Annotated in this window: 57 protein-coding genes (1 of these 57 running past the window's edge); 18 read left to right on the top strand and 39 right to left on the bottom strand. The window is 34.2% G+C overall.

Features of this window, described 5'->3' with window-relative positions; all coding sequences use genetic code 11:
* The 10 genes from CSW08_RS11210 to CSW08_RS11165 form a co-directional block, all read right to left on the bottom strand.
* On the bottom strand, positions 1 to 526 hold the 5' portion of the coding sequence (locus CSW08_RS11210; protein WP_238987250.1) for a YbbR-like domain-containing protein. It extends 440 nt beyond the left edge of the window; 526 of the gene's 966 nt are visible here — the first part of the coding sequence; its start codon is at positions 524 to 526; the stop codon falls past the left edge of the window.
* A gap of 2 nt (positions 527 to 528) precedes the next feature.
* Positions 529 to 1530, bottom strand: a complete 1002-nt coding sequence (locus CSW08_RS11205) for a glycosyltransferase (RefSeq protein WP_106659978.1) — start codon at positions 1528 to 1530, stop codon at positions 529 to 531.
* Between the two features lie 72 nt (positions 1531 to 1602).
* Complete coding sequence (locus CSW08_RS11200; protein ID WP_106659977.1) at positions 1603 to 2421, bottom strand: enoyl-ACP reductase FabI; 819 nt, start codon at positions 2419 to 2421, stop codon at positions 1603 to 1605.
* Between the two features lie 101 nt (positions 2422 to 2522).
* Positions 2523 to 4175 (bottom strand): DNA repair protein RecN, encoded by a 1653-nt coding sequence (gene recN, locus CSW08_RS11195; RefSeq protein WP_106659976.1) that lies wholly within the window; start codon positions 4173 to 4175, stop codon positions 2523 to 2525.
* An 81-nt stretch (positions 4176 to 4256) separates the two neighbouring features.
* A complete protein-coding gene (gene porD / locus CSW08_RS11190) occupies positions 4257 to 5147 on the bottom strand; it encodes a type IX secretion system protein PorD (protein WP_106659975.1) in 891 nt (296 codons plus the stop codon).
* Positions 5140 to 6351: a bifunctional phosphopantothenoylcysteine decarboxylase/phosphopantothenate--cysteine ligase CoaBC gene (coaBC, locus tag CSW08_RS11185; protein ID WP_106659974.1), complete on the bottom strand. Its 1212-nt coding sequence runs from the start codon at positions 6349 to 6351 to the stop codon at positions 5140 to 5142. Before coaBC ends, porD begins: the two co-directional genes overlap by 8 nt.
* Positions 6352 to 6521: 170 nt before the next feature.
* Positions 6522 to 6851 (bottom strand): DNA-directed RNA polymerase subunit omega, encoded by a 330-nt coding sequence (locus CSW08_RS11180; RefSeq protein ID WP_100615578.1) that lies wholly within the window; start codon positions 6849 to 6851, stop codon positions 6522 to 6524.
* 11 nt (positions 6852 to 6862) lie between these two features.
* A complete protein-coding gene (locus CSW08_RS11175) occupies positions 6863 to 7705 on the bottom strand; it encodes an outer membrane protein assembly factor BamD (protein WP_106659973.1) in 843 nt (280 codons plus the stop codon).
* A gap of 204 nt (positions 7706 to 7909) precedes the next feature.
* Positions 7910 to 8788: a 4-hydroxy-tetrahydrodipicolinate synthase gene (gene dapA / locus CSW08_RS11170; protein WP_106659972.1), complete on the bottom strand. Its 879-nt coding sequence runs from the start codon at positions 8786 to 8788 to the stop codon at positions 7910 to 7912.
* Positions 8785 to 9309, bottom strand: coding sequence for a DUF6913 domain-containing protein (locus CSW08_RS11165; protein WP_106659971.1), 525 nt, complete (start codon positions 9307 to 9309; stop codon positions 8785 to 8787). The genes dapA and CSW08_RS11165 overlap by 4 nt, the downstream gene beginning before the upstream one ends.
* A 144-nt stretch (positions 9310 to 9453) precedes the next feature.
* On the opposite strand from CSW08_RS11165, the gene CSW08_RS11160 reads away from it, so the two are divergent.
* Both CSW08_RS11160 and CSW08_RS11155 read left to right on the top strand, forming a co-directional pair.
* A complete protein-coding gene (locus CSW08_RS11160; protein WP_317044930.1) occupies positions 9454 to 10143 on the top strand; it encodes a 5'-nucleotidase in 690 nt (229 codons plus the stop codon).
* Positions 10144 to 10152: 9 nt separating this feature from the next.
* The gene (locus CSW08_RS11155) at positions 10153 to 11070 is read left to right on the top strand and encodes a bifunctional metallophosphatase/5'-nucleotidase (protein WP_106659969.1); all 918 of its coding nucleotides are present in this window, start codon (positions 10153 to 10155) and stop codon (positions 11068 to 11070) included.
* Here CSW08_RS11155 and CSW08_RS11150 read toward each other — a convergent pair.
* The 5 genes from CSW08_RS11150 to CSW08_RS11130 all read right to left on the bottom strand — a co-directional run bounded on the left by CSW08_RS11150 (position 11067) and on the right by CSW08_RS11130 (position 16216).
* On the bottom strand, positions 11067 to 11828 hold the full coding sequence (locus CSW08_RS11150; protein WP_106659968.1) for a hypothetical protein: 762 nt from the start codon (positions 11826 to 11828) through the stop codon (positions 11067 to 11069). The genes CSW08_RS11155 and CSW08_RS11150 overlap by 4 nt on opposite strands.
* A gap of 213 nt (positions 11829 to 12041) precedes the next feature.
* On the bottom strand, positions 12042 to 12755 hold the full coding sequence (locus CSW08_RS11145; protein ID WP_106659967.1) for a hypothetical protein: 714 nt from the start codon (positions 12753 to 12755) through the stop codon (positions 12042 to 12044).
* A gap of 88 nt (positions 12756 to 12843) precedes the next feature.
* Positions 12844 to 14841: an NAD-dependent DNA ligase LigA gene (ligA, locus tag CSW08_RS11140; protein ID WP_106659966.1), complete on the bottom strand. Its 1998-nt coding sequence runs from the start codon at positions 14839 to 14841 to the stop codon at positions 12844 to 12846.
* Positions 14838 to 15728, bottom strand: a complete 891-nt coding sequence (prmC, locus tag CSW08_RS11135) for a peptide chain release factor N(5)-glutamine methyltransferase (protein ID WP_106659965.1) — start codon at positions 15726 to 15728, stop codon at positions 14838 to 14840. The genes ligA and prmC overlap by 4 nt, the downstream gene beginning before the upstream one ends.
* Positions 15725 to 16216 (bottom strand): GNAT family N-acetyltransferase, encoded by a 492-nt coding sequence (locus CSW08_RS11130; protein WP_106659964.1) that lies wholly within the window; start codon positions 16214 to 16216, stop codon positions 15725 to 15727. The genes prmC and CSW08_RS11130 overlap by 4 nt, the downstream gene beginning before the upstream one ends.
* Positions 16217 to 16251: 35 nt before the next feature.
* Between CSW08_RS11130 and ribD the strand changes: the two genes are divergently transcribed.
* From ribD to CSW08_RS11115, 3 genes are read left to right on the top strand one after another with little or no spacing between them, the layout of a single operon-like run.
* A complete protein-coding gene (ribD, locus tag CSW08_RS11125; protein ID WP_106659963.1) occupies positions 16252 to 17256 on the top strand; it encodes a bifunctional diaminohydroxyphosphoribosylaminopyrimidine deaminase/5-amino-6-(5-phosphoribosylamino)uracil reductase RibD in 1005 nt (334 codons plus the stop codon).
* On the top strand, positions 17249 to 17860 hold the full coding sequence (locus CSW08_RS11120; protein WP_106659962.1) for an HAD family hydrolase: 612 nt from the start codon (positions 17249 to 17251) through the stop codon (positions 17858 to 17860). Before ribD ends, CSW08_RS11120 begins: the two co-directional genes overlap by 8 nt.
* Positions 17861 to 17870: 10 nt before the next feature.
* Positions 17871 to 18485, top strand: coding sequence for an IMPACT family protein (locus CSW08_RS11115; protein WP_106659961.1), 615 nt, complete (start codon positions 17871 to 17873; stop codon positions 18483 to 18485).
* On the opposite strand, the gene CSW08_RS11110 is transcribed toward CSW08_RS11115, so the two are convergent.
* Positions 18482 to 18880, bottom strand: coding sequence for an acyl-CoA thioesterase (locus CSW08_RS11110; RefSeq protein ID WP_106659960.1), 399 nt, complete (start codon positions 18878 to 18880; stop codon positions 18482 to 18484). The two genes, CSW08_RS11115 and CSW08_RS11110, sit on opposite strands and share 4 nt — an antisense overlap.
* 189 nt (positions 18881 to 19069) lie before the next feature.
* Between CSW08_RS11110 and dnaA the strand changes: the two genes are divergently transcribed.
* The 3 genes from dnaA to CSW08_RS11095 are packed head-to-tail and all read left to right on the top strand — an operon-like array spanning position 19070 to position 21716.
* The gene (gene dnaA / locus CSW08_RS11105) at positions 19070 to 20497 is read left to right on the top strand and encodes a chromosomal replication initiator protein DnaA (protein ID WP_106659959.1); all 1428 of its coding nucleotides are present in this window, start codon (positions 19070 to 19072) and stop codon (positions 20495 to 20497) included.
* A 12-nt stretch (positions 20498 to 20509) separates the two neighbouring features.
* Positions 20510 to 20962 carry a low molecular weight protein-tyrosine-phosphatase gene (locus tag CSW08_RS11100; RefSeq protein WP_238987249.1) on the top strand — a complete coding sequence of 151 codons (453 nt, stop codon included), beginning with the start codon at positions 20510 to 20512 and terminating at the stop codon, positions 20960 to 20962.
* 37 nt (positions 20963 to 20999) lie between these two features.
* The gene (locus tag CSW08_RS11095; RefSeq protein WP_106659958.1) at positions 21000 to 21716 is read left to right on the top strand and encodes an SAM-dependent methyltransferase; all 717 of its coding nucleotides are present in this window, start codon (positions 21000 to 21002) and stop codon (positions 21714 to 21716) included.
* Positions 21717 to 21719: 3 nt separating this feature from the next.
* Here the strand turns inward: CSW08_RS11095 and CSW08_RS11090 are convergent, their stop codons facing one another.
* The 5 genes from CSW08_RS11090 to dapF form a co-directional block, all read right to left on the bottom strand.
* A complete protein-coding gene (locus CSW08_RS11090) occupies positions 21720 to 22385 on the bottom strand; it encodes a peptidoglycan-binding protein LysM (RefSeq protein WP_106659957.1) in 666 nt (221 codons plus the stop codon).
* A 111-nt stretch (positions 22386 to 22496) separates the two neighbouring features.
* Positions 22497 to 23408 (bottom strand): DUF2279 domain-containing protein, encoded by a 912-nt coding sequence (locus CSW08_RS11085; protein ID WP_106659956.1) that lies wholly within the window; start codon positions 23406 to 23408, stop codon positions 22497 to 22499.
* Positions 23408 to 24451, bottom strand: a complete 1044-nt coding sequence (gene mltG / locus CSW08_RS11080; protein ID WP_106659955.1) for an endolytic transglycosylase MltG — start codon at positions 24449 to 24451, stop codon at positions 23408 to 23410. Before mltG ends, CSW08_RS11085 begins: the two co-directional genes overlap by 1 nt.
* The gene (locus tag CSW08_RS11075; RefSeq protein ID WP_106659954.1) at positions 24452 to 24976 is read right to left on the bottom strand and encodes a GNAT family N-acetyltransferase; all 525 of its coding nucleotides are present in this window, start codon (positions 24974 to 24976) and stop codon (positions 24452 to 24454) included.
* A complete protein-coding gene (gene dapF, locus CSW08_RS11070) occupies positions 24973 to 25746 on the bottom strand; it encodes a diaminopimelate epimerase (protein WP_106659953.1) in 774 nt (257 codons plus the stop codon). The genes CSW08_RS11075 and dapF overlap by 4 nt, the downstream gene beginning before the upstream one ends.
* A gap of 124 nt (positions 25747 to 25870) precedes the next feature.
* On the opposite strand from dapF, the gene CSW08_RS11065 reads away from it, so the two are divergent.
* The 4 genes from CSW08_RS11065 to CSW08_RS11050 all read left to right on the top strand — a co-directional run bounded on the left by CSW08_RS11065 (position 25871) and on the right by CSW08_RS11050 (position 30149).
* Positions 25871 to 27274, top strand: a complete 1404-nt coding sequence (locus tag CSW08_RS11065; RefSeq protein ID WP_106659952.1) for a trypsin-like peptidase domain-containing protein — start codon at positions 25871 to 25873, stop codon at positions 27272 to 27274.
* 135 nt (positions 27275 to 27409) lie between these two features.
* Positions 27410 to 28030 carry a tRNA (guanine-N1)-methyltransferase gene (locus CSW08_RS11060; protein WP_106659951.1) on the top strand — a complete coding sequence of 207 codons (621 nt, stop codon included), beginning with the start codon at positions 27410 to 27412 and terminating at the stop codon, positions 28028 to 28030.
* Between the two features lie 280 nt (positions 28031 to 28310).
* Positions 28311 to 29615, top strand: coding sequence for a DUF2254 domain-containing protein (locus tag CSW08_RS11055; RefSeq protein ID WP_106659950.1), 1305 nt, complete (start codon positions 28311 to 28313; stop codon positions 29613 to 29615).
* Positions 29616 to 29723: 108 nt separating this feature from the next.
* The gene (locus tag CSW08_RS11050) at positions 29724 to 30149 is read left to right on the top strand and encodes a response regulator (protein ID WP_106659949.1); all 426 of its coding nucleotides are present in this window, start codon (positions 29724 to 29726) and stop codon (positions 30147 to 30149) included.
* A gap of 146 nt (positions 30150 to 30295) precedes the next feature.
* On the opposite strand, the gene CSW08_RS11045 is transcribed toward CSW08_RS11050, so the two are convergent.
* The 4 genes from CSW08_RS11045 to CSW08_RS11030 are packed head-to-tail and all read right to left on the bottom strand — an operon-like array spanning position 30296 to position 33577.
* Positions 30296 to 30988: a peptidoglycan DD-metalloendopeptidase family protein gene (locus CSW08_RS11045; protein ID WP_106659948.1), complete on the bottom strand. Its 693-nt coding sequence runs from the start codon at positions 30986 to 30988 to the stop codon at positions 30296 to 30298.
* A 29-nt stretch (positions 30989 to 31017) separates the two neighbouring features.
* Positions 31018 to 32463 (bottom strand): hypothetical protein, encoded by a 1446-nt coding sequence (locus CSW08_RS11040; RefSeq protein ID WP_106659947.1) that lies wholly within the window; start codon positions 32461 to 32463, stop codon positions 31018 to 31020.
* 12 nt (positions 32464 to 32475) lie between these two features.
* The gene (locus CSW08_RS11035) at positions 32476 to 33042 is read right to left on the bottom strand and encodes a hypothetical protein (RefSeq protein ID WP_106659946.1); all 567 of its coding nucleotides are present in this window, start codon (positions 33040 to 33042) and stop codon (positions 32476 to 32478) included.
* Positions 33026 to 33577 carry an RNA polymerase sigma factor gene (locus CSW08_RS11030; RefSeq protein WP_106659945.1) on the bottom strand — a complete coding sequence of 184 codons (552 nt, stop codon included), beginning with the start codon at positions 33575 to 33577 and terminating at the stop codon, positions 33026 to 33028. Before CSW08_RS11030 ends, CSW08_RS11035 begins: the two co-directional genes overlap by 17 nt.
* A 177-nt stretch (positions 33578 to 33754) precedes the next feature.
* Here CSW08_RS11030 and CSW08_RS11025 point away from each other — a divergent pair, with 177 nt between their 5' ends.
* Positions 33755 to 34327 carry a DUF2911 domain-containing protein gene (locus tag CSW08_RS11025; protein ID WP_106659944.1) on the top strand — a complete coding sequence of 191 codons (573 nt, stop codon included), beginning with the start codon at positions 33755 to 33757 and terminating at the stop codon, positions 34325 to 34327.
* 64 nt (positions 34328 to 34391) lie between these two features.
* Here the strand turns inward: CSW08_RS11025 and CSW08_RS11020 are convergent, their stop codons facing one another.
* The 9 genes from CSW08_RS11020 to CSW08_RS10980 all read right to left on the bottom strand — a co-directional run bounded on the left by CSW08_RS11020 (position 34392) and on the right by CSW08_RS10980 (position 45258).
* Entirely contained in the window at positions 34392 to 34982 is a 591-nt protein-coding gene (locus CSW08_RS11020) for a phosphatase PAP2 family protein (protein WP_106659943.1), read from the bottom strand.
* 19 nt (positions 34983 to 35001) lie between these two features.
* Positions 35002 to 35229 carry a hypothetical protein gene (locus CSW08_RS11015; protein WP_106659942.1) on the bottom strand — a complete coding sequence of 76 codons (228 nt, stop codon included), beginning with the start codon at positions 35227 to 35229 and terminating at the stop codon, positions 35002 to 35004.
* A 30-nt stretch (positions 35230 to 35259) separates the two neighbouring features.
* Positions 35260 to 36636, bottom strand: coding sequence for an MATE family efflux transporter (locus CSW08_RS11010; RefSeq protein ID WP_106659941.1), 1377 nt, complete (start codon positions 36634 to 36636; stop codon positions 35260 to 35262).
* 281 nt (positions 36637 to 36917) lie between these two features.
* Positions 36918 to 37859 (bottom strand): NAD(P)H-dependent flavin oxidoreductase, encoded by a 942-nt coding sequence (locus CSW08_RS11005; RefSeq protein ID WP_106659940.1) that lies wholly within the window; start codon positions 37857 to 37859, stop codon positions 36918 to 36920.
* Complete coding sequence (locus CSW08_RS11000; RefSeq protein ID WP_106659939.1) at positions 37859 to 39469, bottom strand: S8 family serine peptidase; 1611 nt, start codon at positions 39467 to 39469, stop codon at positions 37859 to 37861. The genes CSW08_RS11005 and CSW08_RS11000 overlap by 1 nt, the downstream gene beginning before the upstream one ends.
* Before the next feature lie 26 nt (positions 39470 to 39495).
* Entirely contained in the window at positions 39496 to 40683 is a 1188-nt protein-coding gene (gene mnmA, locus CSW08_RS10995; protein WP_106659938.1) for a tRNA 2-thiouridine(34) synthase MnmA, read from the bottom strand.
* A 199-nt stretch (positions 40684 to 40882) separates the two neighbouring features.
* Complete coding sequence (locus tag CSW08_RS10990; protein WP_106659937.1) at positions 40883 to 41557, bottom strand: toxin-antitoxin system YwqK family antitoxin; 675 nt, start codon at positions 41555 to 41557, stop codon at positions 40883 to 40885.
* An 86-nt stretch (positions 41558 to 41643) separates the two neighbouring features.
* A complete protein-coding gene (yidC, locus tag CSW08_RS10985; protein WP_106659936.1) occupies positions 41644 to 43539 on the bottom strand; it encodes a membrane protein insertase YidC in 1896 nt (631 codons plus the stop codon).
* Positions 43540 to 43617: 78 nt separating this feature from the next.
* Positions 43618 to 45258, bottom strand: a complete 1641-nt coding sequence (locus CSW08_RS10980) for a CTP synthase (protein WP_106659935.1) — start codon at positions 45256 to 45258, stop codon at positions 43618 to 43620.
* Positions 45259 to 45447: 189 nt separating this feature from the next.
* Here CSW08_RS10980 and CSW08_RS10975 point away from each other — a divergent pair, with 189 nt between their 5' ends.
* Both CSW08_RS10975 and CSW08_RS10970 read left to right on the top strand, forming a co-directional pair.
* On the top strand, positions 45448 to 46806 hold the full coding sequence (locus CSW08_RS10975) for an agmatine deiminase family protein (protein ID WP_106659934.1): 1359 nt from the start codon (positions 45448 to 45450) through the stop codon (positions 46804 to 46806).
* 97 nt (positions 46807 to 46903) lie between these two features.
* The gene (locus CSW08_RS10970; protein WP_106659933.1) at positions 46904 to 47635 is read left to right on the top strand and encodes a hypothetical protein; all 732 of its coding nucleotides are present in this window, start codon (positions 46904 to 46906) and stop codon (positions 47633 to 47635) included.
* Between the two features lie 70 nt (positions 47636 to 47705).
* Here CSW08_RS10970 and CSW08_RS10965 read toward each other — a convergent pair whose 3' ends face one another.
* The 5 genes from CSW08_RS10965 to bshC form a co-directional block, all read right to left on the bottom strand.
* Positions 47706 to 47933 carry a DUF3820 family protein gene (locus CSW08_RS10965; protein ID WP_106659932.1) on the bottom strand — a complete coding sequence of 76 codons (228 nt, stop codon included), beginning with the start codon at positions 47931 to 47933 and terminating at the stop codon, positions 47706 to 47708.
* A 6-nt stretch (positions 47934 to 47939) separates the two neighbouring features.
* Positions 47940 to 49865, bottom strand: a complete 1926-nt coding sequence (locus tag CSW08_RS10960; protein ID WP_106659931.1) for a PBP1 and LysM peptidoglycan-binding domain-containing protein — start codon at positions 49863 to 49865, stop codon at positions 47940 to 47942.
* 176 nt (positions 49866 to 50041) lie between these two features.
* Positions 50042 to 51577, bottom strand: a complete 1536-nt coding sequence (gene guaA, locus CSW08_RS10955; RefSeq protein ID WP_106659930.1) for a glutamine-hydrolyzing GMP synthase — start codon at positions 51575 to 51577, stop codon at positions 50042 to 50044.
* Positions 51578 to 51639: 62 nt separating this feature from the next.
* Complete coding sequence (locus CSW08_RS10950) at positions 51640 to 53013, bottom strand: pyridoxal phosphate-dependent decarboxylase family protein (protein ID WP_106659929.1); 1374 nt, start codon at positions 53011 to 53013, stop codon at positions 51640 to 51642.
* Between the two features lie 85 nt (positions 53014 to 53098).
* The gene (bshC, locus tag CSW08_RS10945; protein ID WP_106659928.1) at positions 53099 to 54709 is read right to left on the bottom strand and encodes a bacillithiol biosynthesis cysteine-adding enzyme BshC; all 1611 of its coding nucleotides are present in this window, start codon (positions 54707 to 54709) and stop codon (positions 53099 to 53101) included.
* Between the two features lie 487 nt (positions 54710 to 55196).
* Here bshC and CSW08_RS10940 point away from each other — a divergent pair, with 487 nt between their 5' ends.
* The 3 genes from CSW08_RS10940 to CSW08_RS10930 all read left to right on the top strand — a co-directional run.
* Positions 55197 to 56447 carry a carboxypeptidase-like regulatory domain-containing protein gene (locus CSW08_RS10940; protein ID WP_106659927.1) on the top strand — a complete coding sequence of 417 codons (1251 nt, stop codon included), beginning with the start codon at positions 55197 to 55199 and terminating at the stop codon, positions 56445 to 56447.
* A 289-nt stretch (positions 56448 to 56736) separates the two neighbouring features.
* Complete coding sequence (locus CSW08_RS10935; RefSeq protein WP_106658087.1) at positions 56737 to 57108, top strand: transposase; 372 nt, start codon at positions 56737 to 56739, stop codon at positions 57106 to 57108.
* A 175-nt stretch (positions 57109 to 57283) separates the two neighbouring features.
* The coding region (locus CSW08_RS10930; RefSeq protein ID WP_157831465.1) for a DDE-type integrase/transposase/recombinase at positions 57284 to 57671 on the top strand (388 nt) is incomplete at its 3' end.

The following is a 57671-nucleotide window of genomic DNA, read 5'->3' as shown; positions in this document are numbered from 1 at the left end:
CCACCACCACTATGGAATCTGGCACTAATTTGTAATTACCTGTGATATCAAAACCAGCAGTGAACCCAACCTCTGTATTAAGGATCACGGGTATTTTCTTGACTAAATTTACATCGTACTTAAAAACCAATGTATCTGGAGAAATATTTAATAATTGCACATTATTTCCAAATTGTTCGTCAGTGTACATATAGGCTTTAGACTTATCCCAAATAAACGCAGATTTTGTTTTAACAACATCTTTAGAAAAATCTATGTTGATTTTTGGTTGGGAAAAATAATAGGTTAGCCATTTAAACCCATGTGTTTTTAATGTCACCTTTAATTTTGCATTGGAATCGTTAAGAACAACGTTTTCTTGCGGCACATTTATTTTATTAATATCGAATGTTATGGTATTGGTAAATTCATTGGATAGTTTGGTGAAAATTAAAATGATAAATGCTAATAACAGAAACAAAAAAAAGACATTTATTTTTCTGTTTCTGATAGAGATGAGTATTTCTTTTTTTAATTTTTGTATCATGTTTATTTAAAAAATAATTCTGAAAAAAACTGCTTCGGGTCTTTTTTTAAAATGGTAACAACGATGGTAGATTTTAAAAAACCAAAGCCATATCCAAAAAACTGTATGACAATCGCGAGTATGGAATATAACGATACTAAAACGTTTTTAGTTGTTATTAATGCTACAATAAATGCTATTATAAAATACAACAAATACAGTTGCATAAAAAACTTTATTTGAAAAAAATAAAGCACCCATGCTACTAAAAACCCTAAACAAAACAGTGTTGGAAACCAATAAGTTATTTTTTTTGTTTTTGGATGCCATGAATTTAAAATCGGCCTCACCAATCCGAATTTATAAACTTGCCTATAAAATTTTTCCCAGGAAATTCTACGTTTATGGTACACAAATGCTTCTGGAATAAGTTTGGTTTTAAAACCCAAATCCCATAACCTGATGGACAAGTCGGGGTCTTCGCCTGGATGGATATTTCCAAATCCGCCAGACTTTATAAAGGCTTCTTTTGAAATGCCCATATTAAAACTTCTAGGTTGAAATCTATCAATACTTTTTTTTCCTCCCCTAATACCGCCAGTGGTAATAAAAGACGTCATGGAGAAATTAATGGCTTTTTGAATATTGCTAAACGACTCATTTGCCGCATCGGGACCGCCAAAACAGTCGACATAATCTTCTTTCAAGCTTTTAACAACGGTCTCTAAATAATTTTCTGGCAGTATGCAATCACTATCTAAAATGATAAAGTAGTTGCCTTTGGCATGTGTCATCCCAAAATTTCTAGAATCCCCAGGCCCCGTATTCTCTTTAAAAAAATAAGAAATATTGAGGTTGTCTTTGTACAACTCAATACTATCTTTTGAGGGGATTGTAGAACCATCTTCAACAATAACAATCTCAAATGCCTCTTTAGTTTTCAAGGCTTCAAAACTTTGTAAAAGTTCTTGTATTTCGTCCGGACGATTATAAACAGGGATTATGAATGAGAATTGTAGATGCATAACACAAATGTAACCAATCCATACAAAAAAGCCACCGTTTTATGGGTGGCTCATTTATCTGAATTAAATATATTATTCTTCTCCCATAAAGGTAGACATAACAGCATCGCTCACACCCATATTACTAAAACCACCATCATGAAAAAGGTTTTGTAACGTAACACGTTTTGTTAAATCGCTAAATAAGGTTACGGTATAGTTGGCGCAATCTAAAGCTGTGGCATTACCTAGTGGCGACATTTTATCGGCATACGCAATAAAACCATCAAAGCCTTTAACCCCACTTCCAGCGGTCGTTGGTGTTGGCGACTGCGAAATGGTGTTAACCCTCACCTTTTTATCTCTTCCAAAGAAATATCCAAAACTACGTGCAATACTCTCTAAATACGCTTTGTTATCAGCCATATCGTTATAATCTGGAAATACACGTTGCGCCGCCATGTAGGTTAACGCCACAATGCTTCCCCACTCGTTCATGGCATCGGATTTATATAAGGTTTGCATCAATTTATGAAAAGACATTGCCGACACATCGGTTCCTTTTTGGGTCCATTCATAATTTTGATCGGTATAATGTTTGCCTTTACGCACGTTGATGGACATTCCTATTGAGTGTAACACAAAATCCAATTTACCTCCCAGAATCTCCATAGATTGATCAATTAAATTTTGTAAATCTTCCACAGAGGTGGCGTCAGCAGGAATAATTTGAGAACCTGTTTTTTCGGCCAGTTCGTTTATTTGTCCCATTCGCATAGCCACCGGTGCATTGGTTAATACAAATTGGCCGCCTTCTTCATGAACACGCTCTGCGGTTTTCCAAGCGATAGAGTTTGCATCTAAAGCCCCAAAAATAATTCCCTTTTTTCCTTTAAGTAAATTGTATGACATACTGCGTTTATTTGTTTATGTGTTGATTCGTTTAATTGGTTAAAATTAAAAGGTTAAAAATACTAAACTTTTAACTTTTAACTTGACTGTTTTATTCTTTTTCAATTCAATAATTCTTTGGCGTGTGCAATGGCAGAGGACGACATTTCCAAACCTCCCAGCATTTGCGCGATTTCAACAATGCGCTCATCATGATTCAGTTTCATAAGATTGGTTTGTGTTACCTCATTAACATCTTCTTTAAAGACTTTATAATGCGAATGGCCTTTGGCTGCAATCTGCGGCAAATGGGTAATGGAAAACACTTGCATGGTTTTGCTCATTTCTAACATGATATCGCCCATTTTATTGGAAATTTCACCAGAAACACCTGTATCAATTTCATCAAACATGATGGTTGGTAACTGAATATATTTTGATAAAACCGATTTTATGGCGAGCATAATCCGAGACAATTCTCCTCCAGAAGCTGCCTTTTTCAATTCATTAAAACTACCGCCCTTATTGGCAGAAAACAAAAAGGACAACGCATCTTTTCCGTTAGCAAAAAAATCATTGCCGTAACTCACCTCAATTTTAAATTGGGCATTGGGCATTCCCAAATCTTTTAAAATATCCTGTAATTGGTTAACTAAGGTTGGAATTACTTCAGAACGTTTATTATGAATAACTTCAGAAATAATGTTCAATTCTTCATGTTTCTTTGAAATTTCAATTTGCTTTTTTTGAATAGTATCATCTAGATTTTCGGTGTACGACACTTTCTCTTCTAAACTATTTTTTATAGTAATTAATTCTGAAACATCTGTCGCCACATGTTTTTGCATCAAATTATGAAGCTTTTGTAGTTTTAGATTGACTTCTTCCAATCTACTTGGATTTGCTTCTAGATTTTCTTGAAGTCCGTCAATTTCAGCAAAAACATCATCTAAATCAATCAAACTACTATTGACTCGATTATATAAATCTTCATATTTTGAAGACATCCCAGCTAATTTTTGAAGACTGTTTTTCAATAAGGTTAATGTTGAAATGATACCGATTTGTTCTTCACCCAAAAGCTGATAAGATTCTGCCAGTTTTTCCTTGATGGACTCAACATTATTTAAGGTTTCATATTCTTCTTCCAGCAATTCAATTTCGCCGACAACCAAATTGGCCTCAACCAATTCATTCAGTAAAAATGAATTATAATCGTGTTCTTTAATCGCTTCTGCTTGAAAGTGAAGCAATTCGTTTAATTCCTTTTGAAGTGATTTATAAAGCTTTAATTCTGATTTATAGTTTTGAAGTTCAGTTTCGTTATTTGCCAAGGCATCAATAATTTGAAATTGAAAATCGTTACTTGTTAATTCCAACGTTTGGTGTTGGGAATGAATATCAATCAATCGTTCCCCTAAAAGTTGTAGACTATTCAAATTTACTGGAGAATCATTTACAAATGCCCTGGATTTTCCTGAAGGCAAAATTTCCCTACGGATGATGGTTTGCTCTTCATAATCAAAATCCTCTGTCTTAAAAAGCGATTTCAAATGGTAGTTTGAAATATTAAAAATGGCTTCAATCACGCATTTTTCATCGGTGTTTTTTAAACTGCTTAAATCGGCACGCTTCCCTAAAACCAACGATAAGCCTCCTAAAAGTATGGACTTTCCTGCTCCGGTTTCACCTGTAATTATTGAAAACCCATCGTTAAAACTAACTTGGAGATTATCAATTAAAGCATAATTTTTTATGGAAAGTGATATTAACATGTTTTGGCTAAGGGTCTTGGTTATTGGTTGCTAGTTGTTGGTTAAAAACTCTGAAACTTTGAAACTTTGAAACTTTGAAACTTAAAACTTAATATTTTGCCATTTGCTACTGTGCATGGGGGCTACTTTTTGCAAGGTTTCTTTAACGCTGGCAATATTCACATTGGGGCCATCACTGAAAATTTGTTCTATTTCATCTGCTTTAGAATCAAAAAACGTCCGTAATAAAAAAGAATTTGGCCGTCTGCTATTCATAGCTTCAAACTGTTTTAAAGTAGCAGCTATTTTTTCTTTTCCTGCTTTTGGGTTGTCACTCATAACATCTAAGCCTTCCCTATGATAGGTATAAAGCACATCCCTAAACTCTTGAAAAGTTGAAGACAATACATTGTCTATTAAAGCAAATTTACTTTGTAAACCATCTTCTAATTTCCAACCTCTATAATTTTCCTGTCGGGAATAATTGGCTATGGTTTGGGCTTGTTTAAAATATGTCTCTCCGCCACCTTTGGTAAACGAATCTGCATCCAAAGCTAAAATCATATATACATGAAAAGCAATAACAGACACTAAATTAGATTCGTATTGGTTTGCGTTAAAGATTATATTCTGAAACTCCAAATATCTAAACGAAAAATCCCTATCGTTAAAATTATAAATAGGTGTGGTATAAGAGGACCCAAAAACTGGGCGTGAAGATTGTACTTGAATGGTACCTTGAAAAGATTCACCGCTATAATCAGTAATGGTAATATTCATACTGCAATTGATACGCTCTTGGGCAGAAAATGTTCTATTGGTCCATGTTGTATTGTTAACAAACTCGGTCAGCTGATTTTCGAGTGTTTTGAAAATCTGCAAATTCTCATTTCCCGTTTGGCGCGCATTAACTACAACATTACAGTTTAACTCTTGAGAGAACCCTATAAAAGTTGTAAAGCATACAAATAGAATAAATATAATATTACGCATCCAGTTGTTTTATAATTTCGTTTAATAGGTCTTTGGCAACTTCAGCTTTCGACTTTAATGGATATTCGGTTATTTGGTTTTTATCATTTATAAAAGTCACTTTATTAGTGTCGCTTTTAAAACCAGCACCCGAGTCATTTAACGAATTTAAGACAATTAAGTTTAAATTCTTTCTTTTAAGTTTGTCTTTTGCATTTTCAACTTCATTATGGGTTTCTAAAGCAAAACCAACCAAAAATTGATGGGTTTTAATGGTTCCTAAAGATGCTAAAATATCCTTGGTTTTTTCTAACTCTAATGTTAACGTATCAACTATCTTTTTTATTTTTTGATTAGCGACATCTTTTGGTTTGAAATCGGCCACAGCTGCCGATAAAATGGCCACATCCGTTTCTTTGAAATAAGTATGTGTTGCATTATACATCTCTTCCGCACTTACCACAGGAACGATATGTATTAAGCTATGTGATACATTTTCATGGGTTGGTCCCGTAATTAAAATAACCTCAGCGCCTAAATTGGCTGAAGCTTTGGCAATTTCAAAACCCATTTTCCCGCTAGAATGATTGCCAATAAACCGAACAGGATCTATAGCTTCATAAGTTGGGCCAGCCGTAATAAGTATTTTTTTTCCCTTTAAAGGCAATTTGTTTAAGATATCATTTTCAATAAATTGAATGATATCTTCCGGCTCTGCCATTCTGCCCTCTCCTACCAAACCACTAGCCAATTCGCCACTGGTGGCAGGAATCATAATATTGCCATAAGTTTTTAATACACTAAAAGATCTTAACGTACTTTCATGTTTATACATGTCCAAGTCCATCGTCGGGGCAAAATAAACCGGACATTTAGCCGATAAATAGGTAGCTAACAATAAATTGTCGCAGATACCATTTGCCATTTTTGATAAGGTATTGGCGGTTGCTGGAGCGATGATGAAGATATCCGCCCAAAGCCCTAAATCAACGTGGCTATTCCACACAGCATTATCGTCTTCATCGTTTGTAAAAGATGAATATACAGGGTGCTTTGAAAGTGTTGATAAGGTTAGAGGCGTAATAAAGTCTTTGGAAGCAGGTGTCATAACGACTTTTACGTTAGCACCAGCTTTAACAAATAACCTTACTAAAGAAGCAGTTTTATAAGCGGCAATACCAGCACTTATGCCCAGTAGTATATTTTTGCCGCTTATAATACTCATAAAAAATAGCTTTCAAGGTTTTTATCTGTTTCCTTTTCCTTTTCTCTTCGTTAAAATTTACAATCGTAACCGTGGCTATGCTTGGAAATTTATGCCTTGATAAAATAAAAAATAAATGAGCTAAATTCTCCTGAAAGCTATTTACTATGAGTAAATTGACATTTTAAAAATTATTCCTGGGAATCTTCCTCTGTATTTCTAAAATAGATTTTATCTGTTAACCATTCTTGAACAGCCAACGCATGAGGTTTAGGTAATTTTTCATAAAATTTAGACACCTCAATTTGTTCTTTGTTTTCAAAGATTTCCTCAAGACTGTCATTGTAAGTTGCAAATTCTTCCAACTTGTCGATTAGTTCTCTTTTAATCTCTGTATTAATTTGCTCGGCACGTCTTGCAATGATGGAAATTGACTCGTAGATGTTCTCTGTTGGCTCATCAATTTGGTTTCTATCGTAAGTTATGGTATTAACTGGAGCATTCGTTCTTTTTAAATCCATGGTATTGCTATTTAACTTTTATTGCTGTAATTTTTTAATTCCTCTTCTAATGTAACTGCCATTTTATCGGCTTCAGCTATATATTTTGAATTTCCATAGCTTTTTTTAAACGTTGTATAATACTCTTTTGCTTGTGCCAAACGGTTCTTCCTTAAAGGAACAATCATATTTGAAACAACTTTATTCTCCACACTATTCATGGCTTGTTGGTAAGCGGCATCAAATTTATAAAACAAGGCATCTTCTCTTAATACAGAACCTGGAAACTCAAAAATAAAATTATCGAAAGATTTTATGGCGGCATTAAAATCCTTTGTATATCCAGGCGCAATCAATGCATATTGCTTGGCAATTTCATATGCTTTTTTCTCTAATTTGTAATCTAGTTCCCTAAAAAGTTTGTTTGCTTCTGCTGAATATTCAGATTCAGGATATAAATTAAGGAAATTTTGTAATTTTTCAATGGCATCTTTTGTCTCCGTTTGATCTTTCGCATATTCTGGAGATAACATATAATAACTTTTTGCACTTAAAAAGGCAGCTTCTGCAACTTTCTCACTAGCAGGATAGCTAGATGCAAAACGTTCAAATTGATAAGCAGATGTATGATAATCTTTCATTTTGTAAAATGTATTGGAATACAAGTACATCAATTTTTCCGCTTGAGGTTTTCCTCTGTAACTTGGAACAATTTGTGCAAAAAGTTTGTTTGCCTTTTCGTATTTACCTTGGCTATAAAGAGAATCACCCAGTTTAAACTTTTCAGCAATATCTTCAGATTTTAAGGCCTTTTGATATTCGCTACAAGAGCTTAAAACTGAAAGTAATATTACTATATAAAGAAAATGCTTCATCTGTTTGTATTCTTTGCTTTTTATCTGTCAGATGTAATGTGCTTAATTAAATTAAAGTTTTATTACCATAACCTAACGACGCTCATTTCATAAATTTCAAACAAGAGGCAAAATTAAGTTATTTTAATGGATTTTAAAAATATAATTTTACACGAAAATAGCCTCTAAAATACAGTATAAATAAGGTTTAAGTTATATTTAACACTAGTATTGATTTATATAGCCAACAATTTTATCTTTTAAGCCTTTTGATGCAGGAACTAATGGTAATCTTACGGTATCCTGGCATAAATTTAAAGCTTCAAAAACGGCTTTAATACCAGAAGGATTATTCTCTTCAAAAATATAACCAATGACATCCATTAATTTAAAATGAAGTTTGTACGCCTCTTTAGCATGCCCTTCTAAACCTAAACGTATCATATTAGAAAATTCTTTAGGAAATGCTTGTCCTATCACAGATATAACTCCAGCGCCACCTGCTAAAACAACTCCAAGCGCTAAATCATCATCTCCAGAAATAATTAAAAAATCTTCTGGTTTGTCTTTCAATAATTTTAAATATTGGGCCACATTATTACAAGCTTCTTTTATACCTATAATATTATCAAAATCGTTTGCCAATCTTAACGTGGTTTCTGGCTCCATATTTTTAGATGTACGCCCAGGAACATTATATAAAATAATAGGAATAGGTGATGCCTCCGAAATTGCTTTAAAGTGTTGATAAATGCCTTCTTGTGTTGGCTTTGTATAGTATGGTGATACGGATAAAATAGCATCCATACCGTTTAAATTGGTCGTTTTTATTTCTTCAATAACCTGCATGGTATTGCTTCCGCCAATACCTAATACTAAAGGCACTCGACCATTATTAGCTTTAGAAATAGTTTCTATAATATCTTGTTTTTCTTGCTTTGTAATGGTTACGCTTTCTCCTGTTGTACCACAAATTACAAGATAATCTGTTCCATTATCTATATTGAAGTTAACAATGTTTGTTAACGCCTCATGATCTACACTTAAATCCGTTTTAAATGGTGTAACCAGAGCAACTCCAGTTCCTAGAAACTTACTGTTCATTTTTTAATTTTATTTAATATAGTTAAGTATTTAAAAACTTCATTTTCAAATACATCAAATTCTTTTAAATTGGTATTAATAATTAAATCGTTCAATCTGGGATCACTCTGCAAAATGCCAACTTTAAATTTGGCTTTCGATGTGGCTGTCATCAATTTCAATTCTAAATCCTCTGCCAGATAATAACTGATTAAAACATCAAATTTTTTATCAAGAAAAGATTGCAATTCTACATGCTTTATCCCGCCATTCCATCCAAAATCATCTGGATTAAAACATAAATCCCAAGTATTTAAATCGGCTTTTTTATCATTAGAAAAACCTATAACCTTAACATTATTAGGGTGTATTTTTATTTTTGCGGCTAAATCCTTGAATAAGGTAAAATCCTCATTTTCAAACAAATTAAAGATAATACCTAGGCTTTCAACCTTACTATCATCAACGTTTACGTAACGATTTGATAATATTTTATTTAAATACTTTTTATTTGAATTCTCTTTAAAAGCCCTTAAAAACATTTACCTTTATACTTTGCGCAAAGGTAGCAAAAGTAGATTCAAAATATCAGCAAAAATTCACAAGTATCTCTTATGACATTTAAACATCTTTTTTTCTGTTTATTTTTATTATTCTTTTTTAGCTGTAAAGAAACACATTTACATTTGGCTAAAATTGAAGGAAAACAAATCTCCATTTCAGATAGTATTTCAACAGACAATGATATAGAAGTGTTTATAAAGCCTTACAGAACCCATATACAGAAAGATTTGGATAGCGTGTTGGCATATTCGGCAGACACTTATACCAAAACTGATGGCGATTTTAATACGGCTATTGGAAACTTTATGGCTGATGCCGTTTATAATGAAGCCAACCCGATTTTTAAAAGCCGAACCGGAAAAAATATAGATATGGTTTTATTAAACCATGGCGGTATACGTTCCATCATTTCAAAAGGAAACATTACAACCAGAACAGCTTTTGAATTGATGCCTTTTGAAAACAGCCTCTTGGTAGTTGAAATGAAAGGAACACAAATGGATAGTTTGGTTGCTTATTTAAGTAAGTCCAAAAAAGCACATCCCATTTCGAAATTAAAACTAATTATTGATACCGATTTTAATGTTATTAAAGCCACCATAGATGGGAAAAACATTGAAGATAACAACACCTATTATGTCGCCACTAACGATTATTTATACAATGGTGGTGATAATATGACGTTCTTTAAGCCAAACGATGGCGTTCACGATTTAAATTATAAAGTCAGAAATGCTTTGATCGATAATTTTAAAAAAGTTGACACTATAAACCCGGTTAAAGACGACAGGTTCATTCAAAAAAACAATTGAGATTAACTTATGAAACGTAGAGATTTTTTACAAAAAACGTCTGTAGCAACTGGGGCATTAACACTTGGCGGCTTGGGGTTACAGTCGTTTACAACCACATCTAAAACATCAAAAATAACTATTTTACATACTAACGATGTGCACAGCCATATTGACGTGTTTGGGCCAGAAGATGGACGAAATGCTAATAAAGGTGGCGTTGCCCGTAGAGCCAGTTTAATAGAATCTATTAGAAATGAAAATCCTAATACGCTTTTATTGGATGCCGGTGATATTTTTCAAGGTACACCATACTTTAATTATTATGGAGGCGAACTGGAGTTTAAGTTAATGAGCATGCTAAAATATGATGCCTCAACTATTGGAAATCATGATTTCGACAATGGTATAGATGGTTTATATGCCCAATTGCCTCATGCCAAATTTGATTTTATCTGTTCAAATTATGATTTTTCAAATACAGTTATGAACATGCATGTAAAACCATATAGAATATTTAAAAAAGATAACATTAAAATAGGTGTTTTCGGACTAGGTATTGAATTAGATGGTTTGGTTGATAAAAATATGTATAAAGAAACCAAATATTTAGACCCAATAGAAACGGCGCAAGAGATGACTCGAATTTTAAAGGATGATGAAACTTGTGATTTAATTATTTGTTTATCTCATTTAGGATACGATTTTAGAGATAATCCAAATAAAATAAGTGATTTAAAATTGGCCGCGGCAACTAAAAACATTGACTTAATTATTGGTGGCCATACCCACACCTTTTTATCAAAACCAACTATAGTGAAAAATATAGAAGACAAAAATATGCTTGTAAACCAAGTTGGTTGTTATGGTATTAATTTGGGACGAATCGATTTTTATTTTGATTCTGAAAAAAAAATAACTGCTAATGGAGTGGCTATAACCGTTTAAGCCATAATCTTCTCTCTCGAAAACGTTTTTTCCAGAATATCCTTTTCATCATATATGCCTTTAGATACTTTATTGGTTTCAATGATGTATTGAAAGGCAAAGAACAGTCCAGCAATATGTAATAATCTATCTAACATCAAAATGCTCCAATTATAAACATAATAATGTACTACATATTCTAGAACATCTGAAAAAGCAAAACATATTGCCATTATTAAAAAAAGAATGGATGCTTTTGTTTGTTTACCTAGATATACTGCAAATGAGATAAAAACCAAAAGTATTAAAGCCATACTTTTTGTTCCAAACAAAATCATTTCCGTGCCGTCTGTTATTAAAGCGTTCAACATACTACATAATGAGTATAGAAAATAACCATTAATTAATAGAATACCCAGTAAATAAAAACCAACCACCTTATCAATATTCACAAGTTTGAATTTGGAAGCACCAATCACAATTAAACCTATATAACTAAACATATACATAGTGTTTGAGCTAGTTGTTCCAAAATCATTTACCAAAAACAATCCAGAAGCGTCACCAAAAAATGAGAACACTAAAAAAGCAATAAACACCAAATTCACTATTCTTTTCTTGATACAAAAAGCTATTAAGAAAAAAGGAATGAATATAACTTTAGAAGCATTTAAAAATAACGGATTTTCACTGTAAGCAGCAAAAACATTTAAAGTTATCAATAACAATAAAGCGAAAAAAAACATGGCATCATAGCCAATTTTGAATGTATTGTTCATGGTAATAAATATAAGTAGGTGGACAAATGTACTTTATTACATCGTCTAAAACAAACAGTTTATCGATTATATTGTTAAATTTTGAGGTTGTATACCCAAAATGAAATGTAGATCAAACTAAGTGGTATTGGAATTTAATCTATCACTGGTTTTTTTTATCCCTGAAGCTAATTACTCCATATGTAAATAAAAACCATCCTTTAAGAAAAGAAGCTAATCAATTAGCATATTGTTATTAATTGATTCCTCGTTACCTAGTTTAGACTGTTGATAAAAGAAATAAAAAGCGATTAGCGCTAGTGAAACTGCAATGAAATTAAGTAAGTCTTGTTTGGCCACATATAAATATGCAACGCTTATTACTTCAGAAAACACAATGCACAGAGAGCCAACAAATAAATATAAGGACTTTTTATTATCTCTATAAAAATAATTTATAAGAGAACTGGATAAGAGTAAAAGCATAACGATATTATAAATTAGCTCAACAAAATACTCATAGTTCAGTTCTACAAGTGGGTCTATAATAATCTGCATAACATAAACAATATAAATATTCAATGCTGTTAATACTACTAAATGTATTTTGAAATTTTTTAGCACATGCATTAAACTAATTGATTTACAAATTTTAATGAATAACATTAAATACGCAAGTATATATAGTGAGTTTCCTAATAAATAATCAACACCAGGACTTAATTTATCTGAAATTATAGCTAAAAGTTCAGATAAAGAGTAAAAAATCAAAAACAAATTAAAGAAAATGGACTTTTCCCTAATAGATATAAAATAGGTTAAAGCAACAAAAGGGAATATTAAAGATCTTAAATTGTAGGCTATTAATTCATTACCACCAAATTGAAAAATAACAAAAAGTGTATAAATTAACACAATCGTACCAACCAAGATTATAGATTTGTTCATGAGAGATATTAAAATTGTTACCCTGCAAATATAAAATATTATTACAATTAAACGATTAAAAAATACATTTTATCGATAAAATTATAAATTATGTAATTTTTTGTAAGAATTCATATTCATTCAATAATAAAACATTCAAATCTTCTGCTTTTTTCTTTTTACTTGGTCCCATATTGTCGCCAGCAACAATAAAACTGGTTTTAGAAGAAATAGAACTACTTACTTTTCCGCCGTTATCTTCTATAATTTTTTTAAGCTCATCTCTTGAAAGCGTCTCAAAAACTCCAGAGATAACAATGCTTTGACCTTCGAGTTTATTTGTCTGACCAACAAGTTGTTCGGCTGACATTTCCAACTGAATACCAAATTGTTTTAAACGCCCTACAATGTAAGTATTCTTTTCTGAAACAAAAAACTCAACCACACTTTGGGCTATCTTAATCCCTATTTCATCTACATTTACCAAATCATCTATAGAAGCTATGGCAATCGCATCAATAGATTTATAATGTTTTGCTAATTTTTTTGCAACAGTCTCTCCCACATACCGAATGCCTAAAGCATACATAACCCTTTCAAATGGAATACTTTTAGATTGTTCAATGCCTGAAATTAAATTATCGGCACTTTTTTCAGCCATTCTCTCTAAAGGAACAATCTGCTCTTTGGTTAATTCGTATAAATCTGAATAATTATCAATCAAGCCTTGGTTAACAAGAAGCGCCACGGTTTCGCCCCCTAAACCTTCAATATCCATGGCTTTTCTCGATATGTAATGCTGAATCCTCCCAATAATTTGAGGCTTACAGCCATTGTAATTCGGACAATAATGTTGCGCTTCGCCTTCTTGTCTGACTAATGGTGTTTCACACTCAGGACATTTGGTGATGTATTCGGTTGGTGTGGAATGAAATGGACGTAAACTTAAATCTACTGCAATAATCTTTGGAATGATTTCACCACCCTTTTCAACATACACTTCGTCGCCTACCCTAATATCTAATTTCTCAATTTGATCAGCATTATGTAACGACGCTCTTTTTACAATAGTTCCAGCCAATTCTATGGGTTCTAAATTGGCAACGGGTGTAATAGCACCCGTGCGCCCCACCTGATAAGAAATACTATTAAGTCTTGTAGAAACGCGTTCTGCTTTAAACTTATATGCCATGGCCCATCGGGGTGATTTTGCCGTATAACCCAATTCTTCTTGTTGGTCTAAACTATTAACCTTAATAACAACACCATCCGTTTCATAAGGCAAATCATGTCGATTTACATCCCAATACGATATAAAGTCCAATACCTCATCGATGGAATAGACTAATTTTGAAGCATTGGGCACTTTAAAACCCCATTCCCTAGCTTTAAGTAGACCTTCAAATTGCGTCTGAATCCCTAAATGATGACCTGTTAAATTATAAAGCAAGCAGTCTAAAGGGCGCTTAGCCACTTCAGAGCTATCTTGCAACTTTAAACTTCCTGAAGCTGTGTTTCTAGGGTTTCTATAAGGTTCTTCTCCAATCTCAATACGTTCTTCGTTCATTTTGTTAAACCCATCAATCGGTAAAATAATTTCACCTCGAATATCAAATTTTAACGGATAATCACCTTTCAATTTAAGCGGAACCGATTTAATGGTTTTTACATTGGCCGTTATGTTGTCCCCCTGATAACCATCACCTCTAGTAACTGCTTTTGTTAAAATACCATTTTCATAAGTCAAACTAATGGAAGCCCCATCATATTTTAATTCGCATACATATTGAATATCTCCATCAATCATCTTTTGTATTCGGGTTTCCCAATCCAATAAATCTTCTTTGGAATACGAGTTATCCAACGAATACATACGATGCTCGTGCGGAATGGTTTCAAAATTTTTAGTGATCTCCCCTCCTACACGTTGCGTTGGAGAATTCATATCAAAAAACTCTGGATGTTGATGTTCTAGAGCTTCTAATTCTTTTAACTTCAAGTCGAATTCCAAGTCTGATATACTTGGATTATCCAATACGTAATAATTATAATTATGCTCGTTGAGTTCGTTACGAAGCTTTAATATGTGTTCTTCAATACTATTCATTGTCCTATTTGACCTTTAATCATTCTATCTTTTTTAAAGACATCTTGTTTTAATTCAATATTTGTAAAGTGATGATCTTTCAATAACTGTATCATATCATTGCCAAGATATTCATTAATTTCAAAAAAAAGCAAACCGTTGTCCTTCAAATTATTAACAGCAAACGTTATAATGGCTTTATAAAACTGCAACGGATTATCATCGGTAACAAACAACGCAACATGCGGTTCACTATTTAAAATATTGGGTTTCATTTGTCCCTTTTCTTGTTCCCGAACATAAGGCGGATTTGAAACAATAACATCAAATTTTACATCAGAAACCCGATCCGTCTTCCACCTTCCGTCTTCCGTCTTTAATATATCAGCTTCTATAAATGTGATTTCAACCTGGTTCAATTCAGCATTTTGTCTAGCGACGTTTAACGCTTCCTTACTGACATCGAGCGCATAAACTTTAGCTTTTTTCAAATTTTTAGCTAATGAAACAGCAATACAGCCACTACCCGTCCCCACATCTAAAATAGTTAGGTGTTGGTCCCGATAGCTATCGGGATTAGGTGTTGGGTGGCTGGTTAGTATCCAATCAACCAATTCTTCCGTTTCTGGTCGCGGTATAAGTACATGTTGATTCACTTTAAAAGTCAGTCCGAAAAACTCGGTATCTCCTATTATATATTGAATCGGCTCTTGGCTTTTTAAACGTTCTAATGCATTGAAAAGTCTTTCATTAGTATCTATCATTAACTCAGGATTCATGGCTAACTTAATTCTGGTGATATTATGAAAGGATTCCAATAAGATAAAAAAGAAACTATCAACTTCATTTTTATTATAAATGACATCTAATTCTTGATGAAATATATTTTGAATATCTTTTCGCTTCATAAATCTTTTATCATCCAAACACCACAAGAATAATGTCCTGTATTTCCCAATGCACCTGCAATATGTTTAAACCCATAACTTTCATAGATGTGTATGGCCGCTTTTAGTTGTGGTGCAGATTCTATGTAGCATTGTTTATAACCTAAATTTTTTGCAGACTGTAAACATGTTTCGAATAATTGTTTACCAAATCCTTTTCCTCTAATGTCTGGCGAAAAATACATTTTCTGAATTTCGCAAACCTCGGTTTCGAAATCCTTTAACGGTTTAACTCCGCCACCACCGACCACTTTTCCATTAGCATCAATAACAAAATAAACATCATTATCATTTTGATAAGATTCAAACATCTTGGTTGTTTCAATATCCGAATAGGCAGTCCCTTCCAAAGGGATTTTAAATTCGTGAAAACAATCGCGTATTACCTGCTCAATTTGCTGATTATCCCCTGGTTGAATTTCTCTAATAATGATATTGTTTATACCCATTATTTAATCTTATTTTTGTCCTGATATTTATCGGGATGAATATACATGAAAAATACATAAAACGCTGTATTGAGATTGCCAAAAATGGTTTGGGAAGCACGCGCCCCAACCCTATGGTAGGCTGTGTGATTGTTCGCAACAATACCATTATTGGCGAAGGTTTTACCAGTGCTTATGGCGGCAACCATGCCGAAGTAAACGCTATAAATGCGGTTGTTGATAAAAATCTATTAAAAGAAGCGACGCTTTATGTGACTTTAGAACCTTGCTCCCACTTTGGCAAAACGCCTCCTTGTAGCGACCTCATCAATAAAAGCAACATACCTAACGTGGTTATAGGATGTATCGATGACAATATTAAAGTTGCCGGAAAAGGTATTGAAAAACTAAAAAACGCTGGCTGTAAAGTAACTGTTGGTGTTTTAGAAGATGAATGCAGGGAACACCATAAACGTTTCTTCACTTTCCATAACAAAAAACGTCCTTATATTATTTTAAAATGGGCAGAAACCAAGGACGGCTTCCTAGCTCCTGAAACAAAAAATGAGCAAAAACCTGTTTGGATTAGCAACCAATATTCCAGACAATTAGTCCATAAATGGAGAACCGAAGAACAAGCCATTCTAATTGGCACTAATACAGTTTTGCAGGATAATCCGAGTTTAACCGTAAGGGATTGGACGGGACAAAATCCCATTCGTATTGTTGTAGATAAAGATTTAAAACTCCCTAAAACCTTGGCCATTTTTAATTACGAAGCCCAGACAATCGTCATCTCAAAAAACGATATGGATTTCTCAAAACAGGTCGCCTCACAAATTTGTGATATCTTATATGAAAATAATATAAGCTCTGTAATTATTGAAGGTGGAAAACACATGCTACAGACGTTTATTGATGAAAATTTATGGGATGAAGCTAGAGTTTTTACAGGTAACACACTATTCAACTCAGGACTTGAAGCACCACCTTTACATGGCAGGTTAATTTCTGAAGAAAACATTATGGACGATATTCTTAAAACGTATAGAAATGATTAAAACGATTATTTTTGATTTTGGTAATGTGTTCATCAATTTAGATATTGAAGGCTTTACACAAAATGCTTTCAAACATTTTAAAATTGATGAACTTTCAGAAGAAATGATGGCGTTCAATAGTTTTTATGAGCAAGGTTTAATTTCTACGGACGAATTTTTGGAATTTTATACTGAAAACTTCCCCAAACTTTCCGAAGAAGATCTTATTGGTATTTGGAATTTTATGCTGAAAGATTTTCCGAAACATCGTTTGGATTTTATAAAGGATTTAAAACAAACCTCTAAATATAAATTGATTTTGTTAAGCAATACCAACGAACTTCATATCGAATGGATTAAAAAAAATGTGTCTTTTTATGAGGAATTCAAAAATTGCTTTGATGCATTTTATTTATCGCACGACATTCATTTAAGAAAACCAAATCGGGATATTTTTGAATTTGTTTTAAATAAAAATAACTTAAACGCTGAAGACTGTTTGTTTGTAGATGATAATAAAGACAATATTAAATCCGCAAACGCTTTACATATAAATACGTGGCATATCAACCCCGAAACTGAAGATATTACGACGCTTTTTAAAGTAAAAAGCCACTTGTTTTAATTCCCTTTTTTTGACTGAAAAAGACACATACAAAACCATTGAAACCCCTACTGAGGCTATTTTATTCAAAGATAAAAATAGTAAGTTTTATGGATTTGCATATCCAATACAAAGTGAAAACGACGTAAAACAATATATAGACGCTTTAAAAAAGAAACACCATGCGGCTAGACATTGGTGCTTTGCTTACCAATTGGGAACAGAAACGACATCATTCAGAGCCAATGATGATGGTGAACCCAACAATTCTGCTGGCATGCCTATATATGGACAAATACAATCTTTTGATGTTACCAATATCCTAATCGTTGTGGTTCGCTATTTTGGCGGTGTTAAATTGGGCGTTAGTGGACTTATTAATGCTTACAGAACCACTGCACAATTGACGTTAGAAGCCTCTAAAATTGTTGAAAAAACCATCAATATTGAATTCTGCATCACATTTGAATATAAGAATATGAATAAAGTGATGCGGGTCATCAAAGAAAACAACATTACCATTAATAACCAAAAATTGGCATTGGACTGCAACATCTATATTTCAGTCAGGAAAAAAGATGCTCCATCCCTTTATGACATATTCAATAATCTTTTCGAAATAAAAATTACGGAAATAAAAAATTAATCGCCTATTGCATCCAAAATATATTGCGGGGCTTTCACCGGTCGGTTCGTTTTCATATCTATAAATACCAAAATGGTACTAGCGGTTGTTAAAATTTCATCTTTTTCATTGGTAATTTCATACTCAAATTCAATCTTCGCCGTGGGCTTATTTTTTAGTTGTGTTTTTACATTAATTACATCATCATAACCCGCTGATTTTTTATAATTTATGCAAAGAGAAACTACTGGCAACATAACACCACTTTCTTCCATATCTTTATAAGAAATCCCTAATTTTCGTAACCACTCAATACGCCCCATTTCAAGATATAATGGGTAGTTTCCGTGATACACCACCCCCATTTGGTCGGTTTCACCATATCTCACTCTTATTTGTATTTTGTCGAATTTCATAAGGTTTATTAAATAATTTTTTGTAGTTTCGGCTACGGGTTAAACATGATGAAAAAATTCTGAAAATTCAATACTATTTCATTTTTTTTTTAAGAATTTTGTTCACATATTTGCCTAACAATAATTAGGGGGAAAAAGTAATATTCTTCTTTACGTTAACTAACTAACAAACAAACCATAAATACAATAATGAGTGTAACTGCGCAATCGGTCTGGAATAACTGTCTTGAATTCATAAAAGATAATATACAACCGCAAGCGTATAAAACTTGGTTTGAGCCTATTATTCCCGTTAAACTTACAGACAATGCTTTAAGCATTCAAGTGCCAAGTAAATTCTTTTATGAATGGCTTGAAGAGCACTATGTAAAAATCCTAAAAGTATCATTAACTAAAGAGATTGGAGAAAAAGCCAAGCTTGTTTACATTATAAAAATGGAAAACACGTATGGTAACAAACATCCTTTTACCGAAAAAATTCCAAGCTCTAATAGAAGTGGCTTAAAATCACAAGAAGTTGATATTCCACTCCAAAATAAAAATCCGGAATTGCGAAATCCGTTTGTGATTCCAGGCATTAGAAATGTAAAAATTGAATCGCAACTAAATCCTAATTACAGTTTTGAAAATTTCCTTGAAGGCGACTCCAATCGTTTGGCAAGAAGCGCTGGCTTAGCGGTTGCGACAAAACCAGGTGGCACATCGTTCAATCCGTTACTTATATTTGGTGGTGTTGGTTTAGGGAAAACCCATTTAGCACATGCTATTGGTGTTGATATTAAAGACAAGTATCCTGAAAAAACCGTTTTATATATTTCTGCTGAAAAATTTACACAACAATACATAGATTCAGTAAAAAAGAACAATAGAAATGACTTTATTCATTTTTACCAAATTATTGATGTATTAATCATTGATGATGTTCAATTTTTATCAGGAAAATCTGGAACCCAAGATGTGTTCTTCCATATTTTCAACCACTTGCACCAAAATGGCAAACAGGTTATTTTAACCAGTGACAAGGCGCCAGTTGACATGCAGGATATTGAGCAACGTTTATTATCCCGTTTTAAATGGGGACTTTCAGCTGAATTGCAAAACCCCGATTTTGAAACCCGTGTTTCTATCTTGAAAAACAAATTATATCGCGATGGTGTTGAAATGCCAGACGATATTATTGAATATGTTGCCAAAAACATTAAAACGAATGTAAGAGAGTTAGAAGGTGCTATTATATCTTTAATCGCCCAATCGTCTTTCAATAAAAAGGAGATCACCATTGATTTGGCAAAACAAATTGTTGAGAAATTTGTTAAGAATACCAAACGTGAGGTGTCTATAGATTATATACAAAAAATTGTGTCTGACTATTTCCAAATGGACATAGATACATTACAATCTAAAACCAGAAAACGTCATATTGTGCAAGCGAGGCAATTAGCCATGTTTTTTGCTAAAAAATTCACTAAAGCCTCTTTAGCCAGCATTGGTTCCCAAATAGGAAAAAGAGATCACGCCACTGTGCTTCACGCTTGTAAGACTGTTGACAACTTGTCTTCTACAGATAAGCAATTCAAAAAATACGTGGAGGACATCACCAAAAAACTCTCTATTTAAATTCCCTTTTCAATGATTAAAATTTTAATGGTATGTTTAGGTAATATTTGCCGATCGCCATTAGCCGAAGGTATTTTAAAATCCAAACTCCCAAACAATAAATTCATAATTGATTCTGCTGGAACCGCACATTATCATATAGGTAGTCCACCCGATAAACGTGCTATAGCCGTCGCTAAAAAATACGGATTGGATATTTCTGGTTTATCAGGAAGGCAATTTGGTGTTGCGGATTTTGACACATTCGATTATATTTATGTAATGGATGAGTATAACTATAACCATGTGATAGCGCTTGCAAGACATGAGAATGATAAAGATAAGGTCAAGCTCATATTAAACGAAATATATCCGAATCAGAATTATGATGTGCCCGACCCTTATTATGGCGGCAGTGAAGGATTTGAAAACGTTTATAAACTGTTAGATGAGGCATGTTCGACAATTGCTAAGTCATTACTTTAATTATTTTTAAAAATTAACATATTAGAAAGGCTACCAAATGAATACTGCCAAAGGAAAATTATATCTGATACCAACAACCCTAGGAGATAACGACCCTTTAGAAGTTTTGCCTTTAACTGTAAAAAACATCATTGAACAAACTAACACGTTCATTGTTGAAAACGAAAAGACAGCACGGCATTTTATAAAAAAAATAACTCCAGATAAATTACAATCCGCTTTAAAAATACATCTTCTAAATAAATATACAGACGATACCGAACTGCCCAAATTTTTAGAATCCTGCTGCAAAGGCATTGATGTTGGCTTACTTTCTGAAGCTGGTTGCCCTGGCATAGCCGATCCAGGTGCCGATGTTGTAAAATTAGCACATCAATTAGATATAAAAGTCGTGCCGTTAGTAGGCCCATCCTCTATTTTAATGGCTATGATGGGTTCTGGAATGAATGGACAAAGCTTTACATTTAATGGGTATTTACCCATAGACAAAGACGAAAGGAAAAAAGAAATTAAACGATTGGAACGCCTATCTTTTGAGCTAAATCAATCTCAAATTTTTATTGAAACCCCTTATAGAAACAATAAAATGCTGGAAGATATTTGCAACATTTTAGAAAAAAATACCAGTATTTGTGTGGCTTGTGATATCACGTTGCCAACAGAGTACATAAAAACACTTTCCGTAAACGAATGGAACAAAAAAAAGGTAGACCTTCATAAAAGACCTACCATTTTCATTATCCATAAATTTTAATTCTTAAATAGAAGTTGCCTTAGCTTTTTTATTCGGCTTTAAAAAAGATGTATCATATCCAGAAAACTTTTTGATATAATACTGAACTGATGTTCCATAACTATCTTCATAATCATCAACACCGTAACTTCTTAAATAATGTTTAACACTTCCAGGGCCTGCTAAATGTGCTGCCGCTAAAATTCCAGACTCCGTAATAACAACGCCGTTAATCTTTTTGCCAACAAAATTTTTAATATCACGTCGTAAAATCCATTTGTTGCGCTCGGCATTAGCTATAAATGCTCTTTCCTGAAGTTCTGGATTGCTTAAAAAATGTGCTGGATTATAAATTCCAATCATCTTTAAGGTTTCCGTTCCAAATTGGTATTTTCCTAAATACCCCAAGGTGTTCACCGAAAAATAATCACCTCTGGATTCTTTAAAGGCTAAAGCCTCTTTAAATCCTACAAAAGATTTCCCAAGATAAGGTGAAAATAATCTGTTTCCTTCGTTTAATGCCAAATCGCTCTCGTGAGTATTTGGCTCTGGGCTCACTGTATAATTCAACTCTAAGCCCTTTGTTGAATATTTACTTAAATCGATCGTGTCTGTCGAAGACAACGAAACATACAATAGAACACATACTGTAAGTGATAAAATCAGATAACTTGCAATACTTTTCTTCATAATTTTTTAAATTTCTTCAGCATATTTAATAAAAAATATACCTGAAAATTTGAGGGTGCAAAATTACACATTTTAATCGTTAATTCAAAATTACTCGTTTATGTGCTCTTTTTAATAGTACAATAGATGAAATACATACCCATTTTTACTAAATTCAATGGCTGGAAACGGCAACTTAATTACGTTAAAAACATCTAATATGGATCTCAATACCCGTGACTTTGTTTCTATTTTACTCAAATTTAAATCAAAACTTAAGTACAACTGCCTAACCCTCTCATTATTTGTTAACAACTGATTGTCAACATCTTTCATCCCCTCCAACATACCGTCAGCACCATAGCCTACTGACAAATCAAGCCATTTAGGGATATTGCTTTGTTTAAAAAAAGAATGCAGATTTATATTTAACCAATAGGTTTGTCCGTTGTAGTCTTTCAAAACCTGCTCTAAAAAACTGTCGCCTAGCTTATCTGGACGCTGCGACGCATATTGCGTTTGATGAAATGAAAATTTCAACATCATTCGCTGTTCTTCCCATAATAATTCTTGTCCAACATACAATCCCGTGCCCACTGCATTGGCTAAAACATCTGTCCATGAAAAGCCCCATTCTTCAGAAAAACCATCAAAAACCTCTACAGCAGTTAAAAATCCAAACCCTAAAGTGGCTCCATATATTAATTGGTCTTTTTTGTTTACACCAGACCAATTAAGACCTTGCGCACCCATTCTTCCCATTTGATAGGAAGAAAAAACATGGCCTATTTTATCCATTTGAAGCCATTCCTCACTATCATCAATCGTGTGGAATTTAGATTTAGGATAGTCGGCATACCAAAGTTGGTTCAAACCGATTAAAGATACTCCTATTATAGACGCTTCGCCAATCACAATGGCATTCCGTCTTGGTTTGTTTAGGGTATCGCTTGGTGTTAGAAAAGAGTCTAGTTTAGATTGTGAAAATGAAAAAAAGGCAACAAAAAAGAGAGGGAGGATATATTTAAGTTTAGAACACCTCACTATCTATTAATGCCTTGAGATGACAAATACCTTTGATATTCCCTCGCATTGACATTATGCTGGGCTAAAGTTTTTGCAAATTTATGATATCCCAAACGTTTCGCATCGGCGGCAAAATAAAGATAATCATGCTTTTCGTAATTTAAAACGGCATCAATGGCAGAGACGTCTGGCATGGCAATAAGACCTGGGGTTAACCCCAAGTTTTTATAAGTATTATAAGGCGAGTCAATCTCTTTATGAATGTTCAAAACGCGTTTTATAATGGTATTCTTGTATTTTGGCAGTTGATAGGCTGCAAATTTTAATGTTGGATCTGCCTGCAAGGGCATTCCTATGCGTAATCTATTTAAATATACCCCAGCAATTCTTGGCTGTTCATCAACTGCTTTAGATTCTTCATGAACAATAGATGCCAAAGCAATCACTTGGTTTGGCGATAAATTAAGGGCTTCGGCTTTTGCTTTTCGGCTATCGTTCCAAAATCTGTTATACTCTTTCAACATTCTATCCCTAAATTGCTCTGCAGACGTATTCCAGAAAAACTCATAACTATTTGGAATATACATCCCCAAACTCGTAGCCAAGTTGAAATTGTTTTTTTGCAGGAACGATGAGTCCTTCATCGTATTTAATAACGACAAGCTATCGGCTTCTATTTGAACACTGATGCGTCCTGCTAGTTTTTCAAGTGATTCTTGATTATTAAAAGACAGTCTTATAGGTAGATTATTGCTTCGTATGGAATTAATAATATCGTTATTGTTCATGCCTTTTTTAATGGCAAAACGTCCCGCTTTTATATTAGTGACATACTTTTTTTGTTCCGCTAAAGCATCAAACGTATCAATATCTTTTAAAAGTGGCTTCAGTTGTTCCCTTACATCGGCATAGGTGCCGTTGGTTGGCACATACACATAGGCCACATCATTATTAAAGTTTGTATTGGATACAAACATGGCATTATAAACATAGTAAGCAAAATAAGCTGCCACTGCTAAACCAATAAATACGATGGTCAAAAGTATCTTCTTTATATACATTTAATTATTTATAAGCTGAAACAGATATTCGTTTTTGTAAGCGCCATTAACCTGATTCCAATCTTTTTTAAGGCCTACATTTACAAACCCTTGATTGGTAAAAAGTTTTACGCTGCCTTTATTTTCTTCTGAAATGTTACAATATAACTGATGTAATCCCAAATGCGAAAAACTATAATTGATCAATAATTGCAAAGCTTCCCTGCCATAGCCTTTATCTCTATCTTTTGAGTCTTTAATTAAAATGCCAATACCTGCCCTTCTGTTTTTAAAATCGAAATCGAAAATATCAATTAAGCCTAATGGTCTATTGTCATAACTCGAAACAACTAATCGTAATTGTTTTACCTCAAAAATATCTTTATGGGCATTTTCAAGATATTGCTTAATCAAAAATTTTGAATACGGTGTTTGGGTATTGCTTATTTCCCAAACAGATTCATCATTTTCAACCGCATACACAAATTCCAAATCTTCTGGCTCTAAAGCACGTAAATATATCTCACTTCCTTTTAATGTTATCATATACTCCCTTTATAAACAAACGTTGCAGGCCCTATGAGCCATACATTTTTGTAAATTCCATTTTCAACATCAAAACTAACTTGTAATTCACCACCTTGAACCTGTAAGGTTATCAGGTTTTTATCAGTTTCATTAAGAGCATGCATCGCCAAAGCTACGGCGGTAACCCCAGTTCCACAAGAAAGCGTTTCATCTTCTACTCCACGTTCGTAGGTTCTGACGGCAAAAATTTGATTACTTATTTTTTTTACAAAATTAACGTTACTGCCTGCTTCATTATATGGTTCACCATATCTAATGGTAGCGCCTTTTGTTTTGATATCAAAATCTTCTATCTGCTCTTCAAATTGTACATGGTGCGGTGAACCCGTGTTTAAAAAAACGTGTTTTGAATGTTTCTCTATGGTATTAACATCCTGCATTTGCAATCTAATAATGTCACCATCTACAACCGCATGGTGTAAACCATCGATGGCTTCAAAAACCGCATTTTCGGTAATAACGCCCAAATGCTTTGCAAATGCAACCAAACAACGTCCGCCATTACCACACATGCTGCTTTCATTGCCATCGGCATTATAGTACACCATTTTAAAATCTAAATCTGGATGATTTTCAAGTAAAATAAGTCCGTCCGCTCCAATACCAAATCGCCTGTCACATAAAAATGCAATACGTTTGGTGTCTTGTTTATTGAACGTTTGCTGACGATTATCAATCATCACAAAATCGTTTCCTGTTCCTTGATATTTATAAAAAACCTGTTGCATAATGAAGGGCAAATATATGAATATAAAACCGTTTTTTTCATTGTTAAATCGTCGTTAAAGTTGAAATTTCCATTCAATAAATTTTTAATTTTAATCGTTATAATTAAAAATAAAACTGAAAATTATGAAGAAGATTTTATTATTAGTGTTGGTTTCAGCATTAGGTGGTGCCTTAACACTTGGTGCCTACAAATTATTTTTAGAACCGGAAAACCAGGTTATTGTAACCTCTGCATCTGCTAATCCAACATTTTTACCGACTAGCAATGTGGCTGGACTTTCAGCAATAAGCGAGGCTCCCGATTTTGCCTTAGCTGCCGAAAATACTATAAATGCTGTGGTACACGTAAAAAACGTATCTATTAGTTCCGGACAAATGACCATGCAAGATTTATTTATGGGAAGAAGTACCCCGCGTGCTCAAATGGGTACAGGTTCTGGCGTTATTGTAAATGCGGACGGGTATATTATTACCAATAATCATGTGATTAACAATGCCAATGAACTATCGGTGACGTTAAACAACAACAAAACCTATAAGGCAGAAATAGTAGGTTCGGATTCCAAAACAGATATTGCCCTTTTAAAAATTGATGCCGATGAGGATTTGCCCTTTGTGACCTTTGCTGATTCAGACGAGGTTAAAGTAGGCGAATGGGTATTGGCAGTTGGAAATCCGTTTAATTTAACATCAACCGTTACGGCGGGGATTATTAGCGCCAAAGCCAGGGATTTATCGGGTACTAGCTCTCAATCTTTTATTCAAACAGATGCCGCTGTTAACCCAGGAAATTCTGGTGGCGCATTAGTAAATACCAGAGGTGAACTTATAGGAATTAATACAGCCATTTCATCACAAACAGGATCTTATGTGGGCTATTCATTTGCTGTACCTAGTAATATTGCCCGCAGGGTTATAGAAGATATTATGGAATATGGCAATGTACAAAATGGGATTCTTGGTATTAGTGGTACTGCTTTAAATAGCGCATTGTCTAAAGAATTTGGCGTAACGGATACCGAAGGTATTTATGTAGATAGTGTGATCGAAGCCTCTGGAGCTGAAAAAGCTGGTATTCAAAAAGGCGACATTATTAAGGAAATTGATAACATTAAAGTATCTAAATTTGCCGATTTAACGGGACATATTAATGCTAAACGTGTAAACGATAAGGTGCTTCTTAAAGTTTACAGGGACGGCGAATTAAAAACAGTAAATGTTACGTTGACCAGAAATGAAACTACTATTTTACCCGTGATTGGCACATTAAAGAATGCCTCTAAAGAGCAATTAAAAAAATACGATTTAAAATATGGATTAGTCATTATAAATTTAAATGAAGACAATAAAGAAGATTGGGAAGAAGATGGCGTTAAAGAAGGAAGTATTGTCACTGCTTTAAATGGTAAAGAATTAAAATCTATAGAGGATATTGAAAACCTTAAATCAAATCGAGGTTATAAATTCCCATATAGTATTGGAATTGTAAAAAACAATGGTGAAAGAATAACTTATCGCTTTAGATAAAACATCTAATTAAAATTTCCGTTCGTATATATAGAAGCCTCATATAAATTGAGGCTTTTTTTATAAATATGTCCTTTTAAAGCATAATTTTTTTAACTTCGTAATCCAAACATAACCATTTTAAAATCTACCTAGATGAAATGCATTAAATACCTACTAGTTATAGCCGTTCTTTTAACCTGTTCTTTTACAGCATTTTCGCAAAATAACACAGAAGAAGATGAACTCTCTTTAGATAAAGGATCCATAGACAATCAATTTGAATATGTTATAACACGCTCTAATAATTACCAAGATTTCAAAGTCGTTAAAAAAACCTGGCTTTACACCCTTAAAGCCCATACCATAGATTCCTTAAAAGCCGTACATAACGATTTAGCAGATACCAAAATCCTTGTTGATACGCAAGCCAAGGAGATTTCCGATTTAAAATCGAGCTTAGAAAGCACCCAAGCAAATTTGGAAAACACCCGAAGTGAAAAAGATAACATCGGCTTGTTTGGCGCACAAATGAGTAAAGGCAGTTACAAAACCATCATGTGGCTTATTATTGGCTGTTTATTGGCCTTATTAGCTTTATTTATTTACAAATTCAACAACAGTAATGCCATTACAAGACAAGCTAAAAAGAACCTTGCGGACATTGAAGAAGAATTTGAAGAACACCGCAAAACAGCTGTAGAACGCGAGCAAAAAGTAAGACGCCAATTGCAAGACGAAATAAACAAACAAAAAACAACTAAAGGCAATAAATAACCTTTAATAATGACATACACACTTTTAAAAATCTGTAATTAACCTTACGGATTTTTTTGTTATTACCCAAACCGTATTGGTTTTGTAAAATTTTACAGCTATCTTCGTTTATATATTGAACTTGTGTCGGTAACTGCCAATATAAAATATTAACGACTTCATAGGATTGTAGTTGTCGCCAATGTAAAATATAGCAGAAGGTGGTCAATATAAATTAGCTCTGGAATAGATGGATAAAGACACTTCCTTTCATTTATTATAACTATGGCATTACGAATAAATGAAAAAACTAATATTTAAATGGAGTGAATTGAAAGCCACTTTTTGGTTTATTCCGGTCATTATAATTATTTCTTCAATCCTGTTATCAATAGGCCTGGTCTATATTGATGGCAGTTTCAATTTTTCACAAGACGGCATAGGTCGCTTCTTTTTTGTGAACAGTTCAGATTCCGCCCGCAGTATATTATCCACTATTTCTGCAGCGATGATGGGTGTAGCAGGCACAGTTTTTTCTATTACACTGGTAGTCTTGACGCTCGCCTCATCGCAATTCGGCCCGCGACTTATCAAAAATTTTATGTATGTGCGCCTCAATCAAGTAGTGTTGGGATCGTATATTTCAACCTACCTATATTGTCTGCTTGTTTTAATTGCAGTAAAAGATGACAACGATTATACGTTCATACCTTCTATATCCATACTTGTGGCCATTATAGCCGCTATAACAAATATTATTTTACTAATTGTTTTTATCCACCAGATTGCCATCAGTCTTCAAGCAGATAAAGTGATATCTGATATTTCAGACTTTATCTTCAAACAACTAGAAACGCTGTTCCCTGAAAAAATGGGAGATGTAAAAAAAGAAGAAAACTTGGATATCTCTACTACGATTTCAGGTTATAAACAGCGCATTTACATAAAAGCGCCTAAAAGCGGTTATCTTCAATATATTGATAGTGAAGCTTTAATAAAAATCATAACCAAAAAAGATTCATTATTGGAGTTATATCCTAGACCAGGAAGGCATTTGGTGCAAGGCGGGGAAATAGGTTTGCTTTATTCAAATGACCTTTGGGAAAAAGAGGAGTTAGAAACTATTTTTAAACAGTTAGAAATCGGAAAAATCAAAACCTCTCAACAAGATCTTGAATTTTCAATTCTCCAAATGGTTGAAATAGCATCACGTGCGCTCTCTCCCGGAATTAACGACCCATTCACAGCAATCACCTCTATTGATAACCTTTCGGCTACTATGTGCTATTTAGCCCAAGCTCAATTTCCTTCAAAATACCGTTTCGATGATGGAGGAACTCTTAGGATTATTGCCGACACCTTAGAGTTCGAAGGTGTTTTAGATGCTGCATACAATCAAATTCGACAGTATTCAGGGGGAAGTCCTTCTGTTATTATAAGATTGATGGATGCATTGACAACCATAAGTGGATTTACAACCAATGAAAAGCACAAAAAAGCAGTGCTCAAGCATGCTGAAATGGTTTTAAATATCGGCAAGCAAACCATAAAGGAAGAACATGATCTCGAAGACCTAATTAAAAGGTCAAAAAAGATATTAAATTAACTGATTTAAAACATTAAAACAGTTTTATATTATTGTAGTTGTGCAACATGCTAAAATTATAATGCATAAAATTGTGAATAAATAAATTACCCTACCTTTATAAAAAAAATGAATAAGCAAGGTCCCATTATTTTTATTGAAGATGACTTAGAAGATCAAGATATTTTAGCAGACGTTTTTAAAAGTCTTGATTATAACAATGAAATTATATTTTTTTCTGAATCTGAAAAAGCTTTAGAATATTTAACTGCAACGAAAATCAAACCATTTATTATTTTTTCGGACATTAATATGCCAAAACTTAATGGCATGGAATTAAGAGATAAAGTTCGTGAAAACAAGGAACTCGAAATAAAATCTATCCCTTATTTATTTTTTACAACTACTGCCGAACAAAAAAACGTGATTGATGCATACTCGAAATCAATACAGGGATTTTTCATAAAGCCATCAGACTATAACCAAATCAAAGCGATGATGAAAATTATAATTGAATACTGGAAAATATGTGTTTCCCCAGATTATACGGGATAAAAGCATGATTACACAACAACGCACAAGTTTCATTGCTGGATTTTATTAGCCAGAACATTTTCCTTTCAAAAAAACTTTAACTTGCCGGAGAAAACTTAGTTCGTCTCACCACAAGGAAAACTTGTGCGCTAAACGTCAAATGAACCTTATAATTCCAACCTCAAAAGAACCTCCGGATTCGGACAATTATCTAAATAAAATTCCAAATCCTTTTTGTTACAAACACCCGGGTAATCGCCCTTATAACCCTGTAAATCTTTTATGATTTGAAAATGCAAATGTGGTGGGTAATCGCCATTTACAGTAGTATCACCCAAAGTGGCAAACGGTTCGCCTTGCCTTATGGGTTTTCCTGTTTCTATATTATTTAGAGACGCTAAGCTTAAATGTCCGTATAAGGTGTTAAATTCAACCTCATTTATGGTGTGTTTTAAAATAATGGTGGGGCCATAATCACCAAAATTGGTGTTGTTTTTAAAACTGTGCACTATGGCATCTAAAGGGCAAAATATGGGTGTTTCGGCTGCTATCCATAAATCAACTCCCAAATGGATGTTACGTTCGGTAGCGCCGTTTTCATTAAAATGATGGCTGCGTTTGTAAATATCCCTGACTTCATTATAACCACCATATGCAAGCAGTCCGCTGTGTTGGTTGACTTGGTTTTGAATATAGTTTTGCAACACAGAGACCTTGCTAACATCCAAAGTATGGAGTTGCGCATTATTTACCGACAGGTCTATGGGAATGTATTTTGAGTTTGGAATGTCGGGATTTAACACCCGAAGTGGTTTGGAACTACTGTTTTTTAAAAAATCCTTAAAATGGGTTGAGGACATAGAAAAAGTGTTTCCTCAAAAATAAGAAACTATTGCATAACGACGTTGCTGTACTTCGCATTTACCACAATGGTTTTTTTAGTATTTGAATTGTTTGTTGAGAATGTAGACACATTATCATTGGATGTTTTTTTTGGGTGTTTTAAGCGAGAGCGTGTGCCTTTATACTGGAAATTATAATCAACTTTAGGAAGCGAAATAACGGCATCGCTATTTTGAAGGTTAACATTTAAATTGGTAAACCCATCCCCTACATTTAAGATTTTTAAATTGCCTATACTGCCATTAATAACCGCATTGTCTGTGACGTTTTCAATTTTTACATTGGAGGAATTAGAGGTCAATACCAAGCGTTTTACGGTTTTTAGCTCGGCAGTCTTAACAAAATTTAAGTTAAGCTCGCCTACATTCCAATATGCTATATTAACTGGCGAATAAGATGCATTAATGGAAGTTTTGCTTCCATTAATGCTATTTGCTATAAAGTTGGTGTACGATAAGTTAGCCTTAAGATTATCCACATTGGATACAAATTTAAGTTCGCCATGTTTCACGTCCACTTTAATTTTGGCATCTTTTGGCAATCTAATCTTAATCGTTTTTTTAACGTTTGAGTTGGATCCTGTATTGATTATTTTCTCCACAACCATACGTCTTTCGTTAGCCAGTTTTTCACGTTCATTAGCTATTTTTTCACGCTCATTTTCGCGTTGTTCCCTAATGATAATGACTTGCTTTTTTTGCTCTTCTCGTTGCTCTTGCAAATGTTCCATACGCTCGGCACGGGCTTCCATTTGTGCCGCAAAACGTTCGCCCCAAGCTTCCATTTGTTTACCATACTTTTCACCCCATTCTTTTCCGAATTTTTCGCCCCATGCTTCCATTTTTTTGGCGTAATCATCACCCATTTTCGATTCAAAATTTTTAGACCATTGCTCTATATATTTTTCACCGTCTTTTTTATAGGCTTCATAATCAAATTGTATGTTATTGATGCCTTCGGGCAATTCGGGCAATTCGGGCATCTCAGGAATTTCTGGGACTTCGGGCATATCAAAATCGAAGTTGAAATTCATTTCTGGGGCATATGCCAAATTATATTTTAACTCATCGAGGATGGCGTTCACATCAACATGATGACCATCGTTTTGAATCCAAGTAGCCGGCGCATTCCCTTTTGTGGTTATGGAAATCTCTTTGGAGGTGGCATCTACACTAACGCCCCATGCTTTTAGGGCTTTTTCCAATTCTTCTTTGGAAAGTTTTTCACCTTCAATATAGGCTTCAATCTCCACAACATTTTTGTTCCAAGTATCAAATTCGATATTGCAATTGCTGGTATTTAAATTTAAAATTACACCGTTGTCCACTTTAATGGATTGGGATAATTTGGTTAATTTTTGTTGCGCCATGATGCTTCCAACTATAAAAAAGCTGAGCACAAATAAGGATTGTTTCATGATTTTACTGTTCATTTTTTGATTTTTTTAGATTGATTTTGATGTGTCTTCAACATCATTAGGTAATTCTTGTAATTGCGATCTTAAACGGTACAAAAGATTTAAACGAAGTTTTAAATTATCTATCAGGGCATTTACGGTTAACTCGTTTGGCCCCAACTCTGTTAATTCTACAGACAAACGTTGGTATTCTTTATCAAGCCCTTCCAACTGGTCTAGATATCCATCAAACAAATCTTTGGTTTCTGGTGTGTATGCCATTTTAGACAATTCTAAATTGATACTCGCCAAATAATAATCTTCCACTTTTTTAAGTCCTGGAGATACATCGCCCAACGTTTTAACAACAAAAGGTTTAGTTTCAGCAACCGTTGTATTTGCAAATGGTGTTGCTTTAAAATAATTGTAAGCTCCAAAAGACAACCCCAAAAACACTACAATACTTGCAGCGACTCGAAGCCAATTAAAGTGGCGTTTGTTTGAAACAGGCAAGGCCTTATCTAATTTTTTAAGAAATCTCTCTTGATGGTTTTCATACATGGTTTCATGTTGTATCCCCTCATCTTTAAATAAGTCCCTAATATCTCGTGCCATTCTTTTTTAATTTTAACAGTTCTTGTAATTTTACTCTACCTCTAGATAATTGTGTACGTGAAGCGACTTCTGTAATATTTAAAATTTCTGAAATTTCTTGATGGTCATAGCCTTCAATTAAATAAAGCATTACCACATATTGATAGGTCTCAGGTAATTTACTAATCGCTTCCTTTACATCGTTTATAGTAATTGCATCGTCAACTAACCATTTGTCATCGTTTGTAGCATCAACAATTTTCAGGTGCACCTCATCCAATGCAACCAAATGTTGCTTTTTGGATTTTAAAAAATCGATACTTTTATTGATAACAATACGTTTTAACCAAGCCCCAAAAGTAACTTCCGCTTTATATTGATCTAGTTTAGAAAACGCTTTAATAAACGCTTCCTGCACAACATCTTCAGCATCGGCAGCATCATTCAAAAATCGTTTGGCAACAACATACATCCCGTTGCAGTACTGGTTGTATACCTGCAATTGTGCCTTCCTATTGTTTTGTTTACATTGTTCTATAATGTCAACTTGAAACATGCTAGCCTTACTTTTGGTTTTAAGTTAGTTCATTTTAAAAGACGACAAAAAAAGTGGCGTGTTGCAAAAAACATATTTTTTTTTTGTGTTGGTATATCAAAGCTATGAAATCTGCGTTTGAATTTTATAATTTAATACTTTTTAAAGTATCTTTATCCATTAAATAAAACATTGCTTATGAACACCTTTTTAAAACGACTTTTAATTTTTTTATCATTAATAGCCGTAGGCCTATTTTTATATTCTTATTTTGTTGAAAACATTTTTTCAGCCCGATTGAGCCCTAAAGACACGATTGCTTATAAATTTAACGATTTAAGACTAGAGGTTTTCTATAACAGACCCTCTAAAAAAGGACGTGAAATTTTTGGGGGTTTAGTGCCATTAAATGAAGTTTGGCGAACTGGAGCTAATGAAGCGACGACCTTTGAGACCAACAAGCCTCTTGAAATAAACGGCATGCCTCTACCAGTAGGGAAATATACCTTATGGTCGGTACCAAAAGACACGGTTTGGACCGTTATTTTTAATTCCAAACAATATTCTTGGGGTGTAGATACCGAAATGAAACCGATGTGGGACCCGAATTATGATGTTTTAGATGTTGAAGTGCCTGTGCATAAACTTGACAAAACGGTTGAACAATTTACCATAGGTTTTGATAGTACTACAGGGGATTTGTCCTTAACCATGGCTTGGGATGATGTGAAAGTTGCCGTACCTATAGAAGAAGTTCCAGAAGAACAGTAGTAAATCTTGTGATTTTTTCGATAAAGGTAGGTTGCATAAAAATCTTATAGATTTAATGCAGTCCCTAATTCTCTGAATCTAATCTAATTTCTCCTACATAACGTCGAATTATATACACGCTCACCTTATAAAATGCGAATCCTGTTATAGCGCCAAATGTTAGTCCGCACACAATATCCAGTGGATAATGCACACCAACATAAATTCGACTGTAAGCCACTATAAAACTCCAAATTAATAAAACAATCAGTAGGTTTTTATAATAGGGCTTTAATAACAAGCCAGCAAATACAGCAGCTGCCATAGAATTTGATGAATGCCCAGAGAAAAAACCATAAAGTCCACAGCGTTTAGCTATAAAACGTGTGTACTCCATAACACCTTCTGCCCTACACGGTCTGGGACGCTCAAAACCACGCTTAAAAACATTGGTGATTTGGTCGGTAAAAGTGATCATGACCGCAACAATGACAATAAAAAGCAACAATACTTTTACTCCGAACTTTTTATATAACAAAAACAATAAAATCGCATACAACGGAATAAAAGTAAGTTCGTCCGTAATAATTAACCATAGTAAGTCCCAAGTTGGAGAGCCTAAATTGTTTAAAAACAAGAACAGTTGCTTGTCGTATTCTATAATTTTATCAATCATTCATTAAAATTAAAAAGCATTACTCTTCATATTTAGCTATTTCACTATCGTAAAACTCGGTGGCAAGTTTAATCATGTTCTCCGTTTCCATCTCAAGTTCCTTTTCATCTTCTTGATCAAAATCCTCAAACCATTCTACCTCATCGTCTTCTAGATTAATAATAAACCTGGGGAATTCGGTATGAATGACATAAATAGCACTTGGATAATTGGTGTTATCACCTAAAATAAATTTTGGAAGACTCATGTTTAGTTATTGGTTATTCGTTGATGGTTGTTAGTTGTTGGACAAAATTAACTTTTTTGTCAAATAATTAAATCGAATATACAATAAAATAGCGGCAGTTGAAAGTCCTGCCAACAAACCTAACCAAATACCAATACTGCCATAAGCATCTTCTTTGCCTAAAAACCAACTCACCGGAAACCCAATAAGCCAATAGGAAATAAACGTTATGATGGTTGGAACTTTAACATCTTGAAGTCCACGTAAAGCCCCTAAAAAAATCACTTGAACACTATCGCTTATTTGAAAAATAGCAGCTACAATCAATAATTTAGAGGCGATGTTTACCACTTCCATATTATCAATTAAATTTTCAGCATCATTATAATCAACATATAATTTTGGTAAAAAATTATTTAAACTAAAAAACAAAATCGCAAAACCAATAGCCAAAATAATGCCTAATAAAAATATAGAAAAAGCAATGCGTCTTAACTCAACATAATTCTGTAATCCTTTTTGGTTTCCAATGCGAATCATGGAAGCGACGCTTAAACCGATAGCTACCATAAATGTCATGGATGACAAGTTTAATGCAATTTGATTTGCCGCTTGTGGATTTTTCCCCAACAAACCACTCAGCCAAATAGCTGCCGTAAAAATGGCCACTTCAAAAAACATTTGCATGGCACTTGGTGCTCCAAGGTTTATGATTTTTTTTAGCATTGATCTTTCCAAAACAAAAAACTTGATCTGGGTCACAAAAGGTTTCGATTTTTCTTTATTTTTTAGAATCCACCATAAACACCATACCATTATGATTCTGGAAATTAACGTACCGTAAGCTGCCCCAACTATGCCTAATTCTGGAAATCCGAATTTTCCAAAAATGAGTAAATAATTAAAAATAACGTTTAAGATGTTTGCTAAAACTGTAGCATACATAGGGTATCTAGTCATAGACAAACCATCACTAAATTGCTTAAACCCTTGAAAAATAATTAAGGGTATTAATGAAATTGCCACTAAATCCAAATATGGAATTGCCAACGTAACAACCTCTTCTGGTTGCTTCATTAAATACATAAGCGGTTTTGCAAAAAATACCATTAGAAAAAGTAAAACACCTAAAACCGTACATAAAAACAAACCATGTTTAAATGATGATTTTCCTTTGATAAAATCACCTTCAGAATCCGTTTCAGCAATTAAAGGTGTTATAGCTGTAGAAAACCCGATTCCTAAAGACATAGCAATAAACATAAAACTATTGCCTAATGAAACCGCAGCAAGTTCGGCCGTTCCTAATTGCCCCACCATAATATTATCTACAAAGCTTACAAAAGTATGCCCCAACATACCTAACATAACAGGGGCTGCTAACTTCCAATTGTATTTAAATTCTTTGGTATAATGTGTTAATTGCATGCTGCAAAAGTAACTCTTAAACTTTGCTTATAATGAACTCATCATTACTTTTTCAATAATTTAAAAACGCTTTTCTAAGAATTTAAAAAAAATTAACAAATGTTAATAATTTTAACTAAGTTATGTGTTTAAGTAAGTTTTTTTGTATAAATTCGCACAGCTTTTGAGACAAATCTTGCGGAAGGATTTGTTAATATTTTATTTTTTTATTTATTTTAGGGGATCAAAAGCTATTTAGAGGTTTTTGTATAAAAGGGGAAATATATTTCCCCTTTTTGTTTCTATAAACCTTTAACCCTAGTTTTAGCAAGGTCAAACTCTTTAATCATATCTTCAACAATTTTGGCAACTGGCTTTATATCGTGTATCAATCCAGCAACCTGGCCAATTTCTAGCTCACCTTCTTCTAAATCGCCTTCAAACATACCTTTTTTTGCTCGTCCCCTACCCAATAACTCTTGTAGTTGTTCTGGAGTTGGTGTCGTTTTATATAGCTCCTGTAGTTCGTTATAAAACTTATTTTTTATCAATCTTACCGGGGCTAATTCTTTTAACGTTAGCTGCGTACCACCTTCTTTGGTACTGGTAATTAATTTTTTGAAATCTATATGGGCCGAACTTTCCTCACTGGCTGCAAATCTGCTTCCGACTTGCACCCCATCGGCCCCTAAAATCATGACCGCCAGCATAGCTTGCCCCGTAGCAATCCCACCTGCCGCAATCAACGGGATTTGGAGGTGTTCCTTAACCATAGGAATCAATGTCAGAGTAGTAGTTTCATCCCTTCCGTTATGGCCTCCAGCTTCAAAACCTTCAGCAACCACGGCATCAACACCCACTTCTTGCGCTTTAAGAGCAAACTTCACACTGCTTACCACATGCACTACAGTGATACCACGTTCCTTTAACCAAGGTGTCCACGTTTTAGGATTTCCTGCTGAAGTAAATACAATCTTAACGCCTTCATCTACAATAATATCCATAATCTCTTGGATATTAGGATATAACAATGGCACATTAACCCCAAAAGGTTTATGGGTTGCTTTTTTACATTTTTGAATATGCTCGCGTAGCACTTCAGGATACATGGAGCCAGCCCCAATAAGTCCTAAAACACCTGAATTACTTGATGCCGAAGCCAACCGCCAACCACTATTCCACACCATACCTGCTTGAACTATAGGATATTTGATATTGAACAATTCCGTAATTCTATTAGCCATTACTTTTTAATGAGTTTGAACGTTTTTGAAATTTTTGGGGATTCAATTTTTACGATATATAAACCATCTAATAATGAAGAAACATCAATGGGATCAGTCACATCTAAAATCGGAAACGTATTGACTTGTCTTCCTAAAATATCATATAGACTAAATGTCCAGAAGGGTTCTTCCGAAGGTAATTTTAAGTACACCTCTCCCGAACTTGGATTTGGAAATAATAAAATCTCTTCGGGATTGTCTTCATCATTATCAATTGAAAGTTCTGTATTCAATGCAGCTAACAAATTAGGAATACCATATCCTAAAAAATAATCTGGATTATTATATTGTGATGCCGATTCTCTTACCAACTGCATGATTTCAGCATTTGTTTTATTTGGTAAAGCTTGCCATAAACACACAATGCCTCCAGCCAAAATAGGTGAACTAAAAGAGGTGCCATTGAGCGTGCCAATAACATCATTGATATCTACAACATAACTTGCCTGACCCTGTGCCACAACATCTGGTTTTTGTGTGGGTTGAATGGTGCTTCCTACGGAACTAAAAGACGCATATGTTCCAGCAGCGGTTACGGCTCCAATAGACAATACATTTGGTGAATCGGCAGGCGCATTGATGCCACCGCTTCCCTCGTTCCCAGCAGAATTAACAATCAATAGCCCTTTCTCGAAAGCAATGTTAGCCCCCTTTGTTATGTAGGTTGTGTTTCCATCAAAATCAGATGCAGGAAAATTATAATTTGTGTTATCATAAAAACTCCCATAGCCTAAAGAAGAGTTGATCACATCAACTCCCAAACTATCGGCACGTTCAGCTGCTTCAACCCAATAGCTTTCTTCAACTGGGTTTTCGCTTAAAGCATCCTCGGTTATAAATAAATAATACGATGCATCAGGCGCTGTTCCCACGTATTGATCTTGAACATAACCAGCCATAGTGCTTAATACCCATGTGCCGTGACTACTTGTGGTGTTGGCATACACATTAGCATTTCTATTTACAAAATCATAGCCATCTATAATATTTGTAGCATTTCTTAATCTTTGAAAAGCGGACATTGTATTGACATTTGGAAAACCGGCATCTAAAACGGCAACCGTCATACCCATCCCTGTGTAATCTAAAAGGTGTAACTCATGGCCATTAATCATATCTATCTGGTTGAAAGCATTTCCATAGTTGAATGTTATTAATTCACTTTCAAGTTTAGAAGCATGCTTTTGCGAAACTGGTTTTGCTGTGTTTAAACTTGTATCGGCAAAATCTATTGACGCAATAAAACCCAAGCCTGTCAGTGCTTCAATATCAGTTTGACTTCCTCTAATATGTACTGCATTAAACCATTTGGATTTTGCCATAACCGTTATTCCTACTGAGTTTTTTAGCTGAGTGATGTAACTTTCGTTTACAGGCACATCACGATCATCAATAGCTATGCCATGACCGTTTTTTCTATCGATTGCTTTTTGGGTTAGAATGGTAATGGGATTTGCAACGGAAGCCGCGACATTTTGCTTATCGGCTAAATATATCCAAGCATCTTGCTGGGCGTTAACATATATCTGAAAGAACAGCAATATCAAAAACAGTAGGCCTTTTTTCATCGCTTATCGATTTAGGTGATAGCAAGTTACGAAATTACTCCAGAACCTACTAACTCTTCATCTAAATACCAAGCAACGAACTGCCCTTCTGTTATGGCAGATTGTGGTTGTTCGAACTCCACATACAAACCTCTATCAACTTTGTATAAAGTTGATTTTTGTAATGGTTGACGGTAACGGATTCTAGCCATGACTTGCATGGTGTCATCTATTTTGAGTGCTAAATCCTCACGAATCCAATGCAACTCTTCATTAGTTACAAATAAGGCTTTCTTATATAATCCGGGGTGTTCTTTACCTTGTCCTGTGTAAATCACATTCGTATCCACATTGGTTTCAATAACAAATAAAGGTTCTGCTGTACCTCCAACGGCCAACCCTTTGCGTTGCCCTTTTGTAAAATAATGCGCTCCTTGGTGTTTTCCAACAATGGTACCATCTTCAAGATGATAATCAATTTTTTGGGTTAAATATCGAAGTTCCTCTTGCTTAGAATCAAACGTCGGTGTGCTTTTGCTATAAATGATGTTTTCTTTCGGAACTTCAACAATAATACCTTCTTTTGGTTTGAGTTGTTGTTGTAAAAAATCCGGCAACTTAACTTTACCTATAAAACAAAGTCCTTGGGAATCTTTTTTCTCTGCTGTTACCAAATCCAATTTGGTGGCAATCTCCCGTACTTGCGGTTTTGTTAACTCACCTATCGGAAACAATGATTTTGCTAATTGTTCTTGTGATAATTGGCATAAAAAATAGGATTGATCTTTATTATCGTCAACACCTTCTAACAATTGATAAATGTCTTTACCATCTTTTTGAATGGTGCCTTTTCTGCAATAATGACCCGTAGCCACATAATCGGCTCCAAGTTCCATGGCTATTTTCATAAAGACATCAAATTTTATTTCCCTATTGCAAAGCACATCTGGATTGGGAGTTCTTCCTTTTTCATACTCATTAAACATATAATCAACAATACGTTCTTTGTATTGCTCACTTAAATCAATGGTTTGAAAAGGAATTCCTAATTTATCCGCAACCAACATGGCATCGTTGCTATCATCTAGCCAAGGACATTCATTTGAAATGGTAACGGAATCATCGTGCCAGTTTTTCATAAACAAGCCAATCACTTCATAACCTTGCTCCTTTAATAAAAAGGCAGCAACGCTAGAATCCACACCTCCCGAAAGTCCTACTATAACACGTTTCATATGTAACTATCTATTGTTTTTTTTAAGGCCATATGGTATCGCCTTATTTTTGTGGGTGTTATTTTGCAAAAAACTTGTTGTTAGTGGCGATTTCATAATCCAAAATTAGGCTACAAAGATACATATATTTAAAATCAATTCCATAGTTGAAAAGCATAGCGCTCTACTATCTATCGTAATGATTCCAGTAAAAATGTTTTTAATTGGAAGTCTTTTTTTCTTTTATAAGTTTACCATTTTCATAATATTTCCAAATGCCATCCTTTTGGTCTTTTTTATAAAAACCCTCTGCTATCAATTGTCCTTTTGGATCATAAAATTTGGAAGGTCCATGCAACACCCCATCAACATACGTGTATTCTTTAATAACCACATTATCTTCTGAATACCAAACCGATATGCCGTCAAGTTTCCCTTTTTTGTAGTTTTCTTTTTGAGATACTTGTCCTGTAGTGTAATAAATAAAACGTTCACCAGTTAAATTTCCACTGTCATCAAAATGTTCTAAAGTCAGTAATTTGTTTGAATCCTTTTGATAATATTTCCACTCACCAACATACGTTTTACCATTCATTTGTCCTTCGCTTATTAACTTTCCGGTAGAAGCAAAAAAGGTCACATTAGCTTTTGTTCCAGGTTCCAAAAATTCCCTCGTTGCAGCTAAAACAGCCTTACCATTAATGTTTTGATAAAACCTAAATAAGCCTATTTCTTTCCCATGATGAAATTCACCTTCAAACCTTAGAATATTTGTACCATCAAAATTCTTTTTCCAAACACCATGTTGCTTGCCGTTTTCATCCAACTGATTAATCGTTTGTGCGGAAACCGAAAAAACCAATATTAGTAATATATAGGTAACTATGTATTTCATATTTAGAAAGTAATGTCTGATATATATAACAAATAAGCTGCCAAAATATTTTGACAGCTTATAATTAATTTAATAGTTACTATAAATTATTTTTTCTTTTGTTGAAGTTGCTTTTGCTTTTCTGCCTGCTCCATCATTTCAGCCATTTTCTTTTGAAAACGATTTTCCTTTTTAGGCTTCTTCTTATTCTCTTGAATTTGAGCATGGATTTTATCCTCATCAAGAATATAATTTTTAATAACCAAGATGATACCTATACTAATGACATTCGAAATAAAATAATACAAACTCAGCCCTGATGCATAGTTATTAAAGAAAAACAACATCATAACTGGTGAGAGATACATCATATACTTCATCATTTTCGCCATATCTGGCATGCCTTCCTGTGTTGGTTGGGACATCATTTGGTCCCCCGTGGTCAATTTCATATAGAAGAAAATGGCAAATGACGCTAATATGGGGAACAAACTAACATGGTCACCATAAAATGGGATATTGAACGGTAAACTAGCAATGGTATCATAAGACGATAAATCTTCTACCCAAAGGAAACTTTTTTGACGTAAATCGAACGCCGAAGGGAAAAATTGAAATAGTGCATAAAACACAGGCAATTGTATTAAAGCTGGCATACAACCTGCCATGGGGCTTGCCCCTGCCTTGGTTTGTAATGCCAGGGTTTCTTGTTGCGCTTTCATTTTATTGTCTTTGTGTTTCTCGCGTATAGCATCCAATTCCGGTTTTAGAATTTTCATCTTGGCCTGAGACAAGAACTGCTTATACTGAACAAAAGACATTAATAACTTGATGGCAATGGTCATTACAATAATGGCAATTCCGTAAGGTAAAAAGCCTCCCAAGAATGCAAAAAACGGAATGAACAGATATTTGTTTATCCAACCAAAAATACCCCAACCTAGTGGTACAATTTCATCTAAATTTCTATCGTATTTATTTAAAATTTTATAGTCGCTTGGTCCGTAATACCAATCCATTGATTTGTTTATCTCGCCTCCAGTAAGTTCTAAAGGCAGTGTAACAGCAAAGGCTTTGGTGTATAAGGTATCAATAGTATCATCTTTTACCAGATTTTTAGATACTAATTTTGATGTTTTAAAAGGTGAATCTGCCAACAATACAGAGGTAAAAAAGTGCTGTTTAAAAGCTATGTACGTTAACCCCTCAGCAACATCATCTGTCTCTTCTTGTTGCCCAAGATAATCATCTTTACCATCCTCATATTCAAAAACAACTTCTGTATATCTATTCTCGTATGACACACTTTTAGCATGACGATATGCTTTTAAATCCCAGTCTAAATTAATGGGTTGAGAACCATTGATAACATCACTTAAACCTTGTGAACGAATGGTGAAATCCATCATATAATCACCTTCTTTCAACTCGTAACGATACTCTAAAAATTTACTTTCAGACACTTTAAGTTTCATGGAAACAACTGTGTTGCCCCCATTTTTAGTGACTGTTGGATGAAAGTTTAAATCCTTAGTATTAAGAATTCTGCTATCAGTCGTTCCAAAATTAATATTGAAAGAGGCATTATTGTCTTTTACCAAATAAATTGGATTACCTTTGAAGTCAACATAATTCTTAAGCTTTACTTCTGAAAGATAACCACCTTTATTATTGAATTTTAAAGCCAATAAATCACTTTCTACAACCGTTTCTTCTACACTGGCCTGAGCTGCTGAATAAGCAAAAGCGCCAAATTTATTCTTTAATCCTACTAGTTTAAGAGAATCTGTAGCACCTTGAGTTGAAAAATCTTCAGTAGTTGTGACTTTGGTTTGCTCTGTATTTTTTGCTTTCTTTTCTGCTTCAACCTGTTCTTGCTTTGCTTTTTCTTGAGCTTCTAGTTCTTCTGGCGTTGGTTGATTTTGCCAAAGCATGTACATTAATATTCCGAAAATCAGGACAAATCCCAATATCGAATTAATATCTAATTTTTTTTCTTCCATGTAGTCTTAAATAGTATCTCTTAAAAAATGTCCGCTTTTAACGGAATGATAAATAGCTAAGCAATAAGTTATCCAAAATTAATGTTGTGACACCTTGGCATCTTTTTTACTTTTTTTATGCGTTAATGATGCCTTAACGAACGCCACGAAAAGTGGATGTGGACTGGCAACGGTACTTTTATATTCTGGATGGTATTGAACGCCAACAAACCATGGGTGACTAGGAATCTCGACAATTTCAACCAATTTTGTATCAGGATTAAATCCTGTAGCCATCATACCGGCCGCTTCCATTTGTGCTTTGTATGCACTATTGAATTCATATCTATGCCTGTGACGCTCTCTTATAATGTCCGTTTTATAGATTTTGCTTGCCAAACTATTGCTTTTCAATTCACAATCCCAAGCACCCAATCTCATCGTACCACCTTTGCGAGTGATTGTTTTTTGATCTTCCATTAAATCTATAATGGGGTTTGGGGTATTGGGATCCATTTCTGTTGAATTGGCATTTGAGATACCCACAACGTGTCTTGCAAATTCAATAACCGCCATTTGCATCCCTAAACATACTCCTAAAAATGGCACGTTATGTTCACGCACAAATTTTACAGCAGTAATTTTCCCTTCAATACCACGCTCTCCAAAACCTGGAGCCACCAAAACACCATCTAAATGGCATAACTTTAATTTGATGTTATCGTCATTTAAATATTCAGAATGAATGGATTCTATATTCACCTTCACTTCATTTTCTGCCCCAGCATGTATAAAGGATTCCAATATGGATTTGTATGAATCTTGCAATTCTACATATTTACCAATAAGACCAATGGTGACTTCAGTTTTGGGGTTTTTATGTTTAAATAAAAATTGATTCCACTTGGTAATATCTGGAACACTGGATTGTAATCCCAATTTTTTCAAAACCACTTTATCAAGACCTTCTTTAAGCATTAAATTAGGCACATCGTAAATGGTAGATGCATCAATAGATTGAATCACTGCTTCTTCCCTAACATTACAAAATAATGCCAGTTTTTTGCGTAATTCATTTGGTAAATGATGTTCTGTTCTACAAACCAAAATATCGGCCATTACACCGCTTTCCATAAGTGTTTTAACACTGTGCTGTGTTGGTTTTGTTTTCAATTCGCCCGCTGCAGATAAATATGGCACTAAGGTTAAATGAATAACAATACCATTATTTTCCCCTAAATCCCATCGCAATTGACGAACAGCCTCTATGTATGGCAATGACTCAATATCACCCACCGTTCCGCCTATTTCTGTAATAATAATATCATAATCCCCAGATTTGCCAAGAATTTGAATGCGATGTTTAATTTCGTCTGTAATATGGGGAACTACCTGTACCGTTTTGCCTAAAAACTCACCACGACGCTCTTTTTCAATAACACTTTGGTAAATACGCCCAGTGGTTACATTGTTTGCTTGGCTGGTTGGCACATTCAAAAATCGTTCATAATGCCCTAAGTCTAAGTCTGTTTCTGCGCCATCTTCCGTAACATAACACTCCCCATGTTCATAAGGATTTAATGTTCCTGGATCTACATTTATATAGGGATCTAGTTTTTGTATAGTTACTCTATAGCCTTGAGCCTGAAGTAATTTAGCCAGAGATGCGGCTATGATACCTTTACCTAGAGAAGACGTAACCCCACCGGTTACAAATATGTATTTTGCTTTATTTGTCATGTTGCGCTTATAAACGCAGGCAAATTTACAAAATTAAAACAGTTATTACCGAATAGTTTTTTAGTTATTTAAATGGTTCTTATTAACAATAAACTGATTTAAGATAAAGTATTGTTAAATGATTTTTTGCAGTAAAATTTTCAACTATTTTTGTGAAAATTCTTATAACCAAATCATTAGGACTTCGTTATGCCTACAGCAACATTCTTTTTCGGACAGAAGTCATTATCCAGACATAGTTTTACTTTGTTTTTAATAGCCCTAATACTATTCACAAATAATTCAATCTCACAAAACAAAGGCAATGACTTTCGTTTTCCAGCAGAATTTGAACAGCATCAGGCCGTATGGCTTAGCTGGGAAGAAGAAGATGCCACAGTACAAGCAACAATCGGAAATATTATAAAAGGCCTTTCAGGGAGGGTACCCATAAAAATCGCGACTCCAACAGCCCAAATTCAAAAATCTGCCAAAGTAACTCTGAATAAAATGGGGATAGATGTTAGTATCATACAATTCCTGATACTTCCAGGAGCAAGGCTTTGGCTTCGGGATAATGGCGCCCAATTTTTGGTAAACGATGACAAAGATATTGCTGCAGTAGATTTTAATTGGAGCAATTATGGTTATTATGATTGGTTGCTTAGTACCAGACCCCAATTAGCGCTTTACTTTTTGGCCATGAAAATGAATTCTAAAGAAAATCTGTTTAGTAATGCGGATAAAGAAATGGCTGGTCTCATGAGAGCAAGACGAATAAAATCGGAATTGGTAATGGAAGGTGGCTCACTAGAAATTAATGGCAAAGGTATTTTACTGCAATCCGAACAAGTCACTTTGCAACGTAACCCAGATTGGACCAAGGAAGACATAGAGCAAGAATACCTGAGGATTATGAATATAAAAAAAGTGATCTGGTTAAAGAATGGAACTGTAGATGACACTAGGTCCTTCATCCCAAACAACGACTATGTGTCTTTAGGAACAGGCGGACATACCGATGAGTTTGTCAGGTTTGCGGATGCCAATACCATTTTATTGGCTTGGGTGGATGAAGAAGATATTAACAAACATCCTTTAAATAGAATAAATTATGAAAGGATGCTAGAAAACTATAACATACTAAAAGACGCTACCGACAAAGATGGCAAACCATTTAGAATTATTAAAGTACCCTTGCCTACTGTGATTGAATGGACTGCGGAAATTGTAGAGAAAGCCGGCAATATGGAATATGATAAACTGGAAGCCAATAGGCTTGCTCCAGACGACGTTAGGACTATAGGGGAAAAAGTAACCCGAGTGGCATCAGTCTCCTATCTTAATTTTTTAGTGTCAAATGGTGTTATTATAAACGCGTATTATACCAATCATGGGACATCGGCAACCTATGAAGCAAAAGTAAAAGCCATATTCAAAGACGTATTTCCTAACCTAGAACAAGTTTGGATTGATGCCTTGCCACTGAACCGTTTAGGTGGAGGCATACACTGCATTACACTACAGGAACCTTTACATAAAATGCCTGAAAAATTTGTACTTCATTAAATTGAATATCAGTTAATAACACTTGATTTTATAAAATTTTTCTGCTATCTTAAATTTAAGTGAACATTGATTTATTTAAAAGTTTTAGGAAAGCAAAATGAACAACTACAAAACACTTTACTTATGGATGTTCGTCCCCATGCTGTTTATGCAATTTGGCATTTTTAGAAATTATTGGGGTGACTTTACTGATAATGCATGGTCTGTTCATATACATTATTGGACGGGTACGATTTGGTATATTTATCTAATCATTCAACCATATTTTGCTACTCATGGACAGATATCCAAGCATAGAACCAATGGGATAATAGGCATGTTCTTGGCGGGCGGTGTTTGCTTAACTGCTTTGAGTATGATGCACAGAGATATAGAGACAACTGAAAGGTCTTTGGCTAGTCCAGTTCAATTTGGACCATTCGAACCATGGTTCTTTTTTGGTGTGGCTGCTGTAGAAATTGTAATGATGTCAGCTTTCGGATATGCGGTAATTAAAAGCATCCTACACAGAAAAGAAATCGAAAATCATGCTTGGTGGCTAATTTCCACTGTATTCATCATTATGATGCCAGCCCTTGCTCGTGGAATACAAAACGTATATGTGGACATAAATAGTAACGATTGGCCAGAAATTGATATTATGCTTCCCATTTACTTTACACAAATCCTGATTATAGGAATGCTATATCTTGGGGCCTGGAAATACGGCAAGCTGAAACATCCCGATACTTACATCGCTTTAGGAGTTAATCTTTTTATATTATTATTAGAACCTATAGGGAAATCTGAAACTGTTCAACTGTTCTTAAAAATAGTAATCAAAGGGTAATTGCCCAAAAAAATAAACTAACACCATATTGAAACGTTATCGGACAACCTTAAACAACCTCTAAAAAACCTTATTTAGGATACTGCTTTTTAATAGTCCTAATCAATTCTTCCAGACCATTAAGTTTTATTTCATATATCTGCCTGAGCATATCGCCCAACTTTCCTTTTGGGAAACCTTTACTGTGGTACCAAACCACATAATATTCGGGCAAGTCTATTAAATAATGGTCTTTGTATTTACCAAAAGGCATTTTGGTATGCGCTAGTTCTATTAAAACGTTTTTATCGGGTATCAATAGTTATTATTTTACCTCAACAATATCCAAATCGTGATACTTTAACAAATAAGCTGTATCATTATAATAACCACCAATCAGTTTCTTTTTGTATGCAAATTTATTCTCCACATACTCTGTTAAAGGCGTTTCATTTACAGATAGATACATATCTTCAGACGTTACCAAACGTAATACCACATCCATAGTTAAATCAAATCCTCTAGTGGCTCTTTTGTTAGGCGTTATATTATAAACTTTGGTATAGGCATTTACAAAGGAATTATTATCACTTTCGTTATACATTTTTGAGTTTGCTGCAAATGTAAAATGAAGTGCAGATAATTCGTTGTTGTTGATATCGTCACCATCAAAAGCCGCATTTTTATTTGTTGTAGTTAAAACAATTCTTATCCCTTCATTGTTTTCTTCCCTATTGCCATTCTGCATCAATGAATTTAATAAACTAGTCACGTTAGATATAAACCCAGCATTTTTTGTCTCTAAAAAAACCAAGTTTTTACCTTGTTTTAAGTGAGCCCTAATATCCTCTACCGTTACAAAATAACTGTCTTTACCTTCTTTATTTTTTCTTGAAAATACCTGTTTCGCAGAAAAAAATTCTCTTTTAAGTTCGTTGGAAACTGCCACATTCTCGGAATCGGATATAATTACGACATTATCAACTGTGGTATCAGCTTTCACGTAATTGATAACCTTGGCTTTTAATAAATCATCTGCAGGTAACGATTGGAATTCATTATCCCTTAATTGCAAATTGGATCCAATTAAAGAAATTACAGGAACATTAAATGCTCTTAACTCAGAAGCCACTTTTTCATAACAATTGGGCGTTAACGGACCAATAACCGCATCTACACTTTTAAAATCATGGGATTGAATGATTTTAGATACTTCACTGACTTCATATCTAGTGTCATACACATCTACTTTAAGTGATACTCCTAACTTTTTCAATGAATCTATGGCCATTAAAATCCCCGAATGAAAATCTAATGATGCTTGCAAATAACGGTCTTTATTTATGCTGTTTTTTGTCCCAGAAATAGAATCAAAATCAACCCGATTCAATCTAAAAGGTAACATGACAGCTATGTGCTTTGTTTTAGAGTCCTTAATTTTCGTTGATAAATCAGTAGTGGTTCCTTCATTACCAATACCTACGGATGTAGTAAATGGAATTTTTAAGACCATCCCAACCTTTAAACCAGTCTCTTTTAAACCTGGATTTAAAGCTTCCAATTCAGCTTGTTCTAGCCCTAATTTTATTTTCAATCGGTAAAACCCTTCTTTAGGCAATACTTCATAATAACTGTACTTTTCATCTACAATTTTTTCATCTGTTTTTTCAATATTCGGAACATATATTTGTTGTCCTTCTTGAAGTGTTTCTCCCATATTAGGATTAAGCGTCTCAAGTTCCTCAACAGAAATGCCAAACTTATAGGCAATACGCCATTTACCCTCTTTAGGCTGAACCATATATGTTTTAGTGCGTTCTTCGGACGCTACTACTTGCATTTCTTTAAATACAGGTATTTGAAGTTTATCGCCTTTATTTAAAGTATTTGCATACAAAAATGTATTATGCTTTTTTATCTCATCTTCGGTAACACCATACTGCTTTGCAATACCATATAAGGTTTCCTTACGAGATGTTCTGTGGTTTTTAAAACCTTGTAGTTCTTTGGTAGTTGTTACGGTGGGTTTTACTGCTTTTGAAATAGGAATAATTAAAACCGTATTAGCTTTCAATCCTTTTTTTACTTCTGGATTTAAGCCATAAATATCAAAAGGTGTCACATAATAACGCTTAGCAATGCTCTCTATGGTTTCACCTTCTTTAACTTGGTGGGTACTGTAATTTTGTGCATAAGTTGTATTGAAACTAAAAACCAATACAAAACTGAATACGGTAAAGAATTTAATCATATAATCTATTTTAAAATGGCATTATGTTTTATAAATAACGTTCTTTAATAACTATGCATATAGCATGCCAAAGAAATAGCATACAATTTAAGAATAATTTTTTTTAAACTATTTTATATACGGATGATCTTATTAAAAAGACTGTCCATATATGTATAAATATAACTTAAAAAAAATTATTCCCACTCAATAGTGGCTGGTGGTTTTGAGCTAATATCGTAAACTACTCTATTAACGCCTTTTACTTTATTTATTATATCGTTTGATGTTTTTTGAAGAAATTCATAAGGCAAATTTACCCAATCGGCTGTCATACCATCGGTACTTTCAACAGCTCTTAGGGCGACACATTTTTCGTAAGTACGCTCATCCCCCATTACACCTACACTATTTACTGGCAACAACATAGCACCTGCTTGCCATACCTTGTCGTACAGCCCCCATGCTTTTAAACCGTTAATAAAAATAGCATCCACTTCTTGTAAAATACGCACTTTTTCGGCAGTGATATCCCCTAAAATACGAATTCCTAAACCAGGTCCTGGGAACGGATGACGTCCTAAAAGTTCAGGATCAATACCTAAAGTGGCACCTACACGTCTTACTTCATCTTTAAACAACGCCCGTAATGGTTCCACAACTTTAAGTTTCATAAAATCTGGCAATCCGCCCACATTATGATGACTTTTTATGGTTGCTGAAGGCCCACCTGTAGCCGATACACTTTCAATAACATCAGGATAAATAGTACCTTGTGCCAACCATTTGACGTCCGTAAGTTTATGAGCTTCATCATCAAAAACTTCAATAAAGGCATTGCCAATGGCTTTTCGCTTTTTCTCTGGGTCTTCTATGCCTGCAAGCGCATCCAAAAATCGGCTTGAGGCATCTACACCTTTCACATTAAGTCCCATGCCCTCGTATTGATTCAGTACATTTTCAAATTCATTTTTACGAAGCAAACCATTATTTACAAAAATGCAATATAAATTTTTTCCAATGGCTTTATTTAAAAGTACGGCTGCTACGGTAGAATCCACACCACCTGAAAGTCCCAATACTACTTTACCATCACCAACCTTTTCTCTAAGCGCTTCCACCGTTTCTTCAACAAACGATTGTGGCGTCCAATCTTGGTTAACCCCTGCAATATGCACTAAAAAGTTTTCCAATAATTGTTTTCCATGGGTTGTATGATATACTTCAGGGTGGAATTGAATGGCATAGGTTTCTTCTCCTTCAATTCGATAAGCAGCATTGGTCACATCGTTGGTACTTCCTATCAAAACACCATTTGTTGGTAGATGTTTAATCGTATCGCTATGGCTCATCCAAACTTGGCTTCCTTCATTTATTTTATTAAAAAATGGCTCATCCTTTTTTATAAAAGATAAATGGGCACGACCATATTCCCTAGTATTTGAAGGCGCTACTTCCCCTCCCGAAAAATGCGCTAAATATTGCGCGCCATAACATACCGCCAATATTGGTTTTTTGCCTCGAATATGGGATAAATCTGGATGTGGTGCATCTGCTCCTCTTACCGAAAACGGGCTTCCAGAAAGCACAACAGCATTGTATTCTGAAACTGTTTGGGGAATTTTGTTGTAGGGATGAATTTCGCAATAAATATTGAGTTCTCTAACTCTGCGGGCAATAAGCTGTGTGTATTGCGAACCGAAATCTAAAATAAGTACCTTGTTATGTTGCATGCGCAAAAATAACAATGATTTTATAATTTCGATTTAGGATTCTAAATTTTTTAAATTAATTTTTAAACCATTGAATCCAAAATTATTTTTATATCATTTTCAGTCGTATCGGGGTTTATAAAACAGAAACGTGACACGGTTTCAAAAGTGTCTTCTTTTTTCCATTTGGTCGGTGTTACCAATGCAAATCCTTTTCTATGATTTTCGTAAGTCCACTCTGTATAATCCTCAGGGTACCACCCAATTCTTCTATATAAAACACAGGACAAGCTTGGTTCCCTAACCAATTCCACATGTGGCATTTCTTCTATTAATTTACCAGCTATTTGCGCCAATTCTATACCGCGTTCCACGGCTTGTTTGTATCTATCTGTACCATGCATGGCCAACGAAAACCACAAGGGCAATCCCCTAACTCTTCTTGTTAATTGTATTTGGTAGTCAGCTGGGTTGAAACCTTGCGAGCCTTCATCTTTAAAAATATCCAAATAAGAGCCTTCTTGTTCATGTGCCCGTTTTGCCAATTCTGGATTTTTATAAATAATAGCGCCACAATCGTAGGGAGAAAATAGCCATTTATGAGGATCGATGGTAATGCTGTCCGCATCTTCTATGCCCACAAACAAATGCTTAACCGAATCCGCCAATAGCGCACCACCACCATAAGCAGCATCTACATGGAACCAAAGTTTTTCTTTCTTACAGACTACCGCAATCCCTTCTAAATCATCTATAATCCCCGCATTGGTTGTTCCGGCCGTTGCCACTATGGCAAAAAGACGTTTACGTTGATTTTCTGTTAGTGAATCAATCTTACTTTGGAGGTTGGATGCATGCATTCTATCTTCGGTTTCCACATACAACACATCGGCATCAACCACTTTTGCCATGGTTTTTACGGATGAGTGCGCCCCAATGGATGTGAGAATCAATCCTTTTTCATTTTTATTTTTTTTATTCAAACTTCGCCAATATTCCCTTGCCGTTACGATAGCCGATAGATTTGCTGCCGTTCCGCCACTTGTAAATACACCAAAGGCTCCTTCTGGTAAACCCGTTAAGGATACCATCCACTTCATGGCTTCGTTTTCACAAAAAATACCTCCAGCCCCTTCCATCCAATAAGCTCCGTGGATGCTTGAGGCCGATGTTACCAAATCGAACATAATAGCTGCTCTTGTAGGAGATGCAGGAACAAACGCTAAATGTCTGGGATGGTCTATGGACACGTTGGCATTCATTAAATGCTTCTTCCATAAGTTAAAAGCGACCTCGCCTCCAATACCTTTTTGGGTGATGGTCTCACCTACCAAAGCCTTTAATTCTTGAGCTGTTTTTGGATGACCTATATGGCGATTGGAAGCAGAAATCCTATCAATGGCATATTTCATAACATCCATGGTCATTTCCACCAATTCAATATCTATTTTATGCATGGTTTTTTACAAATAAATTTGACTTTAAATTTGTATAAATTTAGTGATTAACTACCAGATTATTGGAAATTTAAGACTTCAATAGTTATAGTGTTATAACCAGAAACTCACTTCTTAAAGGTTGTAAATTTTTGATAAGGCTAGGAATAAGTTCCTCGCCGTACTCTAAATAAAATTCAGAGAAATTAGTGTTTCGCTCTTGTAAGCCTTGATTGGGAAATAAGTCGTTTTGAAGCTCGGTCATTCTGGAAACTTGTTCTGACAATTTCTTTTTTTGAGCTTTCAACAAACGTTTTTCAAGATTTTCAAGTCCCTTTATTTGCTTGACTTCTTGAGCTTTTACAGCTCCTAAAAATGACTTATCCGTTTGTTCTGCAAGTTTATATAACGCTTCAAACTCTTGTTTTAATAATGCTTTTTGGGTTGAAAAATCAATATCAATATTGGAAATCTCCCTAACCTTTTTATTGATGAAGGCATTCCGTTTTAAAAACAAATCTTCATTGGAAATTCCTAACTTTTCCAGTTTATCAGCTTGTTTTTGGGTTTTAATCAAAACCGAATTCCTTAATAACAATATAGGAAATGGCACATTTACCTCATTAAAAAATGCCTTTAACTGCAACCAATACGCCAACTCGCCGCCACCGCCAATGTAACATAGGTTTGGCAGTATGACTTCCTGGTATAATGGGCGCATAATAACATTGGGACTAAAACGCTCAGGATGTGAGTTGAGTTCCTCTAAAATGGCTTCTTTAACCCAAGTCATGTCGGTATTAACCACACTATAAACGCCTCCTTCAAAAACAATACGCTCCCTAAAATGTTCAGTTACATAAAACAAATTAATACCTCGAGGATTTACTTGAATACCATAAGGTTGATTTGGTAAATCATTTATGAGCTCATTGGTATTGGAGACCGACTTAAATGATGTTTCGTGTACCAATTCGTTTTCCATGAATGGAATGAACCCTTTTTTTAAGTCCTTATCAGCCGCATCCAGAATCACCAAACCATAGTCCTTAAATAATTCATTCGCCAAATAGCGGGTCGCATCAGCCAAATTTGAATGTTCTAAATAAGCATTTTTGAAAAGAGACTTTAAATAATCGGCATTTTGGGTCTGTCCCAACTCTAAAGAAAACAAATCAAAAACAGCTTTTAAGCCTTCAGTGGACAAGTCGCCCACAGCACCATTTGATTCTTTTTCCCAATGGATTTTTTTCCCTTTAAAATTGAAATAATTTATTTCCTCAAAATCATGATCCTCTGTGGCCATCCAATAGATTGGCACAAAATTATAACCTGGATAGGCTGATTTTAATGTTTCGGTAAGATTAATGGTGGAAACAATTTTATATAAAAAATATAAAGGACCCGTGAATAAATTTAATTGGTGTCCTGTGGTGACCGTAAAGGTGTTATTGGATTTTAAACTTGCAATGTTTTCAACCGTCATTTCCGAAGTTTCAATCTGTGCGTATTGCTTTTTTAAAACCGATACCAAAACATGACGCTGGGATTCTGAAATAAATTTAGACTGCTCTTTTTCCTGTATTTGCTTTTTAAAATTTTCTAAAGATGGGAATCTATTATAAAACGGTTTCAACTCTGGTTTTTCATCTAAATAATCACAGATTAATGAAGAAAAATAGCCTGTTTTTTTAAATGAAATATCTTCCAATGCCATAGTTGATTTTTAAAATAATTAAGCGCATAAATATACTGTTAATACATTTTTAAATTCTAAAAATTTAGTTAAGAATTCTGGTTAAAATCCAAATCAAAAACAATTCATCATTTTCTGATTAAATATAACGGTTCCTTTATTACAGTTCTCAATATTAAAAAGAATACTTATAAATAAAACATACTTTTAAACACCCCATCAAACAAACAAACCTTTCAATTTGTTAAAACCCCTTAATTATTAGAAAGTTACACAAATATTTTGTACTTTAATAGTTGGATAAGCTATATATGATATGAAATCGCCATCAACAAAAAATTTTTCATTCAAAAACACCAATGAAAAAGAAGGCTATACCATATGACATTTAAAAAACAATAAATACACACATTTGAAATCGCCATTAATAACAAGTTTGTTGCAAACAAACATCAATGAAAATAAGGCGATAACATATGACCTTTAAAAAACTAATAATTATCTACATATGAAAAGAGATGTTTTTTTTAGAGCAGTCTGTATCCTTCTTATAAATTGCTCTCTTGTATATGCCCAAGATATTTCTTCATTTAAAGAGATAAATGGCACCGTCATTGATCAAAAAAGCAAAGACAAATTGGTGTTTGCCGATTTGGTTATTAATGGCTCGAACATTAGCACCGTTACAAATACAGACGGTGAATTTTCACTAAAAATACCCAATCATCTTTTAGAAGGCACTATAACCATCAGTCACTTGGGTTACCAAAAAATAGAACTTAGGATTTCTGAAATTTCTAATGATGAAAAAATTTATCTAGAACCCTCAATAATTCAATTAGATGAAATAAAAATTGCATCTAAATTCAAAAATGCCAAAGCCTTGGTTATGGAAACACTAAGCAAAAAGAATACGTTGTACAATGATGACAACATGTTAATGACTGCTTTTTACAGGGAAACCATCAAGAAAAGAAAAAAAAACGCTTCCTTATCTGAGGCTGTTGTTCAAATACACAAACAACCCTATAAAAACTCAAGAAATGATAATATAGAGCTTATAAAAGCAAGGAAGAAAACCGATTATTCAAGGCTAGACACCCTAGCCATGAAATTGCAAGGAGGCCCATTCAGCAATTTATATATTGATATTATTAAATATCCTGAGTATATATTTGACGTTGAAAACCTTGATTATTATAGATTTAGTTTTGGCGAATCTACTCAAATAGATAATGCCCTTGTTTACGTTGTAAATTTCGAACAAAATCCGGGGATAGAAACCCCTCTATATTATGGAAAACTTTATATAGATGCGGAAAATTTAGCACTTAAAAGTGCCGTATACAGTTTAAATGTAGAGAATAAAAAATTAGCTAGCGAGATGTACGTGCGCAAAAAACCAAGGAAAGCAGAGGTGTATCCCACCGAAGCCACATATAGGGTTAATTACAGAACCCAAAATGGTAAATGGCATTATGCCTACAGTAATATTTTGCTAACATTTAAAGTAAATTGGCAAGGAAAACTCTTTAATAGTGTTTACACTTTAAGTAGTGAAATGGCGGTAACCGATTGGAAAATTATGGACACTAAATTGGTTAAAAACAATAGCATGTTATTCCCCTCCACTATTTTAACAGAGCAGGTTTCTGGCTTTTCCGATCCCGCGTTTTGGGGCGAATACAATATTATTGAACCAGAAAAATCTATTGAAACAGCCATTGAAAAGATTAAAAAACAGCTAGAGCGCACTTAAACCCTTCATAAAATTATCTACAAAATATTCATAGGCACCTGTTTGGTATTTAGCTCAAATAGGTGACTATAATATTCTTAATCTACCCATCCAACAAACTCGCTTGAGTTAGTTAGTCATTCTTTTTGTTTAATTATTCCAAAGAAAAATTATTATTAAAAGTAATTTCCGTAAGTTTTTTAGCTATTTTTGAGAGTGTATATAATGTGGATATAGACAATTGTCTATATCCAATTGTTGTAGCACATTTTGACCCGTCCTGAAATAAGGCTACATAATTTTAAACATTATGTACAAAAATGACAAAGTAATCAGACGGTATTCGGAACCTTTTAAACTGAAAATTCTGGACGAAATCACAACTGGAAAACTTAACAAAAACCAACTAGGCAAACTTTATGGCATTGCGCCTACCACCATTAACGAATGGATCAGGAAGTACAACCGTAAGAACCTAATGAACACAAGGGTAAAAGTGGAAACAAAAGACGAGATAACACGAATCAAGGAACTGCAAAAAGAGATCGGACAGCTTAAAAAGCTACTCCTAAAAAAGGATTTGGATGCATTGGTACTGGATTCATACTTGGAAGTCGCAGCAGAAGACCTGGGCTACAAATCTGTGGCTGAACTAAAAAAAAAGCTAAGTATAAAGCCTTGATCAAAGCCAAAGAAAAAGGTAAGGGATTTGCTTCTTTAACTACTATAACCAATTTTTTGGACATAAACGCAATGCTTACTATAAGTATAAAAATAGAGCTGATAAGCGTTTAAAACTAGAACAGCAGATTATTGGGATAGTTAAGAAAAGACGCAAGTCCCTTCCAAGGGAAGGCGTGCGTAAACTTGTTAAATCCTTAGATGATGAGTTTACCAAAGCCAACCTTAAAGTCGGCAGGGATACTTTGTTTAACGTCCTTAGAAAACATCAAATGCTAACACTTAGAAAGAAATATAGCTCTAGAACAACTAACTCTTTGCACAGGTTCTATAAGTATAAAAACATCATTAAAGATATTGAGGTTACAAGACCTAACCAAGTGTGGGCCTCTGACATAACCTATATCAGAACGGTAAAAGGATTTTGTTACCTGGCGTTAATAACTGATATGTATTCAAGAAAGATTGTTGGTTATGACCTTAGTGATAGCCTGGAACTAAACGGATGCGTGAGGGCCCTTAACAAAGCTTTATATCATGCTAAAAACACAAAAGGACTCATTC

It is taken from the genome of Confluentibacter flavum (assembly GCF_002843175.1).
GTDB classification, from domain to species: domain Bacteria; phylum Bacteroidota; class Bacteroidia; order Flavobacteriales; family Flavobacteriaceae; genus Confluentibacter; species Confluentibacter flavum.
Note: the sequence above shows the minus strand (reverse complement) of the source record. Positions and strands in the feature narration are given on the sequence as shown.

Coding starts and splice junctions, on each gene's coding strand:
- CSW08_RS11205 (WP_106659978.1), bottom strand. CDS start 1,530: ATGCATCTACAATTCTCATTCATAATCCCTGTTTATAATCGTCCGGAC.
- CSW08_RS11200 (WP_106659977.1), bottom strand. CDS start 2,421: ATGTCATACAATTTACTTAAAGGAAAAAAGGGAATTATTTTTGGGGCT.
- recN (WP_106659976.1), bottom strand. CDS start 4,175: ATGTTAATATCACTTTCCATAAAAAATTATGCTTTAATTGATAATCTC.
- porD (WP_106659975.1), bottom strand. CDS start 5,147: ATGCGTAATATTATATTTATTCTATTTGTATGCTTTACAACTTTTATA.
- coaBC (WP_106659974.1), bottom strand. CDS start 6,351: ATGAGTATTATAAGCGGCAAAAATATACTACTGGGCATAAGTGCTGGT.
- CSW08_RS11180 (WP_100615578.1), bottom strand. CDS start 6,851: ATGGATTTAAAAAGAACGAATGCTCCAGTTAATACCATAACTTACGAT.
- CSW08_RS11175 (WP_106659973.1), bottom strand. CDS start 7,705: ATGAAGCATTTTCTTTATATAGTAATATTACTTTCAGTTTTAAGCTCT.
- dapA (WP_106659972.1), bottom strand. CDS start 8,788: ATGAACAGTAAGTTTCTAGGAACTGGAGTTGCTCTGGTTACACCATTT.
- CSW08_RS11165 (WP_106659971.1), bottom strand. CDS start 9,309: ATGTTTTTAAGGGCTTTTAAAGAGAATTCAAATAAAAAGTATTTAAAT.
- CSW08_RS11155 (WP_106659969.1), top strand. CDS start 10,153: ATGAAACGTAGAGATTTTTTACAAAAAACGTCTGTAGCAACTGGGGCA.
- CSW08_RS11150 (WP_106659968.1), bottom strand. CDS start 11,828: ATGAACAATACATTCAAAATTGGCTATGATGCCATGTTTTTTTTCGCT.
- CSW08_RS11145 (WP_106659967.1), bottom strand. CDS start 12,755: ATGAACAAATCTATAATCTTGGTTGGTACGATTGTGTTAATTTATACA.
- ligA (WP_106659966.1), bottom strand. CDS start 14,841: ATGAATAGTATTGAAGAACACATATTAAAGCTTCGTAACGAACTCAAC.
- prmC (WP_106659965.1), bottom strand. CDS start 15,728: ATGAAGCGAAAAGATATTCAAAATATATTTCATCAAGAATTAGATGTC.
- CSW08_RS11130 (WP_106659964.1), bottom strand. CDS start 16,216: ATGGGTATAAACAATATCATTATTAGAGAAATTCAACCAGGGGATAAT.
- ribD (WP_106659963.1), top strand. CDS start 16,252: ATGAATATACATGAAAAATACATAAAACGCTGTATTGAGATTGCCAAA.
- CSW08_RS11120 (WP_106659962.1), top strand. CDS start 17,249: ATGATTAAAACGATTATTTTTGATTTTGGTAATGTGTTCATCAATTTA.
- CSW08_RS11110 (WP_106659960.1), bottom strand. CDS start 18,880: ATGAAATTCGACAAAATACAAATAAGAGTGAGATATGGTGAAACCGAC.
- dnaA (WP_106659959.1), top strand. CDS start 19,070: ATGAGTGTAACTGCGCAATCGGTCTGGAATAACTGTCTTGAATTCATA.
- CSW08_RS11100 (WP_238987249.1), top strand. CDS start 20,510: ATGATTAAAATTTTAATGGTATGTTTAGGTAATATTTGCCGATCGCCA.
- CSW08_RS11095 (WP_106659958.1), top strand. CDS start 21,000: ATGAATACTGCCAAAGGAAAATTATATCTGATACCAACAACCCTAGGA.
- CSW08_RS11090 (WP_106659957.1), bottom strand. CDS start 22,385: ATGAAGAAAAGTATTGCAAGTTATCTGATTTTATCACTTACAGTATGT.
- mltG (WP_106659955.1), bottom strand. CDS start 24,451: ATGTATATAAAGAAGATACTTTTGACCATCGTATTTATTGGTTTAGCA.
- CSW08_RS11075 (WP_106659954.1), bottom strand. CDS start 24,976: ATGATAACATTAAAAGGAAGTGAGATATATTTACGTGCTTTAGAGCCA.
- dapF (WP_106659953.1), bottom strand. CDS start 25,746: ATGCAACAGGTTTTTTATAAATATCAAGGAACAGGAAACGATTTTGTG.
- CSW08_RS11065 (WP_106659952.1), top strand. CDS start 25,871: ATGAAGAAGATTTTATTATTAGTGTTGGTTTCAGCATTAGGTGGTGCC.
- CSW08_RS11060 (WP_106659951.1), top strand. CDS start 27,410: ATGAAATGCATTAAATACCTACTAGTTATAGCCGTTCTTTTAACCTGT.
- CSW08_RS11055 (WP_106659950.1), top strand. CDS start 28,311: ATGAAAAAACTAATATTTAAATGGAGTGAATTGAAAGCCACTTTTTGG.
- CSW08_RS11050 (WP_106659949.1), top strand. CDS start 29,724: ATGAATAAGCAAGGTCCCATTATTTTTATTGAAGATGACTTAGAAGAT.
- CSW08_RS11045 (WP_106659948.1), bottom strand. CDS start 30,988: ATGTCCTCAACCCATTTTAAGGATTTTTTAAAAAACAGTAGTTCCAAA.
- CSW08_RS11040 (WP_106659947.1), bottom strand. CDS start 32,463: ATGAACAGTAAAATCATGAAACAATCCTTATTTGTGCTCAGCTTTTTT.
- CSW08_RS11035 (WP_106659946.1), bottom strand. CDS start 33,042: ATGGCACGAGATATTAGGGACTTATTTAAAGATGAGGGGATACAACAT.
- CSW08_RS11030 (WP_106659945.1), bottom strand. CDS start 33,577: ATGTTTCAAGTTGACATTATAGAACAATGTAAACAAAACAATAGGAAG.
- CSW08_RS11025 (WP_106659944.1), top strand. CDS start 33,755: ATGAACACCTTTTTAAAACGACTTTTAATTTTTTTATCATTAATAGCC.
- CSW08_RS11020 (WP_106659943.1), bottom strand. CDS start 34,982: ATGATTGATAAAATTATAGAATACGACAAGCAACTGTTCTTGTTTTTA.
- CSW08_RS11015 (WP_106659942.1), bottom strand. CDS start 35,229: ATGAGTCTTCCAAAATTTATTTTAGGTGATAACACCAATTATCCAAGT.
- CSW08_RS11010 (WP_106659941.1), bottom strand. CDS start 36,636: ATGCAATTAACACATTATACCAAAGAATTTAAATACAATTGGAAGTTA.
- CSW08_RS11005 (WP_106659940.1), bottom strand. CDS start 37,859: ATGGCTAATAGAATTACGGAATTGTTCAATATCAAATATCCTATAGTT.
- CSW08_RS11000 (WP_106659939.1), bottom strand. CDS start 39,469: ATGAAAAAAGGCCTACTGTTTTTGATATTGCTGTTCTTTCAGATATAT.
- mnmA (WP_106659938.1), bottom strand. CDS start 40,683: ATGAAACGTGTTATAGTAGGACTTTCGGGAGGTGTGGATTCTAGCGTT.
- CSW08_RS10990 (WP_106659937.1), bottom strand. CDS start 41,557: ATGAAATACATAGTTACCTATATATTACTAATATTGGTTTTTTCGGTT.
- yidC (WP_106659936.1), bottom strand. CDS start 43,539: ATGGAAGAAAAAAAATTAGATATTAATTCGATATTGGGATTTGTCCTG.
- CSW08_RS10980 (WP_106659935.1), bottom strand. CDS start 45,258: ATGACAAATAAAGCAAAATACATATTTGTAACCGGTGGGGTTACGTCT.
- CSW08_RS10975 (WP_106659934.1), top strand. CDS start 45,448: ATGCCTACAGCAACATTCTTTTTCGGACAGAAGTCATTATCCAGACAT.
- CSW08_RS10970 (WP_106659933.1), top strand. CDS start 46,904: ATGAACAACTACAAAACACTTTACTTATGGATGTTCGTCCCCATGCTG.
- CSW08_RS10960 (WP_106659931.1), bottom strand. CDS start 49,865: ATGATTAAATTCTTTACCGTATTCAGTTTTGTATTGGTTTTTAGTTTC.
- guaA (WP_106659930.1), bottom strand. CDS start 51,577: ATGCAACATAACAAGGTACTTATTTTAGATTTCGGTTCGCAATACACA.
- CSW08_RS10950 (WP_106659929.1), bottom strand. CDS start 53,013: ATGCATAAAATAGATATTGAATTGGTGGAAATGACCATGGATGTTATG.
- bshC (WP_106659928.1), bottom strand. CDS start 54,709: ATGGCATTGGAAGATATTTCATTTAAAAAAACAGGCTATTTTTCTTCA.
- CSW08_RS10940 (WP_106659927.1), top strand. CDS start 55,197: ATGAAAAGAGATGTTTTTTTTAGAGCAGTCTGTATCCTTCTTATAAAT.
- CSW08_RS10935 (WP_106658087.1), top strand. CDS start 56,737: ATGTACAAAAATGACAAAGTAATCAGACGGTATTCGGAACCTTTTAAA.